This is a genomic window from Paracoccus caeni (assembly GCF_016629665.1).
Lineage (GTDB): Bacteria > Pseudomonadota > Alphaproteobacteria > Rhodobacterales > Rhodobacteraceae > Paracoccus > Paracoccus caeni.
Map to the genome: position 1 here is coordinate 115,344 of NZ_JAEPRQ010000004.1, position 55,852 is coordinate 171,195.

General features: G+C 62.4%; 55 protein-coding genes (2 of these 55 only partly in view). 26 read left to right on the forward strand and 29 right to left on the reverse strand.

The genetic code is table 11. The features are described 5' to 3' along the window. On the forward strand, nt 1-593 hold the final stretch of the coding sequence (locus JJJ17_RS12630; protein WP_234464076.1) for an ABC transporter permease. 1,153 nt of this gene lie to the left of the window's left edge; only the last 593 of its 1,746 coding nucleotides appear in the window; its start codon lies beyond the left edge, outside the window; the stop codon is at nt 591-593. Nucleotides 594-611: 18 nt separating this feature from the next. Beyond that, nucleotides 612-1,655 carry an ABC transporter ATP-binding protein gene (locus tag JJJ17_RS12635; protein WP_200687007.1) on the forward strand — a complete coding sequence of 348 codons (1,044 nt, stop codon included), beginning with the start codon at nt 612-614 and terminating at the stop codon, nt 1,653-1,655. Between the two features lie 120 nt (nt 1,656-1,775). Here the strand turns inward: JJJ17_RS12635 and JJJ17_RS12640 are convergent, their stop codons facing one another. Genes JJJ17_RS12640 through JJJ17_RS12650 form a run of 3 tightly spaced genes read right to left on the reverse strand, consistent with a single transcriptional unit; the run spans nt 1,776 to nt 6,085 of the window. Beyond that, nucleotides 1,776-2,828, reverse strand: coding sequence for an ABC transporter ATP-binding protein (locus JJJ17_RS12640; RefSeq protein ID WP_234464077.1), 1,053 nt, complete (start codon nt 2,826-2,828; stop codon nt 1,776-1,778). A gap of 16 nt (nt 2,829-2,844) precedes the next feature. Beyond that, entirely contained in the window at nt 2,845-4,998 is a 2,154-nt protein-coding gene (locus JJJ17_RS12645; protein WP_200687011.1) for an ABC transporter permease, read from the reverse strand. Between the two features lie 58 nt (nt 4,999-5,056). Further along, nucleotides 5,057-6,085, reverse strand: a complete 1,029-nt coding sequence (locus JJJ17_RS12650; protein ID WP_200687013.1) for an ABC transporter substrate-binding protein — start codon at nt 6,083-6,085, stop codon at nt 5,057-5,059. Between the two features lie 256 nt (nt 6,086-6,341). On the opposite strand from JJJ17_RS12650, the gene JJJ17_RS12655 reads away from it, so the two are divergent. Genes JJJ17_RS12655 through JJJ17_RS12665 form a run of 3 tightly spaced genes read left to right on the forward strand, consistent with a single transcriptional unit; the run spans nt 6,342 to nt 10,182 of the window. Then, entirely contained in the window at nt 6,342-7,070 is a 729-nt protein-coding gene (locus JJJ17_RS12655) for a response regulator (RefSeq protein WP_200687015.1), read from the forward strand. After that, nucleotides 7,067-9,544 carry an ATP-binding protein gene (locus JJJ17_RS12660; RefSeq protein WP_200687017.1) on the forward strand — a complete coding sequence of 826 codons (2,478 nt, stop codon included), beginning with the start codon at nt 7,067-7,069 and terminating at the stop codon, nt 9,542-9,544. The genes JJJ17_RS12655 and JJJ17_RS12660 overlap by 4 nt, the downstream gene beginning before the upstream one ends. Then, nucleotides 9,541-10,182: an HAD family hydrolase gene (locus JJJ17_RS12665; RefSeq protein WP_200687019.1), complete on the forward strand. Its 642-nt coding sequence runs from the start codon at nt 9,541-9,543 to the stop codon at nt 10,180-10,182. Before JJJ17_RS12660 ends, JJJ17_RS12665 begins: the two co-directional genes overlap by 4 nt. Here JJJ17_RS12665 and JJJ17_RS12670 read toward each other — a convergent pair. The 3 genes from JJJ17_RS12670 to JJJ17_RS12680 all read right to left on the reverse strand — a co-directional run bounded on the left by JJJ17_RS12670 (nt 10,179) and on the right by JJJ17_RS12680 (nt 12,781). Beyond that, a complete protein-coding gene (locus JJJ17_RS12670; RefSeq protein WP_325168806.1) occupies nt 10,179-10,790 on the reverse strand; it encodes a L,D-transpeptidase in 612 nt (203 codons plus the stop codon). The two genes, JJJ17_RS12665 and JJJ17_RS12670, sit on opposite strands and share 4 nt — an antisense overlap. A 363-nt stretch (nt 10,791-11,153) precedes the next feature. Then, entirely contained in the window at nt 11,154-12,194 is a 1,041-nt protein-coding gene (locus JJJ17_RS12675; protein WP_234464078.1) for a sulfotransferase family protein, read from the reverse strand. Further along, nucleotides 12,191-12,781 carry a TetR/AcrR family transcriptional regulator gene (locus tag JJJ17_RS12680; RefSeq protein ID WP_200687023.1) on the reverse strand — a complete coding sequence of 197 codons (591 nt, stop codon included), beginning with the start codon at nt 12,779-12,781 and terminating at the stop codon, nt 12,191-12,193. The genes JJJ17_RS12675 and JJJ17_RS12680 overlap by 4 nt, the downstream gene beginning before the upstream one ends. Nucleotides 12,782-12,872: 91 nt before the next feature. Between JJJ17_RS12680 and JJJ17_RS12685 the strand changes: the two genes are divergently transcribed. From JJJ17_RS12685 to JJJ17_RS12700, 4 genes are read left to right on the forward strand one after another with little or no spacing between them, the layout of a single operon-like run. Beyond that, entirely contained in the window at nt 12,873-13,859 is a 987-nt protein-coding gene (locus tag JJJ17_RS12685) for a 3-oxoacyl-[acyl-carrier-protein] synthase III C-terminal domain-containing protein (RefSeq protein ID WP_200687025.1), read from the forward strand. Beyond that, the gene (locus tag JJJ17_RS12690; RefSeq protein WP_200687027.1) at nt 13,859-14,791 is read left to right on the forward strand and encodes an NAD-dependent epimerase/dehydratase family protein; all 933 of its coding nucleotides are present in this window, start codon (nt 13,859-13,861) and stop codon (nt 14,789-14,791) included. Before JJJ17_RS12685 ends, JJJ17_RS12690 begins: the two co-directional genes overlap by 1 nt. Beyond that, nucleotides 14,779-15,561, forward strand: a complete 783-nt coding sequence (locus JJJ17_RS12695; protein WP_200687030.1) for an MBL fold metallo-hydrolase — start codon at nt 14,779-14,781, stop codon at nt 15,559-15,561. Before JJJ17_RS12690 ends, JJJ17_RS12695 begins: the two co-directional genes overlap by 13 nt. Beyond that, nucleotides 15,558-16,844 carry a F390 synthetase-related protein gene (locus tag JJJ17_RS12700; RefSeq protein ID WP_200687032.1) on the forward strand — a complete coding sequence of 429 codons (1,287 nt, stop codon included), beginning with the start codon at nt 15,558-15,560 and terminating at the stop codon, nt 16,842-16,844. Before JJJ17_RS12695 ends, JJJ17_RS12700 begins: the two co-directional genes overlap by 4 nt. On the opposite strand, the gene JJJ17_RS12705 is transcribed toward JJJ17_RS12700, so the two are convergent. Next, nucleotides 16,841-17,428 (reverse strand): TetR/AcrR family transcriptional regulator, encoded by a 588-nt coding sequence (locus tag JJJ17_RS12705; protein WP_200687034.1) that lies wholly within the window; start codon nt 17,426-17,428, stop codon nt 16,841-16,843. The genes JJJ17_RS12700 and JJJ17_RS12705 overlap by 4 nt on opposite strands. Nucleotides 17,429-17,569: 141 nt before the next feature. Here JJJ17_RS12705 and JJJ17_RS12710 point away from each other — a divergent pair, with 141 nt between their 5' ends. Next, nucleotides 17,570-17,821 (forward strand): hypothetical protein, encoded by a 252-nt coding sequence (locus JJJ17_RS12710; RefSeq protein ID WP_200687036.1) that lies wholly within the window; start codon nt 17,570-17,572, stop codon nt 17,819-17,821. Nucleotides 17,822-17,925: 104 nt separating this feature from the next. On the opposite strand, the gene JJJ17_RS12715 is transcribed toward JJJ17_RS12710, so the two are convergent. From JJJ17_RS12715 to JJJ17_RS12725, 3 genes are read right to left on the reverse strand one after another with little or no spacing between them, the layout of a single operon-like run. Next, nucleotides 17,926-18,834: a helix-turn-helix domain-containing protein gene (locus JJJ17_RS12715; RefSeq protein WP_200687038.1), complete on the reverse strand. Its 909-nt coding sequence runs from the start codon at nt 18,832-18,834 to the stop codon at nt 17,926-17,928. 1 nt (nt 18,835) lies between these two features. After that, nucleotides 18,836-20,254 (reverse strand): M20/M25/M40 family metallo-hydrolase, encoded by a 1,419-nt coding sequence (locus JJJ17_RS12720; protein ID WP_200687040.1) that lies wholly within the window; start codon nt 20,252-20,254, stop codon nt 18,836-18,838. A gap of 3 nt (nt 20,255-20,257) precedes the next feature. Further along, the gene (locus JJJ17_RS12725; protein ID WP_200687042.1) at nt 20,258-21,445 is read right to left on the reverse strand and encodes a trans-sulfuration enzyme family protein; all 1,188 of its coding nucleotides are present in this window, start codon (nt 21,443-21,445) and stop codon (nt 20,258-20,260) included. A gap of 113 nt (nt 21,446-21,558) precedes the next feature. Between JJJ17_RS12725 and JJJ17_RS12730 the strand changes: the two genes are divergently transcribed. Next, nucleotides 21,559-22,446 (forward strand): LysR substrate-binding domain-containing protein, encoded by an 888-nt coding sequence (locus JJJ17_RS12730; RefSeq protein WP_200687044.1) that lies wholly within the window; start codon nt 21,559-21,561, stop codon nt 22,444-22,446. A 77-nt stretch (nt 22,447-22,523) separates the two neighbouring features. On the opposite strand, the gene JJJ17_RS12735 is transcribed toward JJJ17_RS12730, so the two are convergent. The 6 genes from JJJ17_RS12735 to JJJ17_RS12760 form a co-directional block, all read right to left on the reverse strand. Beyond that, nucleotides 22,524-23,291 carry an amino acid ABC transporter ATP-binding protein gene (locus JJJ17_RS12735; RefSeq protein ID WP_200687046.1) on the reverse strand — a complete coding sequence of 256 codons (768 nt, stop codon included), beginning with the start codon at nt 23,289-23,291 and terminating at the stop codon, nt 22,524-22,526. Next, complete coding sequence (locus tag JJJ17_RS12740; RefSeq protein ID WP_200687048.1) at nt 23,284-24,186, reverse strand: amino acid ABC transporter permease; 903 nt, start codon at nt 24,184-24,186, stop codon at nt 23,284-23,286. Before JJJ17_RS12740 ends, JJJ17_RS12735 begins: the two co-directional genes overlap by 8 nt. Before the next feature lies 1 nt (nt 24,187). Further along, nucleotides 24,188-25,084 carry a transporter substrate-binding domain-containing protein gene (locus JJJ17_RS12745; RefSeq protein WP_200687050.1) on the reverse strand — a complete coding sequence of 299 codons (897 nt, stop codon included), beginning with the start codon at nt 25,082-25,084 and terminating at the stop codon, nt 24,188-24,190. A 229-nt stretch (nt 25,085-25,313) separates the two neighbouring features. Then, a complete protein-coding gene (locus JJJ17_RS12750) occupies nt 25,314-26,210 on the reverse strand; it encodes a LysR family transcriptional regulator (protein WP_200687052.1) in 897 nt (298 codons plus the stop codon). A 262-nt stretch (nt 26,211-26,472) separates the two neighbouring features. Next, entirely contained in the window at nt 26,473-27,417 is a 945-nt protein-coding gene (locus JJJ17_RS12755) for a pirin family protein (RefSeq protein WP_200687054.1), read from the reverse strand. Between the two features lie 216 nt (nt 27,418-27,633). Beyond that, a complete protein-coding gene (locus tag JJJ17_RS12760) occupies nt 27,634-27,939 on the reverse strand; it encodes a GNAT family N-acetyltransferase (protein ID WP_200687056.1) in 306 nt (101 codons plus the stop codon). Between the two features lie 376 nt (nt 27,940-28,315). Between JJJ17_RS12760 and JJJ17_RS12765 the strand changes: the two genes are divergently transcribed. Further along, nucleotides 28,316-29,287, forward strand: coding sequence for an alpha/beta fold hydrolase (locus tag JJJ17_RS12765; protein WP_234464079.1), 972 nt, complete (start codon nt 28,316-28,318; stop codon nt 29,285-29,287). Nucleotides 29,288-29,357: 70 nt separating this feature from the next. Here the strand turns inward: JJJ17_RS12765 and JJJ17_RS12770 are convergent, their stop codons facing one another. Next, nucleotides 29,358-29,951, reverse strand: coding sequence for a TetR/AcrR family transcriptional regulator (locus tag JJJ17_RS12770; RefSeq protein ID WP_200687058.1), 594 nt, complete (start codon nt 29,949-29,951; stop codon nt 29,358-29,360). Between the two features lie 158 nt (nt 29,952-30,109). On the opposite strand from JJJ17_RS12770, the gene JJJ17_RS12775 reads away from it, so the two are divergent. Continuing rightward, a complete protein-coding gene (locus tag JJJ17_RS12775) occupies nt 30,110-30,508 on the forward strand; it encodes a RidA family protein (RefSeq protein ID WP_200687060.1) in 399 nt (132 codons plus the stop codon). A gap of 74 nt (nt 30,509-30,582) precedes the next feature. Here the strand turns inward: JJJ17_RS12775 and JJJ17_RS12780 are convergent, their stop codons facing one another. Both JJJ17_RS12780 and JJJ17_RS12785 read right to left on the reverse strand, forming a co-directional pair. Beyond that, nucleotides 30,583-31,605: a homoserine dehydrogenase gene (locus tag JJJ17_RS12780; protein ID WP_234464080.1), complete on the reverse strand. Its 1,023-nt coding sequence runs from the start codon at nt 31,603-31,605 to the stop codon at nt 30,583-30,585. Nucleotides 31,606-31,621: 16 nt separating this feature from the next. After that, nucleotides 31,622-32,497: a LysR family transcriptional regulator gene (locus JJJ17_RS12785; protein WP_200687065.1), complete on the reverse strand. Its 876-nt coding sequence runs from the start codon at nt 32,495-32,497 to the stop codon at nt 31,622-31,624. Between the two features lie 149 nt (nt 32,498-32,646). On the opposite strand from JJJ17_RS12785, the gene JJJ17_RS12790 reads away from it, so the two are divergent. Both JJJ17_RS12790 and JJJ17_RS12795 read left to right on the forward strand, forming a co-directional pair. Then, nucleotides 32,647-33,300 carry a hydrolase gene (locus JJJ17_RS12790; RefSeq protein ID WP_200687067.1) on the forward strand — a complete coding sequence of 218 codons (654 nt, stop codon included), beginning with the start codon at nt 32,647-32,649 and terminating at the stop codon, nt 33,298-33,300. Nucleotides 33,301-33,409: 109 nt separating this feature from the next. Continuing rightward, nucleotides 33,410-33,661, forward strand: coding sequence for a hypothetical protein (locus tag JJJ17_RS12795; protein WP_200687069.1), 252 nt, complete (start codon nt 33,410-33,412; stop codon nt 33,659-33,661). An 87-nt stretch (nt 33,662-33,748) separates the two neighbouring features. Here the strand turns inward: JJJ17_RS12795 and JJJ17_RS12800 are convergent, their stop codons facing one another. Next, complete coding sequence (locus JJJ17_RS12800; protein ID WP_200687071.1) at nt 33,749-34,645, reverse strand: LysR family transcriptional regulator; 897 nt, start codon at nt 34,643-34,645, stop codon at nt 33,749-33,751. A gap of 138 nt (nt 34,646-34,783) precedes the next feature. On the opposite strand from JJJ17_RS12800, the gene JJJ17_RS12805 reads away from it, so the two are divergent. From JJJ17_RS12805 to JJJ17_RS12815, 3 genes are all read left to right on the forward strand, one after another. Then, a complete protein-coding gene (locus JJJ17_RS12805) occupies nt 34,784-35,425 on the forward strand; it encodes a glutathione S-transferase family protein (RefSeq protein WP_200687073.1) in 642 nt (213 codons plus the stop codon). Nucleotides 35,426-35,457: 32 nt separating this feature from the next. Continuing rightward, entirely contained in the window at nt 35,458-37,074 is a 1,617-nt protein-coding gene (locus JJJ17_RS12810) for an FAD-binding oxidoreductase (RefSeq protein WP_200687075.1), read from the forward strand. 248 nt (nt 37,075-37,322) lie between these two features. Beyond that, nucleotides 37,323-38,561, forward strand: a complete 1,239-nt coding sequence (locus tag JJJ17_RS12815) for an MFS transporter (protein ID WP_200687077.1) — start codon at nt 37,323-37,325, stop codon at nt 38,559-38,561. Between the two features lie 77 nt (nt 38,562-38,638). On the opposite strand, the gene JJJ17_RS12820 is transcribed toward JJJ17_RS12815, so the two are convergent. From JJJ17_RS12820 to JJJ17_RS12855, 8 genes are all read right to left on the reverse strand, one after another. Next, the gene (locus JJJ17_RS12820) at nt 38,639-39,406 is read right to left on the reverse strand and encodes an alpha/beta fold hydrolase (protein WP_200687079.1); all 768 of its coding nucleotides are present in this window, start codon (nt 39,404-39,406) and stop codon (nt 38,639-38,641) included. 63 nt (nt 39,407-39,469) lie between these two features. Continuing rightward, nucleotides 39,470-40,516: an Atu2307/SP_0267 family LLM class monooxygenase gene (locus JJJ17_RS12825; RefSeq protein WP_200687081.1), complete on the reverse strand. Its 1,047-nt coding sequence runs from the start codon at nt 40,514-40,516 to the stop codon at nt 39,470-39,472. 112 nt (nt 40,517-40,628) lie between these two features. After that, nucleotides 40,629-41,372 (reverse strand): nuclear transport factor 2 family protein, encoded by a 744-nt coding sequence (locus JJJ17_RS12830; protein WP_200687083.1) that lies wholly within the window; start codon nt 41,370-41,372, stop codon nt 40,629-40,631. Between the two features lie 29 nt (nt 41,373-41,401). Then, entirely contained in the window at nt 41,402-42,043 is a 642-nt protein-coding gene (locus JJJ17_RS12835; RefSeq protein ID WP_200687085.1) for a LysE family translocator, read from the reverse strand. A 457-nt stretch (nt 42,044-42,500) separates the two neighbouring features. After that, complete coding sequence (locus JJJ17_RS12840) at nt 42,501-43,298, reverse strand: ABC transporter ATP-binding protein (protein WP_200687087.1); 798 nt, start codon at nt 43,296-43,298, stop codon at nt 42,501-42,503. After that, nucleotides 43,295-44,335, reverse strand: a complete 1,041-nt coding sequence (locus JJJ17_RS12845) for a FecCD family ABC transporter permease (protein WP_325168807.1) — start codon at nt 44,333-44,335, stop codon at nt 43,295-43,297. The genes JJJ17_RS12840 and JJJ17_RS12845 overlap by 4 nt, the downstream gene beginning before the upstream one ends. Continuing rightward, a complete protein-coding gene (locus JJJ17_RS12850) occupies nt 44,332-45,348 on the reverse strand; it encodes a FecCD family ABC transporter permease (RefSeq protein WP_200687089.1) in 1,017 nt (338 codons plus the stop codon). Before JJJ17_RS12850 ends, JJJ17_RS12845 begins: the two co-directional genes overlap by 4 nt. Further along, complete coding sequence (locus JJJ17_RS12855) at nt 45,345-46,325, reverse strand: iron-siderophore ABC transporter substrate-binding protein (protein ID WP_200687091.1); 981 nt, start codon at nt 46,323-46,325, stop codon at nt 45,345-45,347. The genes JJJ17_RS12850 and JJJ17_RS12855 overlap by 4 nt, the downstream gene beginning before the upstream one ends. Before the next feature lie 333 nt (nt 46,326-46,658). Between JJJ17_RS12855 and JJJ17_RS12860 the strand changes: the two genes are divergently transcribed. After that, complete coding sequence (locus tag JJJ17_RS12860) at nt 46,659-48,776, forward strand: TonB-dependent siderophore receptor (RefSeq protein ID WP_200687093.1); 2,118 nt, start codon at nt 46,659-46,661, stop codon at nt 48,774-48,776. A gap of 12 nt (nt 48,777-48,788) precedes the next feature. Here JJJ17_RS12860 and JJJ17_RS12865 read toward each other — a convergent pair whose 3' ends face one another. Next, a complete protein-coding gene (locus JJJ17_RS12865) occupies nt 48,789-49,679 on the reverse strand; it encodes a helix-turn-helix domain-containing protein (RefSeq protein ID WP_200687095.1) in 891 nt (296 codons plus the stop codon). Between the two features lie 246 nt (nt 49,680-49,925). Here JJJ17_RS12865 and JJJ17_RS12870 point away from each other — a divergent pair, with 246 nt between their 5' ends. The 7 genes from JJJ17_RS12870 to JJJ17_RS12900 all read left to right on the forward strand — a co-directional run. After that, the gene (locus JJJ17_RS12870; RefSeq protein WP_200687097.1) at nt 49,926-50,153 is read left to right on the forward strand and encodes an AbrB/MazE/SpoVT family DNA-binding domain-containing protein; all 228 of its coding nucleotides are present in this window, start codon (nt 49,926-49,928) and stop codon (nt 50,151-50,153) included. Beyond that, nucleotides 50,150-50,548, forward strand: a complete 399-nt coding sequence (locus JJJ17_RS12875) for a PIN domain-containing protein (protein WP_200687098.1) — start codon at nt 50,150-50,152, stop codon at nt 50,546-50,548. Before JJJ17_RS12870 ends, JJJ17_RS12875 begins: the two co-directional genes overlap by 4 nt. Nucleotides 50,549-50,766: 218 nt before the next feature. Next, nucleotides 50,767-52,422, forward strand: a complete 1,656-nt coding sequence (locus JJJ17_RS12880) for an acetolactate synthase large subunit (RefSeq protein WP_200687099.1) — start codon at nt 50,767-50,769, stop codon at nt 52,420-52,422. Between the two features lie 31 nt (nt 52,423-52,453). Beyond that, nucleotides 52,454-53,836, forward strand: coding sequence for an aldehyde dehydrogenase family protein (locus tag JJJ17_RS12885; RefSeq protein ID WP_200687100.1), 1,383 nt, complete (start codon nt 52,454-52,456; stop codon nt 53,834-53,836). Between the two features lie 126 nt (nt 53,837-53,962). Continuing rightward, a complete protein-coding gene (locus JJJ17_RS12890; protein WP_200687101.1) occupies nt 53,963-54,655 on the forward strand; it encodes a GntR family transcriptional regulator in 693 nt (230 codons plus the stop codon). An 83-nt stretch (nt 54,656-54,738) separates the two neighbouring features. Beyond that, a complete protein-coding gene (locus JJJ17_RS12895; RefSeq protein WP_200687102.1) occupies nt 54,739-55,566 on the forward strand; it encodes a fumarylacetoacetate hydrolase family protein in 828 nt (275 codons plus the stop codon). Nucleotides 55,567-55,599: 33 nt separating this feature from the next. Then, nucleotides 55,600-55,852, forward strand: the 5' portion of a protein-coding gene (locus JJJ17_RS12900) for an NADPH-dependent FMN reductase (protein ID WP_200687103.1). The gene runs 317 nt beyond the window's last position; the window shows 253 of its 570 coding nt (coding positions 1-253); its start codon is at nt 55,600-55,602; its stop codon lies off the right edge, out of view.

The following is a 55,852-nucleotide window of genomic DNA, read 5'->3' on the forward strand; positions in this document are numbered from 1 at the left end:
CCGCTATCGCCTATATCGTGATCCGCACCAAGCTGGCGGGACGCAAATGGCTGGACTATATGGCGACCGCCGCTTTGGCCGTGCCGGGGGTGGTGCTGGGCATCGGCTATCTGCGGATGTTCCACGGCATCCAACTGCCCTTCGGGCTTGGCCAGATGTCCAGTTTCTGGGGCATCATCATCGTGGCTTTGGCCGTGCGTCGTTTGCCCTATGCGCTGCGCGCCTGCATGGCGGCGCTGCAACAGGTCTCGCTGTCGCTTGAGGAAGCCGCCGAAAGTCTGGGTGCCTCGCGTGCCAGCACCATCCGGCGGATCGTGGTGCCGCTGATGACGGGAGGCATTCTTGCCGGCTTCGTCACCAGCTTCGCCACCGCCGCGGTCGAGCTTTCGGCGACGATCATGTTGGTCGGTCGGTCGTCTGACGCACCGCTGGCCTATGGCATCTATCTATACATGCAATCGCCCGCCGGACGCGGGCCGGGGGCCGCGCTTGGCATTCTTGCCGTCGTGATCGTGGCGCTTGGCACCTACCTGTCGCAGCGCATCATCGAGCGCGAACGCGCCCGCCAGACCATGACCGGCGACCAGCATTAAGTTTCGGAGAAGCAACAGATGACCCAAACAAAAGCCGGCATCCGTATCGAGGATCTGCACCTGTCCTTCGGGGCGACCAAGGTGCTGGAAGGCATCGACATGGTGATCGAGCCGGGCGAGTTCTTCGCCTTTCTCGGGCCCTCGGGCTCGGGCAAATCGACCCTCCTGCGCGCCATTGCGGGGTTCGGTCCGACACCGCGAGGCCGCATCCTGATCGGGGACCGCGACATCGCCACCCTGCCGCCCTGGAAGCGCAATGTGGGCATGGTGTTCCAATCCTATGCGTTGTGGCCGCATATGTCGGTGCGCCGCAACGTGGCCTTCGGGCTTGAGGAACGCCGGATGCCCGCCCGCGAGATCGCCCCGAAGGTCGAATCCGCGCTGGAAACCGTAGGCCTGCTGCATCTGGCCGACCGGATGCCCGCGCAGCTTTCGGGCGGGCAGCAACAGCGCGTGGCGCTGGCCCGGACCATCGCCATTCAGCCGCAGGTGCTGCTGCTGGACGAGCCGCTGTCGAACCTCGACGCGGCTTTGCGGGTGCAGATGCGGCGCGAATTGCTGGCCCTGCAGCGCAAGCTGGGCCTGACGACGATCTTCGTGACCCACGATCAGGAAGAAGCGAACACCACCTCGGACCGGATGGCGGTGCTGGACAAGGGTGTGATTCAGCAGATCGGCACCCCGCAACAGCTTTACGATGCCCCGGCCAATGCCTTCGTGGCTGGTTTCCTTGGCACTGCGAATATCCTGAAAGGGGCCATGCAGGGCGCAGATTTCGTGACCGATGCCGGACAGAGACTGCCCGTCTCTGCCCCGGTGCAGGGGGCGAAGCGCATCGTGTTGCGTCCGCAGAATATCCGCATCGCCGCCTCGGGTGGGGAAATCGCGGGCAAGGTGTCGCATCGCGAATTTCTGGGCAGCCAGATCCGCTATCTGGTCGAGACCCCGGATGGCCGGATCATCGTCGATACGCTGCATTCCTCGGGCTATCCGCCTTACGATGCAGGTGCGCCGGTCTCGCTGTCCATCGACAGCCAAAGCGCACCGCTGCTGGCGGATTAGGACTTGCCGACGAGAGTGATGTTGCAGGGCGAATGAAAAGAGGGCTCTCGTTTGTAACGAGTGAAAACGCCGGTCGTCGAACATGACGACCGGCGCGTTTCGTTTCGCCGTGAGCTGCGATCAGTTGGTGACCAGCCGGATATCTTCCGGTTTCCAGCCGACGAAAACATTGTCACCCTTCTTGAACGCGCCTGCCGATGGTTGGGCTACGGCAAAAATCTCTCCGGCTTCGCTGGCCAGCGAATATTGGATGAGATTGCCCAGATAGGCCGCATAGGTGATCTCTGCCGGGAAAGTTCCCGGTGTTTGCGTTGCCTGAAGCTGGACCTGATGCGGGCGCAGCACCATCTTGACCGCCCCTTTCTGCGCGCTTGAAAGCGGCAGCAGGGTATCCTCGCCCAGCAGCCTGATCCGGGTCTCGGTACCGCTGGCGACCACCTCGGCGTCCAGCAGGTTCGCGTCACCGATGAAATCGGCGATGAACGCCGAGGCGGGCCGTTCATAAAGATCGGTCGGCGTGCCCGCCTGCGCGATTTCGGCGTTCTTCATCACGATGATCCTGTCAGAGACCGCCATCGCCTCTTCCTGATCGTGGGTCACGTAAACCGCTGTCAGGCCAAGCCGTTGCTGGATTTGGCGAATTTCCTCGCGGACATGGCGGCGCAGCTTGGCGTCAAGGTTGGACAAAGGCTCGTCCAGCAACAAAACTTCGGGTTCAAGAACAATCGCGCGGGCCACGGCGACCCGCTGTTGCTGACCGCCCGATAGCTCGGACGGCAGGCGCGCGCCAAAGCCCTTCATGCCGACCATTTCCAGACCCGCCTCGGCCCGCGAACGCGCCTCGGCCTTGGGGACGCGCTTGACGGTCAGACCGTAAGCCACGTTTTCCAGTACCGTCATATGCGGGAACAGCGCGTAGGATTGAAACACCATCGAGACCTTGCGATAGGTCGCCGACAGATGCGTGACGTCTTGCCCGCCGATCAGGATCTTGCCTTCGGTAGCGCTTTCCAGACCGGCGATCAGGCGCAGCGTCGTGGTTTTGCCACAGCCAGAGGGGCCAAGCAGCGTGCAAAGCGTCCCCGGCTCGATCTCCAGCGTCAAGGGTTTCAGGGCGGTCACCCCGCCATAGGCTTTGGTGACGTTTTCGAAGCGAACAGAACCTTTGGTCATCTGAGAACCTTTCATATCACGCAGCCACCCGGTCGACCCGGCGCAGACGGCGACGGCCGATCAGGGCCTGAAGCAGCAGGATTGCGGCAAGCATCGTCACGATCAGCACGGTCGCGTAGGCGATGGCGATGCCATATTCGTTGTTTTCGACCCGCCCGACGATGAACGAGGTCGCCATGTTGTGCCGGGCCGAGACAAGGAAGATCACGGCCGAGACCGAGGTGATCGCCCTGACGAAGCTATAGGTCAGCGCGGCAAGGATCGCCGGTCCCATCAGCGGCAGGATCACCCGGCGCAAGGTGGTAAAGCTGTTTGCGCCCAGCGTGATCGACGCCTCGTCCAGCGATTTATCAAGCTGGCTCATCGCGGCGATGCCGCCGCGCACGCCCACCGGCATATTGCGGAACACAAACACCAGGATCAGGATGATCGCCGTCCCGGTCAGCTCGATCGGCGGGAAATTGAAGGCCATGACATAGGCCACGCCAATCACCGTTCCGGGAATCGCAAAGGACAGCATGGTAGAAAACTCGAACGCGCCTTTGCCCGCGAATTTCTGGCGCACCAGCAGATAGGCGGTGGCCAGCCCGACCGCCGCCGTCAGCGGGGCTGAGATTGCGGCGATGGTCAGGGTCGAGAAATAGCTGTCCCATGCCGAGCCTACGAAATGCACACCGTTCCGAAACACGATGGCAAAGGCGCGTTTGTAGTGGTCCAGCGTGAAGCTGTGATCGTAGCCCCACAGTTTCACGAAGCTGCCGAAGACGATCAGCGAATAGACCACCAGTGTAAACGCCGCCCAAGGCAGGGCCAGACCGTAGCACAGCCATTTCATGCCGGGGTTCAGCGAGGCATGCTGGCCGTTATCGGCCTTGCCGGTGACCGTGGCGTAGTTTTTATTGCCCAGCCATTTGCGCTGCACCATGAACGCGCCCAGCGTCATGAACAGCAGGATCATCGACAGGATCGCCGCCTTGGCCGGATCGGCGACGGTGCCGACGATGGCGAAGTAGATCTCGGTCGAGAGGACGTTGAAATTGCCGCCCAGAACCAGCGGGTTGCCGAAATCCGCAAGGCTTTCGATGAAGCCCAGCAGGAAGGCATTGGCCAGCCCAGGCCGCATCAACGGCAACGAGACATAGCGGAAGGTCTGCCAGCGGTTCGCATCCAGCGTCTGGCTGGCTTCCTCCATCGAGGGGCTGACGCCTTCGACCACGCCGATCAGGACAAGGAAGGCAATCGGGGTAAAGGACAGCATCTGCGCCAGCCACACCCCCCAGATGCTGTAAAGCCAGCGGGTCTTTTCCCAGCCGAACAGGTCGGCGAAAAACTCGGTCATGGTACCGGTCCGCCCGAACAGCAGGATCAGGGCAAGGCCGATGACGAAGGGCGGGGTGATGATCGGCAGGATGGTCAGGACGCGCAGGAATTTCTTCGCGCCGAAATTCGTGCGGGTAAAGATCAGTGCGAAGGCCAGTCCAAGCAGCGTCGTTCCCACGCCGGTCATGATCGCCAGCACCAGCGAATTTACCGCTGGGCCGCACCAGCCCCGGCCGGTGAAACAGGCCAGCGACCAGTTCTCGGACGCGAACAGGCGCGGCAGGAATTCCGAAACTCCGAGCCCCGCACCGCCACGCAGCGAGAACGCCTGCACCAGCACGAAAGCCATCGGGTAAAAGACGAATACCGCAACCAGAGCCACGATCAGCCCGACCAGCCCGGTAACGAAAGCGTCGCCGCGGCCCCGACCAAGGGCCGATATGCCGGTGGTCGCGATGAAGAGCAGCGCCAGCGCCACGACACAGGCGCCCGCGCCCATCCCGGCTTGCGACACATCCCCGAAGAGATCAAAGCGCGAGCCGTTGCGCAGGATCATCAAGGCTTGTCCGGCCAGCAGCGTCAGCCCCGCAACCCCGGCGATCAGCCAGCCTCGCGCCCGCGCCAGATGCGACAGCGGCGCAAGCGAAACGATCAACGCCGCCGCCAGCGCCAGCCCGGCGCCCAGAAGCCAGACCCTGCCTTGCAGGATATTGGTGAAAGCCGAGGCGCCGTTTCCACCCGGATCCGCGACCCAGCCAAAGGACCAGAACCCTCCTGCGGCCATATACCAGGGCAGCAGGAAAAACCCTGCCAACCCCAGCAAACTCCAAAGGTTTGCTGTGCGTGTCATTGCGATATTCCTGAAGTATCAAGGCCCGCGCGGTGATCCGCGCGGGCCGATATGGCGATTATTGTTCGATGGCGCCGCCAGCGCCTTTCACATCGGATTCCCAACGCGCCAGCAGGCGTTCGCGCGTCTCCGAGGCACCATAGGTGGCGAAGTCGTAATCGATCAGCTTGACCGAAGCCATGTCCGGCGCGTCAGGATCGGTTTCGGCGGCCGGGTTCGACGGAATGTTATAGACGCCGACCTCCAGACCGGGGGACTGACCCTCAGCCGAAATCACGTATTCGACCCATTTCTTCGCGGCTTCCAGATTGGGCGTGCCTTCGACAACGCTGACCGCGCCCAATTCATAGCCGGTGCCTTCGCAGGGGGCGACGATCTCGACCGGGAAGCCTTCCTTTTTCAGCTTCACCATGTCGTGCATGAAGCCGATGCCGATGGTCGTCTCACCACGCGCCGCAGCCTTCACCGGGGCAGAACCGGATTTGGTGTATTGGTTCACATTCGCGCCGATTTCGGACAGCAGCTTGTAACCTTCATCCTCGCCGAAAAGCTGGACCAGCGTTGCAAGCTCGGTATAGGCGGTGCCTGACGAGTTCGGGTTCGCGACCTGAACCTCGCCCTTGTATTCCGGCTTTGCCAGATCGCGCCAGCAGGCGGGGACGGCAAGCCCCTTCTCGGCCAGAACCTCGGTATTGTAGATAAAGCCCAACAGGCCGACATGAACGCCGACCGCGCGACCTTCGGTCATTTCGGTCATGTTCTGCGCCCAGCCCAACAGGCCCGAAACATCCGCCCCGGTCGCCTGCGTCAGACCTTCATTCGCGGCGATGATATGGGGATCGCCGGTGCCGCCCCACCAGACATCGACCTTGGGATTGCCCTTTTCGGCCCGCAACTGCGCCAGAACCTCGCCGGTGGATTTGCGCACCATCGCCACATCGACGCCGGTATCAATCATGAAATTCTGCGCCATCAGATCGCACCACGCCTGCTCGTTCGAACAGACCACGTTAAGCTGTTCGGCCTGCGCGCCCGAAGCCCACATCGCAGAAGCCAGCGCCAGGGCGCTGATCGTCACTTTATACATCCTATCCTCCCGTTAGCCCGGCGCGCGGCTCCTCTGCGGCGCATTCCGGATCGCCTTCAAGCTTGCATGATGGATACTTGGCGAACGACCCCTTGCAGGATTAACAAGACTGCAATTCGGATGGTTTTTCATGAACAATGTTACAGGCTTCTGCCAGTTTGGTCACATAAGAAACCGGAAACCGCTTTCCCGACGGACAGCAGTTGAGGCAACATGACCGCGCCTGACGGGAGGGTCCGGCAAAAGGGGGGAACGCATGTCGAATGCGGGGGAAATTCGCGATCCGGTCATCGCTATTGTCGATGATGACCCGGAATTGCGCAGGACCGTCGCCGCGCTGTTGACGGAGAACGGGTTCACACCGCTGCCGGTCGCGGGCAGCAGCGAATTTTTCGCAGCCTCTGCCAATGAAACGATCGATCTGGCGCTGATCGATCTGCGGCTGGCGGGGGAAAGCGGTCTGTCGCTGGCAATCCATATCCGCGAGCGGATGGGCCTGCCAATCGTGATGCTGACCGGGCGCGGCGACGAGACGGACAAGATCATCGGGCTGGAAACCGGAGCGGACGATTACATCATGAAGCCCTTCAACCCCCGCGAACTGGTCGCCCGGCTGCGTGCTGTATTGCGGCGCAGCGGGCATCAGGCGTTGCCATTGCCGGATCGCAGCCACAGCCAGATCCGCCGCTTTGGCCGGTTGCGGCTGGATCAGACCCGCCGCGAATTGCTGGATTCCGACGGGACCGAGATTGCGCTGACCAATGCCGAATACCGCCTGCTGGATTATTTCCTGCGCCACCCCGACCGGGTCATTCCCCGGACCGAGTTGTTGCGCGAATTGGGTAATGATCTGTCGCTTTACATGGACCGGACAATCGATGTGCTGATCCTGCGGCTGCGGCGCAAGATCGAAGAGGTGCCGTCAAAGCCCGTGCATCTGCAAACCCGGCGTGGTCAGGGCTACGTCTTCGTCATCGCACCATGAGCCAAACCGCCCGTCTGTCCATCCGCGCACGATTGCTGCTGGCGCTTGTTGCGCTGGCGCTGGCGACGCTTGTGGTTGGGGCGACGGGCTGGATTTCGCTGCGTCAGGCGTCAAGCCGGCTGGACGAACTGCATAACGAGACGCTGGCGGCCGTCGATCAGGCGCTGGCCTTTTCGCGCCACGCCTCGGATCTGGCAACGCGTGCGCCCTATCTGCTGTCGCTGGAAAGCCCGTTCCTGATCGCGCAAGAGGCCGAAATATCGCGCGAACTGATCGCCACCATGCGCGCCGGTCTGGGGTCGGGCGATGTCTACATGGCCCAGACCCTGCAAGAGATCAGCGAAAACATCGATGCGCTGGTCGCGGCGATCACCGTCCGCGCGACCCTGACCGATCAGGTTTTGCGCAGGAACAGCCAGATCGGCGTGTTGGAGCGGCGGTTTTCGTCCTTCACCGACGGTGTTTACGCCGCCCTGCCAGAGGTGCGCGACTGGCTGATCCTGCAAAACATGGCGCGGTCGCTGCAACGCGCCGGTGAGGCGAATAATCTGGTCAGCGTCGGAGAGTTTCAGCGCGAATTCACCACTCTGGGCGCGCAGTTGGAAAGCAGGCCGGGCAGCGTTGCCCGCAACGATCTGGCGCATCTGCGCGAACTGGCCGCCGGGCCCGAGGGGCTGTTCGAGCTGCGCCGTCTGGAACTGGGCCGCCAGATTGCCGCCCATGCCGCACTGGAAAATATCCGCCGCCGGGTCGAGGCCGTCAGCCTTTACGCGGCCAAGGTGACGGCCGACGCGCAAGCCAAGATCGCGGCTGAACGTGACTACACCCTGTCTTCGATCGCCTTTTCCAAGGGTATGATCGTCGTTGTGGGCTTTATCAGCGCCGTGGTGGCGTTGTTGGCGGCGCTGTTCGTGTCGGGCTATGTCACCGGCAACCTCAGGGCGATTTCGGACGCGATGATCCGGCTGGCGGTCGGCGACCGTTCCAGCCGGTTGCCGCGCGGCGCCCATACCGGGGATGAGATCGGCAAGCTGTTTCACGCCTTCCGCTCTTTCCGCGCCAATGCCTTGCGGCTGGACCGCTCGAACCGGCAATTGGCGCGAAACAATGCGCTGTTCCAGAACCTCTACGATGCGATGTCGGACGGGCTGGCGATCATCTCGGAAGATGGTGCGCTGATTGCCCGCAACAGTCGGCTGCATCATGCCCTGCGCATCGATCCGGCGCTGCTGAACGGGCGTCCCGACATGGCGGCAATTCTGGCCGATGCGGGCTGGAACCGGGTCGAGGGGCCGAACGGCTTTGCAGAGCTGAACCATGCCGATGGTCGCGTCGTCGAATTGCGGCAAAGCCGGTTGGCGACGGGCGGATCAGTCATGCTGCTGTCGGACGCATCCGAGCGGCGAGAGCTGGAGGAGCGGTTGCGTCAGGCGCAACGGACCGAGGCTTTGGGCAAGATCGCGGGCGAGGTCGCCCATGATTTCGGCAATATCCTGTCCACCATTTCGACCAGTCTGCATCTGATCGAAACCGCGCCGCCGGACCGCGCCGCCGCCCTGCGGCAATCCTTGGGCACGGCGCTGGAACTGGGCACTTCGCTGACGCAACGCCTGCTGGCCTTCGCCCGCCGCCTGCATCTTGAGCCAGAGGTGATGGACCTGAACGAACTGGTCGCGGGGATCGAGGATCTGATCGTTCTGGCACTGGACCGCGATATCACCCTGACCATCCAACCGCATGACCGGCCATTGATGGTGCGCGTCGATCCGGGCCAGATGGAAAGCGCGCTGCTGAACCTGTGCCTGAACGCCGCGCAGGCGATTGAAGGGGTGGGCAACATTCACATCCGCCTTGATCGCGGCGCGGACAACATGGCGCTGATCGAGGTCAGCGATAGCGGGCGCGGCATGTCGCCCGATGTGCTGGCCCGCGCGATGGAGCCGTTCTACACCGCCCGCCCGGACGGCACCGGAACCGGCCTTGGGCTGGCGATGGTTTACGGCTTCATCCGCCAGTCGGGCGGCGACGTGGAAATCCAGTCCAGCCCCGGTCGGGGAACCATCGTGTCGCTGAAACTTGATCTCTGCGTGCCCGACGCCACCGCGCCGCGCTCGCTTGGCCGGGTCTTGCTGGTCGAAGATGACGCCTCCGATGCCCGCCACGCGCGGCGGGTCATTGGCAAGGCCGAGATCACCGAGGTGCGGCAGGCGGCTGATGCGCTGCAGCTTATCGCCGCCTCTTCTGCCTTCGATCTGGTCGTGACCGATCTTTATCTGGGAACCGATCCTGCTGGCTGGCGCATCGCCGAGGCCGCATTGTCCCGCGATCCGCAAACGCGGGTCGTCGTCACATCGGGCAGGCTTCCTGCCTCTGACCCGGTGACCGGGCGCTATCCGGGGCGGGTTTTCTGCCTTCCCAAACCCATCGACGCGGTCGCCTTTGCGGCCGGTCTTCAACGACGGAACGACGAATGACCCCGATGCCGAAGGCGCTGATCTTTGACTGCGACGGAACCCTTGCCCTGACCGGCGACATGCATTTCGCGGCCTTCGCCGCCGCCTTTGCGGCGCAGGGCGGTGTGCTGGACAATGACTGGTATCACGCCCGCGGCGGCCTTGCCCGGCAACAACTGGTCGAGCAATGGATGGAGGCGACCGGACAAGTGGTCGAGCTTCAGCGCGTCGTTGACGACAGTATCGCGCTGGCCCAGACAATGACCGACAGCGCCAGCCCCAACCCGCCGGTGGCGGAACTGGCGGAGATATGGGGCAAGCGTCCCTCGGCGGTTGCATCGAATGGCGAAGCGCCGGTGGTGCTTGCCACCTTGCGGTCCTGCGGGCTGGATCATCTGTTCGATACAGTGGTTACGCTTAGCGACAGCGGCGTTCCGAAACCCGATCCGACCATGTTCCTGATGGCCGCCCAGCGGTTGGGAACCGCCCCTGCCGATTGTCTTGTGCTGGAGGATAGCGAACAGGGGCTAGAGGCGGCCCGCTGCGCCGCGATGCCCGCGCTGGATGTCCGCCTGCCGGAAACGCTGACGATCATCGCCGGGATGACGGCAGAGCTTCGGCAAGCCCTGCTCGTCCCGGCAGAAACACCCAAGTCCTAGAAGATGGTGACCTGCGTGCCGACCTCGGCGATCTGGTAAAGCTGGGTGACATGCTCATTATAAAGGCCATAGCACCCGCTGGATGATTTGCGGCCGATCTTTCTGGTGTCGTGTGTCCCGTGGATCAAATAGGCGGGCCAAGAAAGATAAAGGCCATAGGCGCCCAAAGGATTGTCGGGCGCTCCGCCCTCGACCCGCTGCGGCAGGTTAGGGTCTTTCGCCCGCATGCTGGCGGTGGGCGTCCAGGGCGGGTCTTTCATCTTTCTGACGATTTCGGTCTGGCCGCGACGCGTCAGATCCTCTGTCATCGGGATGGCGCATGGGAAGACCAGATAAGTGCTGCCGTCGCCTGACCAGTAATGCACCGCGCGGGATGTGATATCGGCAACCGCCACGCCCTTGCCCAGCGTTGGATAAAAATCGCTCCAGTGCCGGGCCCGGAAGGAAGATTGGTTGCGGCTCGCATCCGCATTGGGATCAAGCTGATAGGTTCCCAGATCGGGTGCGCCCGAAGCAGGCGCATTGCCGTAGATCGGCTGGCCGGTATAGGGATCGATTTCCTGCCCGAAGACCGACGCCGCCGGTAGCATGACAGCCGACGTCAACATCCCGCCCAAAAACCTTCGTCGATCGTTAACGTAATTCTTGCTCATTTCATCTGCCTCTTACTTTATTTTTTCTGGGCTTCTGCTGCGCCAGCTAGGTTAGTTTTCTGGTTTCACCCAGAAGCCAAAATGTCGCGGGTTCTTCTGCCAGCGAGTGGTCTGTCACCACCAAAGGATCGGTGGCGGTTAATGATAGCCGGGACAATCTTCCGGACTCGCCAAGATTTCCGCAAGTTTCCTGAACCATCTAGACGTTCAAACTGTCGCGAACTGAGGCATGGAAGCCTCAGCGAGAATGTGCAGAGAACGGTCGGCGGCTAAACATTTGCCCAAGCCGAGACTTGAGACCATTCCACCAAACAGGCTTCAAGACTTTACGCTGACGCCTGCAACATATTCCGCCAGCGCCGCCTCGCCCGGCGCACAGGCCTTTTCGATTTCATCGCGTTCCCTTGCGCCAAGTGCATTCAATCGCGAAGGGCGTTGTTCGGGGATGGCGGTTGCCTGCTCCAGCCAGTTGGCCGGTGCATCGCAGCCGAGATGATGGACCAGTTTCCTGATCGAAGGGGTCGGTTCGCGGCACAAGTCTTCGTGGCGCAGGATCAGCGGCTGCGCGTCGTTCAGTCCTTGCAACCCGCGTATGGTCAGCGCCGACCAGAATTCACCGGCCTGGGTCAGGGTCGGGCGGCGGGAGACGATGCGGCGGATGCCTGATCGTGCGCCGATTGCGGCGATGACGGGCCAGAGGCCGCCGCGACCGAAATGCCGGCGGGGATGCAGCAGATCGATCCGAAGCGGCGCCAGATTGCGCCAGAACCACATCGCCAGACGTGCAGCGGGATAGTCGCGCATCGACAGGGCGGTTTCGCAGCCATTCCGGGTCAGCAGGATCAGCGTCGCATTTGGGAACAACTGGCGCAGCGTCCCCGAGGCGACCAGAGAGCCGCCAGAACGTTCGACCCAGATATCGCGACCACTAAGTGACCGCGCCATCGCGTCGAAAAGCGCGAGGTAGTGATCCGCCCGCTCGGCGAGAGGCCGTTTGCTGATTTCACCGGCCAGCGCGGTAAACAGGGCATCGGGATCGCTGCTGATATGCGGTAGCGCCACGGAAAGAATCGGCGGGCAGTTCCACGGATCATGGGCGGGCTGGGCGATGCGGCCATAAAGAAATTCCTGCGGCGCGGCATCGGGGTTTGCGACCTCGCTCATCGCGGCGGTCGGCTTGGCCATCTCGGACCAGAACCGCGCACCGCTGAGCAGGCCGGGCCGAAAAGCGCTATGGCCCGCAGCCGCGAACAGTTCGGAGACGGAGAGGATTGCGGGGTGGTTGCGCAATATCTGCGAAACGAGGGTCGAGCCGCAGCGCGCCGAACCCAGGATCAGCGCGCCGCGCATCGCCGTCATTCGGCACCGGCGTTGATCGCCGTGATCATGCGCTCGACCGCGGCGTGCGCAAGGTCCATGGGCTTCTGCTTGGTGATCAGATCCAGCCTCTCGATCGCGGCCAAGGCGACGATTCCATGAACGGAAAGCAGCAGCTGTTCTGCCAGAAGGCGCGGATCGCCCTTGGGCTTCAGGGCGGCGACCGGCTGGGCGATGCGGGCGATCAGCCCGTCGATCTGCGCCAGATACCAGTCGGGAAAGGCGCCGGTGATTCGCGGACCCTCGAAGAAGGCGCGCCAAACCTCGCGACGGTCCAGCATGAACGAGACATAAACCTCGGCCAGTGCAAGCAGGCGGTCGCGGGGTGAAGTGTCGCGAACACTGTCAACCAGCATCGCAAGATCGACCAGCGCCTGCCGGTTAACCTCTTGCAAAACCGCGCTCATACTGTCGAAGAGATTGTAGATCGTGCCGGGCGTCGTGCGCACGGCCTTTGCCAGCGCACGCGCCGTCAGGGCGGTAGGTCCACCCTCTTCCAGAAGCCGTTTCGCCGCCTCGACCGTCTGGCCGCGCAGGGCGTCATGATCATATCGTCTTGGTCTTGCCATGGTGTTCCTGAACAACGTTCAAAAATATTCTTGACAGGGATCGACTCTGTTGTCAACGTTAATGAACAGTGTTCAATAATGGTGTCGCAAGATGACCTTCAATAATCTGACAATCACCGGAACGGGCAGCTATCTGCCCTCGAACGTCCTTGCTTCCCGCGAAATCGATGCCCGTCTTGGCTGGCCGACCGGCGATTGCGAATCGCGTTTTGGCATCGCGTCGCGGCATGTGGCATCGCCCGAGGAAACCAGTTCGATGATGGCGGCCAAGGCCGCGCTTGCCGCGATGGAAATGGCGGGGTGCAAGCCCGCCGATCTGGACATGATCCTTGGCGCCTGCGGCGTGATGGAGCAGCCGATCCCCTCGACGGCGGCCTTGGTTCAAGAGCGGCTGGGCCTGGGCCATTCAGGTATTCCCGCGTTTGATGTGAACGCGACCTGTCTTAGCTTCCTGCAGGCGCTGGATCTGGCGGCGATGCAGATCCACCTTGGCCGTGCGCGGCGGGTGCTGGTGTTTTCGTCCGATATCGCCTCGGTCGGTCTTGACTGGGACCAGCCCGAAGCGGCCGCGATCTTCGGTGACGGTGCTGCGGCGGTGATCGTCGAGGCCGGTGGCGAGGGCGCGATTCTGGCGCACGATTTCCAGACCTATTCCTATGCCCGCGATGCCTGTGTGCTGGCGGCGGGTGGCACGCGGGTCAATCCGGCGCGGGGAATCGAGCAGGGTCAGGACCGTTTTCAGATGGACGGGGCGAAGGCGTTCAAGATCGCTTCTCGCTACCTGCCGCGTTTCCTGAGCTCGCTTCTGAGCAAGGCGCGGGTGCGGATCGACGAAGTCGATTGCGTCGTGCCGCATCAGGCCAGCGCGTTGAGCGTCAGCCATGCGATGCGCAATCTGCGGCTGCGGCCCGACCGGGTGATCGATATTTTCGCGCGGATCGGCAACCAGATTGCCGCCTCTATCCCGACGGCGCTGGATCATGCGGTGCGTTCGGGCAGGCTTGGACGCGGTGATACGGCGCTGCTCATTGGAACCTCGGCCGGAATTTCGGTCGGCGGCATGATGGTGCGTTTCTGATGCGCGCGCTTGTCACAGGGGCCAGCGGTTGCCTTGGCCGCGCGCTGGTAGAGCAGTTGGAAACGCATGGCTGGGATGTCTGCACCACCGCAAGACGCCCGGTCGCGCTGCCCGGTTTTCAGGCCGCCGATCTGGTTGACGCCGATCTGACACCGCTTCTGGCGGGGGTCGATGTCGTGTTTCATTGTGCCGCGCTAAGCTCTGCATGGGGCAGCAGGCAACAGTTTCACGACGCGAATGTGCGGGCGACGGAACGGCTGGTGACGGCCTCGGAACAGCTTGGGGTGAAACGCTTCGTCTTCGCGTCCTCGCCCAGCATCTATGCCGATGGCAGCGACCGGCTGAACCTGCCCGAAACCGCGCCGCTGCCGCCGCAACCGATGTCGCTTTATGCCGAAAGCAAGCTGGCGGCTGAACGGATCGTGCTGTCGCATCGTGGCGAGATGGGCTGCACCGCCATTCGTCCGCGTGCGATCTATGGCAGCTTCGACCGCGCCTTACTGCCGCGTGTCATCCACACTTTGCGCCACGGCCGGGTGCCGATGATCCGTGGTGGTCGCGCGTTGATCGATCTGACGCACCGCCACGATGCGGCGCGTGCGATGATCCTTGCAGCTTCCGGGCAGCGCGGAGGCGTCTGGAATATCACGTCGGGCGAGGCTTTCCGTTTCCGCGATCTGGTTGCGATGATCGCGCAGCGCGGCGGGTTGCAATTGCGTACGCTTCCCTTGCCGCATGCGTTGGCGCGCGGTCTGGCAGATCTGTCCGAGTGGGTTGCCCATGCCCGCAACGGCGCAGAGCCGCGTCTGACCCGGCAAGCTGTCGCCTCGCTGGGCAGCAGCCTGACGCTGGATATTTCGGCAGCGCGTCGGGATCTGGGATATCGGCCTCGGGTGCGGTTCGAGGAAGGGTCGGCGGAATGCTTCGCGTAACCACCCTGAAGATCGGCGAATGTCGCGCGCCTGCATGGGGTGCGGGACTTCCGGGCCTGCGCCGCGCGACCTTCCCGGCGCAGGCAACGCTGATCGAGACGGAAAGCGCCTGCGTGTTGGTCGATACCGGCTACGGCCCCGCCTTCTTTGAGGCGACACGCAGGCTACCGGCGCGGATCTACCGCTGGCTGACCCCGGTGCGACTGAGCGACGGCGAACATCTGCTGCAGCAATTGCCGCGCGTGCCCGATCTGGTTTTTCTGACGCATATGCACGCCGATCATAGCGCCGGTCTGGCCGATCTTCCGAGCCAGACCCCGGTTGTCGCCTCTGCCGAAGCCATCGACGATCTGCGCCAACGCGGCGATCTGGCCAGCCTTCGCGCGGCCTGCCCGCCGGTTCTGCGCGATATGATCCTTGCGCGTGATCCAAGCCCGGTCGAGGCACGGGCGGTGGTCAGCACGGGCTTGGATGAATTTCCGCTGGGCCATGATCTGTTTGGCGACGGCCGCATCATCGCGATCCGGCTGCCCGGTCACGGCATCGGGCAGACCGGATTGTGGCTGCCTGAAGTCGCACGCTTCCTGATCGCCGACGCCGCATTCGGTCGTCGGTCCTTGCGCGAAAACCGCCTGCCTCCCGCTGTCGTGCTGTCCCATCTGGGCGATGCAGAAGCCTATCGCCGGACCTTTGCCCGGCTGCGCGCGCTGATGCTGCGCCGTCCCGAAATCACCATCGACCCCAGCCATTGCCCGGAGATCAGCCGATGAGCCTGACCGCCTTTCTGCAAAGCCGCTACGGTTCGGGTTTCGCCACGCGTGGCGCTGTCGAGGCACATCACAACGCCGCCTTCCGCCGGTTTCGCGCCAATGTCATGCCGCGTTCGCCATTCTATCGCGACATGGCCGCGCTACCGCTGGAGCAGTTGCCGCGCGTCGATAAAGCTATGCTGATGCAGAATTTTTCGGCGATCAACACCAGCGGCATCGACCGGGACGAGGCGATGCAGATCGCGCTGAAGGCCGAAACCAGCCGGGATTTCAGCCCGCTGATCGGCGATGTGTCAGTCGGTCTGTCCACCGGAACATCGGGGCAGCGCGGGCTGTTCCTGGCAACTCCGGGCGAGCGTCGGCTTTGGGCGGCGACGATGCTGGGCCGATATTGGCCCGAATTGTGGCGCCGTCAGCGGGTGGCCTTTTTCATGCGCGCCGACAATGCGCTTTACCGCAGCATGTCGAACGCCGTCGTGCGGTTCGAGTTTTTCGACCTGATGGCCAGCTTTGACGATCACCTCGACCGGCTGGACGCGCTGAAGCCAAGCGTTCTGATCGCCCCCGCACAGGTTCTTGCCGTGCTTGCCCGCCATCAGATCGAGAAATGGATCAGCCTGTCGCCGCGTCGCATCATCTCGGTCGCGGAAACCCTGTCGCCGGACGAGGCCGCGCTGATCGAGCGCGCTTTCGGCATCCGTGTCGATCAGGTCTATCAGGCGACTGAGGGTGTGTTGGCGATGACCTGTCGCCATGGCAATCTGCATCTGAACGAGCGCTGGCTGCGGATTGACCGCGATGTGATCGACGCCGAGACCGGGGCATTCTGCCCGATTATCCACGACTTCACCCGCGAGAGCCTGCCGATCCTGAACTATCGCCTGAACGATGTGCTGATCCCGCAAGCCGAGCGTTGTCCCTGCGGTTGCGCAAGCCAGCGCATCGCCCGGATCGAGGGTCGTGAAGATGACGTTTTGTGGTGGCGCGCCCCGACCGGTAATCGGATGATCACATCCGAAGCGATCAGGACGACCTTTGCCTGCCTGCCGCAGTCGCTGAGTGATTATCGCGTTATCCAGCGCGGTGGCTCGCTGCATATCTGGCTGGACGGTGCCGAGAAAGAGGCCGAAACCGCGCTGGAACGCGGCCTCGGCCTGCTTGCCGCGAGCATGGGGTGCCGCTTGCCGATCCTTGTCTTTCACAAGGGATTGCCGCCGGAGGAAAACGGGAAACGGCGGCGCATCCGTGTTGAATCGGACCTCGGCCTCAAGCAGGTGGGTTAAGTCGCCGCACGGGCGGCCAAGGCTGCGAACTGTTGCAGCGCCTCACGGTCGGCACCGTTTCGCGCCATCACCGACATGGCGACGGTCTGACCCACCAGAAACTGCGCAAGCGAGGCCGGATCTGCCGCGCCGGCAAGCTGCAGACGATCCTGAAGCGCCTGCATGTTTCGGGCGCTCAGCGTTGCCAGCGCCTCATGAACCGGCCCTTCCGTTTCTGCGGAACAATCGCTCAACGCCGAACTGAAAAGGCAGCCTGATGGCGTCGAACAATCCGTATGCGCCTTGACGAACAGGTCCAGATAGCGCGCGACAACCTGCTGCAGCGTGCCGGGTTCAGCCAGAACCGCATTCGTCTTTTCGCTCGATTGCTGGCAATAGCGCTCTAACGCGCGGGCGATCAGTTGCTCTTTGCAGCCGAAGGCGCGGGCCAGATTGGGCTTTGAGGTCTGCAGGCTCTCGGCCAGCTCATTCAACGAAAGGCCGCGGACACCGCTGCGCCACAAAGCCTCGACGGCTGCATCAAGCACCGCTGCCTCGTCGAATGTGCGGGGCCTGCCCCTGCGTGCCGTAAGACTGTCATCCATTTTTGTACCTATCGGTATTTTACCCCTTGAACTTCGCCTTGCCGGTTATTTAGTACCGCTCAGAACGAAAAACAACCGCAACGGCTATCTGGTGAAATCTGAAATTTGCCGGTCGTTGATACAAGCAGAAGGACCTCCATCATGAACTTCATCGCCATCAGTCTTATCGCCGCCAGCATAACCGCAGGTGCCGTTTCCGCCGCCGATTTTGGCCATACGAGCGAACGTCCCGACCCCGTTGTGCGTCAGGCAGAAGCCGTGAAAACGGTCACGGTCGATGCCGCCACGATCTATAGCGCCAAGGAACTTGGCCGTGCCAATCTGAAGGCAGAGGACAAAGTTACGGTGACCGATTTCTCTTCGGACAGCCAGAACAGAGTCTACGAGCGTTAATCACGACAAATCCCGGTGGTCCCTTTCGGGGCCACCGGCAATTCATTCGAAGACAATTTATTGATCGATCAGGTCCACTTATGGACTGTTCAAACTCTCAGGCGCTACGATACGCGCGCCCGTCTTGGATCGCGGACCGCGCGCCGGTATTCTGACGGCGTGACATATTTCTGCTTCACGAATGCCCGCGCCAGAACCTGATTTGACGAATAGCCGACCTCGTTCGCGATATAGGTTACCGGCAGGTCGGTCGTTTCCAACAACTCGCATGCGCGTTCGATCCGCAGACGGACCAGATAGGCCCGTGGCGGCATCCCGAACGACTGTTTGAACATACGCGAGAAGTGGAACGGCGACAGATTCACCGCAGCCGCCAGATCGTCCAGGCCGATATCCTCGGCCAGTTGGGCGTGCATCAGGTCAACCGTCGCCCGCTTTGCCCAAGAAGCAAGGCCACCGCGCACCGCCAAAAACGGCGTTCCCGCCAAACGGCAAATCTCGGCCAGAATCTCGCAACCCGCTGCCTGTGCAAGCAGCCGTGACGGCGGATCATCGTCGTCCGCAAGCTGCCAGAGCCTCTGCATCAGCGTCCCGATGGACGGCGCGGTGAAAGGGCCTTTGTAAAGCTGTTCAAGATCGAAGGAGAACGAACCGTCATTCGCCGCCTCCAGTGTGGACATCCACGCGCTGGTCGGGAAGGACAGGCAGCGGATCTTGTGGTTGGAGCTGACCACCACATTATTGGCGTAGTTCGGCGCGGCCAGATAGAAATCGCCCCTTCTGCTTTGTACAGCGAACCTGCCGCCGCCCATATCGGCGCGGACCCGGCTGCCACCCAGCATATCCTGATAGAGGATCAGATCCGGCACCGCAGGGTCCGACATGTCGCCTGCGGGTTGAGCTGCCTCGAACAGGGTCAGCAGGTTTCCATGCGACTTTATCGTCTTCACATAGGGCGCAAGCGGGCCCGTCGTGTACCAGTCGGTGAATGAGGGAAAAAGCTGTGCGCTCATGTCATTCTATCTTCTCGTATTCGGCGAATGCCCGAACCCAAGCGCGCACGCCTGCGCCGAAGCGTTCGACATCGTAATGTTCGTCCGGGCCGTGGATCGCGTCGCTGCCAAGGATGAAACCCACCACGATGCAATCGACCGACAGCGCCGTGTGAAGCTGATGGACCAGAGGGATGGCGCCGCCGGTGCCTTTCAGGACCGTCGGATTACCCCATTCGGCCTCAAAGCCGCGCGCGGTTGCGTGCAGATAGGGATTGTCCTGCGACAGAACGATTGCGGGGCCATAGCCTTCGCCTTCGAACTCTGCCCGGCAACCTGCGGGAACCCGCGCGCGCACGAAGGCGTGGAACCGCGCGCGCAACAGATCGGGGTCCTGTCCCGCGACCAGACGAAAGGTCAGCCGCGCATGCGCCGTGCCGGGCAGGACCGAGCGTCCGGTCGGCCCCTGATTTCCGCCCGTGATACCGTTGATATCGACCGTCGGACGGCCCCACATGGCCTCAAGCGTGGAATAACCCCGCTCGATCACGCCACCTTCAAGACTGACCCCGCCGGTCACATCCGAGGATGCGGAAAGATGCCGCCACTGGTCGCGCATCTTGTCGGGAATTTCCTGCACGTCGTCGTAGAAACCCTCGATCGCAATCCGACCGTCGGCATCGTGGATACCCGCCAGAATGCCCGAAAGAATACGGATGGGATTGGCCGCGACCGGACCAAAATAGCCGGAATGCAGATCGCTATGCGGGGTGTGGATCGTCACCTTTTCATGCACCAGCCCTTTGAGTTGCGTGGTGATGGCAGGCTGTTCGCGCGACCACATGTCGCCGTCGCAGATGAAGGCGATGTCGCAGCGAAGATCGTCGCGGTGGCGCGCAATGAAGTCCGGCAGGCTGGCCGAGCCGCTTTCCTCTTCGCCCTCCAGCAGCACCACAATCTCGGCCGGAAACGCGCCATGCACGGTTTTCCATGCCCGAAGCGCCTCAAGAAATGTCCAAAGCTGGCTTTTGCTGTCCGACGCGCCGCGACCGTAGAACCGACGCAGGCCGTCCTCGTCCAGAATGGTCGGCGCAAAGGGCGGATGCGTCCAGTCTGTCAGCGGCCCGGTCGGCTGCACGTCGTAGTGACCGTAGAACAGCATCCGTGGGCGCGACCCGTCGCCATCGCTTGCGCCAAGAACGACCGGATGCCCCTCCGTCTCAACGATCCGTGCCTGAAGGCCCATGTCCTCCAACGCATCGCGCAGCCAGATTGCCGCCCGTGCGATCCCTTCGCTACCGGGCGCTTCGCTTGAGACCGAGGGGATCGCGATCAGGTCCAGAAGTTTGCGGATGGCGGCATCCTCGCCCCTTGCGACTTCCGCAAGGACGCTTTCGATCCTTGGTGTAAGATCCGTCTGATCTGCGCTCTGGTTGTTCATCGTTCAGCCCGCCCGCACTTTCGCGACCGACTGGTCAAGCGCGTCCAGAAAGCGCTGAAGATCGTCCCAAAGCTCTGCCTCATCCTCAAGCCCGACCGAGATCCGCAGCGCGATATCCGGCTCGGCCCATGCGGTTGCGCTGCGGTTTGCCGCGACCGGCATCGGCGCGACAAGGCTGCGGGTACCCCCCCATGAGGCGCCGATCACGAACAGCTTCAGCGCATCCAGCGCCGGGGTGACATGGGGCGCGACGGTCTCTGGAAAGGTCAGCGTGAACACGCCGCTGGCACCCAGAAAATCCCGCTTGAAAAGCGCATGTCCGGGGCTTGAGGGCAGCGCCGGGAACAACACGCGACGGATCAGCGGGTGATCGGCAAGGCGCTCGGCAAAGCGGGTCGCCACGGCCTCGCTATGGCGCAGACGGACCCCCAGTGTCTCAAACCCGCGCAGGACCAGCGCCGCATCGTCCGGCGAGGCGCCGATGCCCATGCGACCCATCGTGGCCTTGATCCGCGCTGCCAGATCCGTCCGGCTGACGGAGATCGAGCCCATCAGCACATCGGAATGGCCTGCGACGTATTTCGTCAGCGCCTCGGTCACCAGATCCGCGCCAAGGCTCAGGGGTTTCAGGTTCAGCGGCGTGGCCCAGGTGTTGTCAACGCCCAGCAGCGCGCCGTTCGCATGGGCGATCTCAGCAGCGGCGGGGATGTCCATGATCTCCATCGTGGTCGAGCCGGGGCTTTCGCACCAGATGATCCGGGTCTGCGGCCGCATGCGGGATTTCAGGTCGTCCAGATCGGTCGGGTCAAAGAAATCCACCGCAACGCCCATGCGGACAAGGTCGTTCTGGGCAAGGTCGCGCATCGGCGGATAGACGGTATCGGCCAGCAGAATGTGATCGCCACCCGACAGGAAGGGCAGCACCGCCAGCGCATTCGCAGCCTGCCCCGAGGGCAGCAGGAAGCTGCGGCTTGCGCCTTCCAGAAGATTCAGCTTCGCCTCAAGCGTTCGGGTCGTGGGCGTGCCGTAAAGACCATAGGAATAGCCGCTGTCGCCACGATCACCGCGCGCGGCATAGGCCGCCGCATCCTCGAAGGCGATGGTCGAGCCGCGATGGACCGCGACGCCCAGCGGATCGAAGCCTTTCGAAGATACTTTCGGCGTCAGGACACAGGAGGTCAGATCGCTCATACCCGGCTCTCCCTGTGGTGATCCTGTGGTCGTTTGCCGTTCTTCGACGTTGAAAAATCTGTCATTTCAAATCTCTTCCGGTATTCTTTGACCACGTTATGAATGGAGGCGGCATGAACCTGCGGCAGGTCGAGGTTTTTCGCGCGGTCGTGACCCACGGGACCACTGCGCGCGCGGCAGAGATCCTGAACATCTCGCAGCCCGCCGTCAGCAAGATGCTGCAGGCGCTGGAACACAGCATCGGTTTTCCGCTGTTTCACCGCATCAAGGGCCGCCTGACCCCGACTGCCGAGGGACAGCTTTTCTTTCGCGAGGTCGAACATGCCTTCGCCGGTCTGGTGAACCTGCGCGGCGCTGCGGCGCGGATACGAGACTATGGTTCGGGCGAAATGCGGATCGCCAGCCTGTCGGCGTTTTCGAACAACCTGATGCCCTCGGCGCTTGCCAGCTTCATGGCAAAACACCCGAATATCGCGATCACCTTTCAGACCCGCATGTCCTCGGTCGTGCGCGATCTGGTTTCCTGCGGTCAGTTCGATCTTGGTGTCGTCGCGGATGAGATCGACAAAACCGGCGTTGAATGCCGCCCTTTTGTCGAACTGCGCGCCGCACTTGCCATGCCAGAGGGGCATCCGCTGGCACGGCTGGACGTGGTTCGCCCGGCGGATCTGGACGGCTATCCCTTCATCGCGCTGTCGCCCGAGGATACCGCCCGACAACATGCCGAAGCCGCCTTCGACCGCGCGGGCGTGAAGGTGCGGACGGTTCTTGAGACGCCCTATACGATGACCATCTGCGCGATGGTGGCGACCGGGATGGGCGTCGGTCTGGTCGATCCGCTGACCGCCAAGATGTTCATGGGCCGTGGACTTGAACTGCGCCCGTTCGAGCCCGCGCTGCATTTCCGCACGATGATCATCCTGCCACCGCACCGCCCCCCGTCCCGCAATGTCGAGGCATTCATTGAGGAGCTTGAGGCCGCCGCTGCGGTCGCGGTTTGAATCGGTGAAAGCGAAGATCCCGCCCGGAATCAAGTCGCCCTTGGGCACGCGCCTCTGCTCGAACACGAACCGTCCCATCACAGCACCTTCGACAGAAAGGCCCGCGTCCGGGCGTGCTGCGGATTGTCCAGCAGGTCCAAGGGCTTGCCATGTTCAACCACGCAACCCTGATCCATGAACACAAGATGATCGGCGACTTCGCGGGCGAAGCCGATCTCATGCGTGACCAGCATCATCGTCATGCCGTTGCGGGCCAGATCCTTGATCACGTCCAGAACCTCGCCGACCAGTTCGGGATCAAGGGCTGAGGTTGGTTCGTCGAACAGCATGATCTCTGGCTCCATCGCCAAAGCGCGGGCGATGGCCACGCGCTGCTGCTGGCCGCCGGACATCTGCGAGGGATAGCGGTCGGCCAGATGGCTGAGACCGACACGATCCAGCAGGCCCATCCCCAACCGGACAGCTTCGGCCCGGCGCTGGCGGTTCACCTGAATCGGGCCTTCGATCACGTTCTGCAACGCGGTCTTATGCGGGAACAGGTTGAATTGCTGGAACACCATGCCGGTCTTGCGCCGCTGCGCATCGATCCGGCGGGGCGGCAGGACGTGGAAGCGGCCGTCCCGCTCGTCATAGCCCTGCAATTCGCCGTTTACCCGAACCCGCCCGGCCGAGATCGTCTCAAGCTGGTTGATGCAGCGCATCAGAGTGGATTTGCCCGAACCGGACGGCCCGATCACCGCACAAACCTCGCCCCGGTCGATCGACAGATCGACACCGCGCAGCGCGTGGACGGTTCCGAAGAATTTGTGGATACCCTCAAGCGAGACGACCGGAACCCTAGACATGACGGCCACCCGTAACGTCCTGGCCTTTGCCGAAATGCCGTTCCAGATAATACTGACCGATCATCAGCACCGAGGTCACGACCAGATACCAGAAGCCCGCGACCATCAGCATCGGCACCGGCAGATAGATGCGGTTGGCGATGGCGTTGGTCGCGAACATCAGATCCAGCGTGAACGGCACCGCAAGCACCAGCGAGGTGCCTTTCAACATGCCGATAGTCTCGTTTCCGGTCGGCGGAATGATCGTCCGCATCGCCTGCGGCAACAAAATCCGCCACCAGATCCGCCCGCGCGACATGCCGATGGCCTGCGCGGCCTCGGTCTGGCCGGGGCTGATGCTTTTGAAGCCCGCCCGGAAGATTTCGGCCAGATAGGCGCTTTCGTTCAGGCCAAGACCAAGGATCGCCGCCACCGAAGCCGTGATGATCCAGTTGGTCGGCACGCCGAAAATCTCTGGCCCGAACGGGACTGAGATCGACAGCCGCGGGAACAGGACCGCGAACAGGCCCCAGAACAGAAGCTGCGTGTAAAGCGGCGTTCCCCGGAAGAACCAGATCCACAGCCATGCCGTTGTCCGCAGGATCGGATTGTCGGATTCGCGCATCAGGATCAGCGCGCCCGCGCAGATGATCGCAAGTGCCATTGCCGTCACCGTCAGAAACAGCGTCCAGCCGACACCGGCGATGACGGTTGGCGCGAACAGGTATTGCAGGAACACATCCCAGTGGAAGTTGGGGTTTTGGAGCAGGCTGCGGCCGATCTCGATACCCAGCAGGCCCAGAACCACCAGCGCGATCCAGCGCCCCGGATGGCGGCGCGGGATGATCACGTTCCTGACGATCTGCTCATCCTGCTTGCCCTTTTCCGAGGCGTGAGGGCCGTGTTTTTCTGCCATGTCAGTGCGGCGTCTCGGGGTTGATCACCGCCTCGCTGACGGTGAAATAAGACACGCCCCAGAAGGCGAAGATATCGTCATAAACCCCGCTTTGAATGAGGTGGTTCAGCGCATCGGCCAGCAGTTGGGTCAGCTCTTCATCGGATTTAGTCACTGCGATGCCGTTCAGCCCGCCTTGTGCCATGGCACCGACCGGAAACAGGTTTTCAAGCCGCCCTTCGGATTGAAGGACCGCATAGGCTGCGGTGCCACCGCCCGTCGCAGTGGCATCCGCGCCCCCCGCGGCCACACGAGTGATCGCTTCGGTTTGTGCCGTGAACGGCAGCATCTGCACCGGCGGCTTGTCCGAGGCGACGCAGGCCTCGCTATCCGCCATGATATTGGTTTCGTAGTACGTCCCCGGCATGACGGCGACGGTACGGCCACAGTAATCCGCCGGATCAAAGCCTGTCGGATTGCCCGCCTGCACCACCCAAAGGCTTTGCGTTTCCGTATAGCTGACGAAATTGACCACCTTCATCCGCTCATTCGTGATCGAAAAGGCGTTCAGGCCGATGTCGTATTTGCTGCCCAAAGCAGGCAGGATCGAGGGGAACGCCGCAGTCCGGGATTCAAATTCCAGATCCAGCGTCCGGGCCAGCGCCCTGCCGATATCGATGTCGATCCCGCGCGGAGTTTGCCCGTCATCGCCGCCAAGATATTCCCAGGGCGCATAGGCATTGTCAGATCCGCTGACCAGAACGCCGCGCTTTCTGATCTCGTCAGGCACCCGCGCCGCCAGTTCTTCTGCGACCTCGACGCCTGAAAGATCATAGACCTTGGCTTCCAGAGTGGCGGAGATCGCCAGAAGCACCACTGCCGACGCTGCGGCATATCTTGCACTTTGTCGTCCCGTCATGGATCGCGGTTCCCTGTAGAAGGGCGCGTTGATCGCGCCAGGTTCAGTCATTTTCGCAGAGAGCGATGGACTAACTGAACTTTTTGTACCAGAAACGATCCTATGCCGTCCAATATCAAATTTTACCGAGTCTATTCCGTTTGATTATACATAGGGGCGCCGCTCATGGAAAAAGGCGCGAACCCGCGCCCCTTTTCGTCAGATCAGCCCCTGGAATTTGCGTTGCGCGTTACACGGCCACGCTCAGATTGCCCGACAGATAGTCCATCAATGCCCTGACCCGCGCGATCTTGACCCGCGACGGCGGCACCAGCAGGTGAATGCCAACTTCTTCATGGGTATAGTCGGGCAACACGATCTCAATTTCGCCGCTGTCGATCAGGCTACAGGCCATGAAATGCGGAATGGCGACGATCCCGACACCCGCGCGTGCCGCCGCAAGCAGCATATGCTTGTTATTCGTGCGCAGGCGCGTGTTCACCCTGACCTGTTCACAACCCGAGGTTCCGATCAGCGTCCATTGCGAGGTGCAATTGGAATCGACCACCACATCATGCTCGGCCAGATCGACCGGATCGATGGGCCGCCCGCGCATATCAAGATAGTCCGGGCTTGCGACGATCACCGTCCGCACCTTGGTCAGCTTTCTGGTGATCAGGCTTGAATCGCGCAGGTTTCCGGCCTGAACGGCAAGATCGAACCCGCCTGCGACGACGTCGGCGCGATCCTCGAAACACAGGTCGATCTGGATCTTCGGATGCTCTTTGGCGAAATCGGCAAGCAACGGCGCAAAGAAGGTCTCGCCAATGCCCAGCGGGATCGACACCCGGATCGGCCCCGAGACTTCACCCACGGCCTTGCCGACGGCTTCCTGCGCCTGTTCAAGCTGCGCCACGCCTTCGGCAGCCTGAAGATAGTATTCGCGCCCGATATCGGTGGGCGAGGTTCCGCGCGGGGCGCGGACCAGCAGGGTTGCGCCAAGCACGCATTCAAGCCGGTTGATACGGCGGCTGATGATGGATTTGGCGACCCCCTGCCGGGAGGCCGCCTGCGCAATACTGCCGGTTTCAACCACGCATACGAATGACTTCAGGTCGGCGAGTTCTATCGCTGGTCGTGCAGACATGATCATTTCCCACTTCTAGGCCCGGAACGACAGGAAGCGTGCAGCAGATGCCGCCAGACCTGACAGAAACCGGGGAACTCTGATGATCGCGCTTGACCCTTGCCGCCATTACACCCGTAGGACGCAGGGCGAATCCGGGTGCTCGACAGAGCGTGACCGACGTTTTTCGTCCAGTCTTTCATAGCGCGGATCAGAAGGGCCTGCGTTGCAGAACCTGCTTAGAAGTGGCTCGACCTGACTCAATCTTCGCGGTGCGGTGCGATTATTTCATCGTGTCGGGCAAGGGGATGAATTCTGCATCATCGCCCGGAGGCAGCTGAAAACGACCGTTTTCCCAATCGCCCTTGCGCCATGCCTCTTTCGCCGCATCGATCCGTTCCTGCGACGAGGCGACGAAATTCCACGAAATATAGCGTGGCCCGTTCATCGTCTCACCGCCCAGCAGCATCAGCCGCGCACCGCGTTCGCCCGCGGTCAGGCTGATCCGGTCGCCCGGACGGAAAACCATCATCCGACCCGATTCGAATTCGGTTCCGGCCACGTCGATGCTGCCTTCGACCACATAGACGCCCCGGTCCTCATGCTCATCCGGCAGGGGTAGTTTCGCGCCCGCAGCCAGAACCACATCGGCATAGAAGGTCTCGGTAAAGGTCTTGACCGGCGCGCGTTCGCCCCAGGCCGAACCAAGGATCAGCCTGACCTGCTTGCCCTCTGCCTCAAGAAGGGGCAGCGCCTCACGGCCGTGATGCTCGAAGCTGGCATCGACGTCTTCGGCATGATCGGGCAGCGCGACCCATGTCTGAATACCGAAGGCCGAAAAGGGCTTGCGGCGCATTTCTTCGGTCGTGCGCTCGGAATGGGTGACGCCGTTGCCGGCGATCATCCAGTTCACCTCACCCGGATGGACCATCTGATCCGCGCCGGTGCTGTCGCGGTGATGGAAGGCGCCGTTGTAAAGATAGGTGACGGTGGCCAGCCCGATATGCGGATGTGGCCGCACGTCGATGCCGCCGCCGGTCAGAAACTCGACCGGGCCCATCTGATCGAAAAAGATGAACGGGCCGACCATCTGCCGCGAAGGGGCCGGCAGGGCGCGGCGCACCTCGAACCCGCCCAGATCGCGTGATCGCGGGACGATCAAAGTCTCGATGGAATCAAGCGAGGTTGCGTCGGGGCCGTCGGGATGTTGCGTGGGGTTCCAGCTCATGTGGTTTCCTTCGCTCAAAATGGTTTCAAAGCGGTCGCCGGGCAAGGCGAGCGCTACCGGGTATTCGCTGATGTGGAAGGCGTGGACATTCCACCCGATCCTGCCGTCACCATCCGGGGGGCGTTGGTCACCTTGGCCAATCAGCCCCGCGGACGGGCAGCGGAAATCATCAAAGGCGCGACCGGCGGCACAGCGGCCGGGCCTGCGCCAGTCCGATCAAGACTGAATCACATCCGACCATTCGGGGTGCTTCAGCGATTGCGCCCGCACGAAGGGGCATAGGGGAACGATGCGATACTCTTTCGTGCGGGCATCCGCGATCAGTGCCTCGACCAGCGCGACACCCGCCCCGGTTCCACGCATCGTGTCGGGAACGAGGGTGTGGTCCGCGATGACCAGCGCGTCCGAGGCCCTTGATGTCGTCAATTCGCCTTCCCCGGCAACGCCCTCAAGCTGAGCGACAAAGCGGGCCTTGTGGCCCTGTTCCTCGTAGGAAATCCGAACGGCAGGTTTCTGGGTCATATTGGCCTCGCAAGTTGATCGATGGAAACATGGCACGACTGATCGCGCACCTGACAGTTCTGCAGCGTAGGAATTTCAAGTTTGCCGGGCATTTCTTTTCCCTGATAGCCGTTTCGACAGCGGGAAAGATTCCCATAAGGACGTGGACAAACAGTCGCGCGCCGCCATCCGAACAATGCAGCCTGTCGTTTATGCGGGCTAGCACCGTTCTACCTTAACCCGTGTTGCGAAATTCGGAACGGCGGGTGGATCTGTCGCCCGTCAGCGTGCGCCAATGCGGAACCCTTGATTGTCTTTTCTGCGGCTTCTGCGGCCCGTCGCCGAAATCTACCCTTCCCGGTGCAACTCACGGCAACTGAACAGGAGTGTACAGATCATGCGCGTGGAGCAGGTTTCTGTTCATCATTTGCATCCCTGCAAGATGCTGATCACCGGGATCGCGACGCTTGCCGCGCTTGCGATCTTTTTGTTTCCGGCCATCGGAAACGCCAACCCCGACAGCAAGGAAGGGCTTCACATGAGCACCATCACCACCACCGACGGCACCAATATCTACTACAAGGACTGGGGCCCGAAAGATGCCCAGCCCATCGTTTTTCACCATGGCTGGCCGCTATCCTCGGACGATTGGGACAACCAGATGCTGTTCTTTCTTGAGCAGGGCTTCCGGGTCATCGCCTTTGACCGTCGCGGACATGGCCGTTCCGATCAGACCGATACCGGCAACGAGATGGACACCTATGCCGCCGACACCGCCGATCTGGTCAACGCGCTGGACCTGAAGAACGCCGTCCATATCGGCCATTCGACCGGCGGCGGGGTTGTTGCGCGCTATGTCGCGCGGGCAGAGACGGGCCGCGTTGCCAAAGCGGTTCTGATCGGCTCGGTCACGCCGATCATGCTGAAATCTGACACCAACCCGAACGGCACCCCGCTGGAGGTGTTCGACAGCTTCCGCAGCGCGTTGGCCGCCAATCGCGCCGAGTTCTTCCGTGGTATCCCCGCTGGCCCGTTCTACGGCTTCAACCGTGACGGGGCCGAGGTCAGCCAGGGGCTGATCGACAATTGGTGGCGTCAGGGCATGGCGGGTGGCGCGAAGGCGCAATACGATTCGATCAAGGCCTTCTCTGAGACCGACTTCACCGAGGATCTAAAGGCGATCCAGCTTCCGGTTCTGGTGATGCATGGCGAGGACGATCAGATCGTGCCGATTGCCGCATCCGCGCATCTGGCGATTGATCTGCTGTCGAATGGCACGCTGAAAACCTATCCCGATCTGTCGCACGGTCTGTTCGCGACGCATCCCGATGTGGTGAATGCCGATCTGCTGGACTTCATCCGGCAATAGGAATGCGTTGCGCCCGGTCTGGATCAGGCCGGGCGCATGACGCCCCCCAAGACGAGAAAGCGGGCCGCTGTCAGCGCTTCGCGAGCAACCCCGTCGCCAGCGCTTCGAAAGACTCGATGGCCTGCGGCAGCGCGGTGGCCGGGTCTTTGCTGGCCGCAACCCATGATGCAGCGTTCAGCGCCGCGCCGGTCAGCAATCGCGCCGCGGCCCCTGCATCGACCGGCTTGACCACGCCATCCGCAATGAGCCGTGTCAGCGTCCGTTCGGTCAGTTGCAGACAGGCATCCTGACTGGGCCATTGCGACGGATCGCCAAGATAGGCCGGTCCGTCCAGCAGCACGATCCGCTGCACCTCGGGCTCTTGCGCCAGTTCGATATAGGCGATCCCTTCGGCAAGCAGCGCGTCCCATTCGTTCTCGTGCCGCACGCCAATCGCCAGCGCGCGGGCCGCCATTTCGCCATCGACCTGCGCTACGACCGCCGCCAGAAGACCCTTTTTGTCGCCAAAGTTATGGTAAAGCGCGCCACGGGTCAGGCCGACATCCGCTGTCAGCTCATCCATCGACGCCGCCGCAAAGCCTTTTTCCGCAAAGGTTTTCCGGGCTGCGGACAGGATTTTGGCCCGGTTTTCCTCCATCGTTTCGGCACGGCTCTTTCCCGACATCTTTCACCTATTTTCAAATACGTAATGTATGTGAGTTGACATACGCATCGTATGCGACTATTTCCAGATACGCAGCGTATATCGGATGAACGATTTATAGGGAAGCCATGACGGCTTTCCCGACCGATACCGCGCCTCTACATCTGAAGGATAAGACAATGACCAAACGTGACGCCATTTTCCCGGCGAACCGGCATGCCCTTTATGAAGAACACGGCTATTCAGCGGCCATCCGTTCGGGCGATCTGCTGTTCGTCTCGGGTCAGGTCGGAAGCCGCCCGGACGGCAGCCCCGAACCTGATTTCGCAGCGCAGGTCCGGCTTGCATTCGAGAACCTCAAGGCCACTCTGGCTGCCGCAGGCGCGACCCTTGACGATATCGTCGATGTCACCACATTCCACACCGATCCCGAGACCCAGTTCGGGACGGTCATGGAAGTGAAAGGCGAAAACTTTGCCAGCCGCCCCTATCCGAACTGGACGGCCATCGGTGTGAACTGGCTTGCCGGTTTCGATTTCGAGATCAAGGTAATCGCGCGCATCCCCGCAAAATCTTGATCATTGGTGCCGACACTCTGGCACCAGAATCTTCAGATCATCGCCCGGTCTATCCGGGCCGGGCGGTGATCCAGCTACGAACGGGCGTAGCGTGCGATCAGGATGTGTTCCAGATCCTTCAAAGCGGCCGCTGCGGTCGCCAGAGGCTCGGTTCCCGCGCCAATGGCGACGGTCTCGCCCATCGCGTCGGTGGTGATGCGGATCGCCTTGTTCTTGCCGGAGACCAGCGCGAATGGATCATCGGGCGGATAGGTTCTGATGCCAACCGCGCCGTGCATTTCGCCATTTTCCCGAAGCAGGCTGCCGACCAATTTCGGAACCAGACCCTCGCGCCGCCATGCCGCGATATCGTCGGGCGACACGTCCTGAACGCCGGAAACCGCCAGATCTGCCATCGTTAGATCAAGGCCAAGCCCGAAATTCGCGATGATAAGCAGCTTGGCCGCCGTGTCCCAGCCTTCCGTGTCATTCCTCGGATCGGCCTCGGCAAAACCGCCTGCCTGTGCTTCGCGGAGCGCCTCGTCAAAGCTGATGCCGCGCGCAATCATCGCGTCCAGAAGAAAGTTGGTGGTGGCGTTCAGAATACCCTCGACCCGCAGCACGGTGCCGCCCAGCAGGCTGTGCCGGATCAGGTCGATGGTCGGCAGCGCCGCCGCCGCCGCGCCGCTCATCCTCAGCACTGCGCCGCTCTGGCGGGCCATATCGCGCAACGCACCGCCGCTGTGAACCAGCGCGCCTTTTGACACCACGATCCCGTGGATGCCTGCGGCAAGCGTCGTGCGCAGATAGGCCAGACCCGGACCGCCGGTCCGATAGTCACTCGGCCCCGCTTCGATCAGGATGTTCGCGCCACTTGCGGTCACGAAGTCCGGACCGGTCAGCCCCGGTGTCAGGGTATCCAGCCGATCCGGCTCAAGACCCGCAGGATCGGCCAGTCCCGACCGGGAACCACAGGCCGCGACAAGGCGCAGGTCCAGCCCGTAATGCTCGCGATAGCGGCGGCGGCGCGACAGCAGCAGATCGGCTGTCGCGCGGCCAACGCCACCGAAACCCGCAATCGCGACCTTCACAACCGGCACAGTCTGAACCCCCATCATGTCTTGGCGCGCCCGTTCAACGCCGCTCATGTGCTTCTAACGATGCTGCCAGAAGCTCTGACAGTATCCGCACCTTGCGCGCGGGATGTGGGCTTGGCGGGCGCACCACAAAGACCCCGCCGATCGGCAGCGGATAACGGGGCATCACCGGGACCAGCGCGCCAGAGGCCAGATAATCGCAGGTCACGCAATCCGGCAGCCACGCGATCCCAAGACCTTCCGCCGCCGCCCGTGCCAAAGCCGGGCCGTTATCGGCCTTGAACCGGCCCTGCGGCTGCACCGTCAACACCTTGTCTCCATCCATGAAACGCCACGTCTCTGCGCCGACCAGCGCCTGATGATTCATCAGATCATCCGGCGCCTCGGGCGCACCATGCGTGGCGATATAATCCGGGCTGGCGACCAACGTGCCGTAGATCTGCCCGACCCGTTTCGCCATCAGATTCGAATCACGCAGGTTGCCCACGCGAATCGCGCAATCGAAGCCTTCGGCGATCAGATCGACAAAGCGGTCGCTATAGGACGCATCAATCTGCAACTTCGGATGCAGGCGGGCCATTTCGGCGATCACCGGCGCGAAATGCATCGGCCCCGAGGATAGCGGCACCGCCACCCGCAGGCGCCCGCGCAACTCGCCCGCCGACAGAATCGTATCTTCTGCCATCTCGATCTCGTTGCAGGCGCGGGCCGCATGTTCGCGAAACGTCGCCCCCGCCTCGGTCAGCGCGGCACCGCGCGTGGATCTTGCAAGCAACTGGGTGCCAAGCTCTGCCTCGATCCGCAAAAGCCTGCGGCTGACGATGGATTTCGCCAGCCCAAGCCGCCGCGCCGCCGCCGAAACGCCGCCTGCATCGGCCACTTCCACGAAAGTTCGCAGGTCATCCAGATCCATTCGAGCGTTCCTCTTTTGGCGACACTGAAGCACGAAATCGCAGACTATCGTAGCTTTTGCGGCAACGGCAATATCGATCTCAGGCAAAGACGCTCGCAGAGCAAGCCCTTCAAGAAAATCACAACCGTCTGACTACAGAGGATATTCCGATGACCTTCCGCAATGGCCTTTCGTCGCTTCTTCGTCCCGAGGACTCGGTTCTGGTCCTGATCGATCACCAGCCCTATCAGCTGGCGAATCTGAACAGCCACGACCCGCATATGGTGGTGAACAACACCACCGCGCTGGCCAAGACGGCCAAGGTGTTCGGCGTGCCGACCATCCTGACCAGCGTGGTCGAGGATCGCGGCGGCAAGATCTTCAAACACGTCACCGATGTCTTTCCCGATCAGGAGGTGATCGACCGGACTTTCATCAACACCTGGCAGGATCAGAAGGTGGTGGACATCGTCAAGGCGACCGGCCGCAAGCAACTGATCATCGCCGGTCTCTGGACCGAGATCTGCGTCGCCATGCCCGCCATTCAGGCGGCAGGCGAAGGCTGGGACGTGACGGTGATCACCGATGCGTCCGGCGCGACCTCGACCGAGGCGCATGAGGTCGCGATTCAGCGGATGATCGGCGCCGGTGTGAACGTGATGACCTGGCTGGCGCTTGCCTCGGAATGGCAGCGCGACTGGGCACGGGACGAAACCGCCGCAGCCCTGACCGAAGTCGTCATCCAGCACGCGGCAGGCAGCGGCATCGCCTTCCTGTGGGAACAGCAATTGCTGAATACGCCGGTTCCGACCCCGGCATCCTGATTACCCCCCGCGGATGACGGGAAGTCAGAGCGGAACAGACCGTCGCCTGCTCTCGTCATCCGATCTTCGACCCCTCCCTACCTCAAACCCAACTGAAAGGATCAAAATCATGAAACTCATCGCCCTTACCCTGATCGCCGTAAGCCTTGCCGCTGGTGCCGTCTCGGCAGCCGACTTTGGCAATGGTCACGAAAAACCCGATGCCCCGGCACGCTCGGCAGCAGCGGCCCAGACCGTTACCGTTGACGCAGGCGCGGTTTACAGCGCCAAAGAGTTGCGCAGTGCCGGGCTCAAATCGTTCGACAAGGTGACCGTGACCGACCTGTCCGCGCCCAAGGCGAGCAGAACCTTTGAGCGCTAAGCGTATCTCTTGCCGGCGGCCCCTGAAGGGGACCGCCGGTCGGGTTTTGCCAGCAACGCCCAGCCTGACCAGAAACCCCGCCCCCGGTCATCGCAGCACCGGGATTTTGCGTAGCCGTTCCGCTGCGAAATCCATGAAAGACCGCACCTTCGCCGTCGCGCTTCGTCCATCGACATGCAGCAGATGCACGGGCAACGCCTCTGGTTCATCCGCTTCCAGAACGGTCTGAAGCGTTCCATCCTCAAGCTCGGGACCGATCTGATAGGACAGCACCTGACAGATCCCCCAACCGCTTCGCGCCAACCCGATCGCCGCCGCCACGCTGTTGAGGTTCAGGGCCGAGGAGACCCTGACCGAACGCTCGCCCTCGCGACCAAATCGCCAGCGGCGTTCGGAATTCAGCGGCGCGACAGAGATCGTCCGATGCGCGGCAAGATCGCTGACCGATGCCGGGCGGCCATGCCGGGCGAAATAATCGGGCGACCCGCAGACCACGCGGCGCACTTGACCCACCTTCAGCGCCGTCAGACCGGATGTTGGCAGCTCTGCGATGCGCAGCGCGACATCGAACCCCTCATCGATGATATTCACGATCCGGTCCACCATCACCATCTCGGCCCGTACCGTCGGGTAGCTTTCAAGATATTCAGCCACCACAGGCGCCAGATAAAGCCGCCCGAATTCCTGCGGGCAGGTGATCCGCAACTGTCCAGCAGGCGTGATCGCGGCACCCGAGGCCGCCTCATCCGCTGCCTGCAGGCTTGCCAGAATGTCCCGCACCTCATGGAAATACGCACGTCCGACATCGGTCAGCCGCACATGCCGCGTCGTCCGTGTGAACAGCCGCGTCCCAAGCGATGCCTCAAGCGCATTGATCCCGCGCGTTGCCGAAGGCGCGCTGAGCCCGACCGCCCTTGCGCCCACGGCAAAGCTTTCGGCCTCGGCGACCGCAACAAAGATTCGCAATGATTGCAGGCGATCCATTCGTCACATTATTCCGATATATGAAATTGTGAGTTCCTGATTGGCATCATTCTTTCATAGATAGGCGAGCGTTATCTTTCTGTCCATGCCGTTGGCGCGCTGACCGCGTCGCTCCCTCAGATATGAAAGATACCACTGATGACCGACGTAAATGTCCGCGACCGCCAGCCCGTCCTTCTTTACCGTCACCCGAAATCGGGCCATTGCCACCGGGTCGAGCTGATCCTTTCGATGCTAGATCTGCCGTATCAGACCATCGATGTCGATATGGCGAAGGGCCAGCACAAAGCGCCTGATTTCCTTGCAATCAGTCCGTTGGGACAGGTTCCGGCGATCAACGACAACGGCGTCACGCTTGCCGATTCCAATGCGATCCTGACCTATCTGGTCGAACGCTACGGTGATGCCGCCGAATGGCGCGGCCATGATCCGCTGGAACAGGCAGAGGTGCAGCGCTGGCTGTCGATTGCCGCGGGCGAGATTGCCTCGGGGCCCTGTGCGGCCAGACTGGTGACGCTGTTCGGCGCCACGCTTGATCATGAGACCGCCAAGTCGCGGGCGCATGATCTGTTTTCGGTGATCGAGGCGCATCTTGCCGGGCGCGACTGGCTTGCTGCCCCTCGCCCGACGCTCGCCGATATTGCGGCTTACAGCTACATTTCCCATGCCCCTGAAGGCGGTGTCAGCCTGTCCGCCTATCCATCGCTTCGCGCATGGCTTGGCCGGGTCGAGGCGCTGCCGGGCTTTGTCGGCATGGCCCGTTCGCCCGAACTGGCCTGATCACACCCGCCTTGATCCAAGGACAAACTGACATGACCATCCATCCCTCGCCCTTTCATTCCGGCGAAGTCGAGGCGCAGCGCCTTGCCGAGGTCGGCGATGTCGCGTCCTGGGCTGGCGGCTTCATTCGCGATCACATGCCCGATCAGCATCGCGAGTTTTTCACCGCCCTGCCGTTCATGATCATGACCGGCGGCGACACTGACGGCTGGCCGTGGGTGACCATTCTGGAAGGCGGCGAGGGCTTCATCCGCTCGCCCGATCCGCAGCATCTGATGGTCGCGGCCAGCCTGTCGGCGCATGATCCGCTGGCGGGCGCGCTGACATCCGGGGCGTCGGTGGGGATGCTGGGTATCGAGATGTCCACGCGCCGCCGCAACCGGATGAACGGGCTGGTCACGTCCAGCGAAGCGGGCCTGAGGATCGAGGTCAGGCAAAGTTTCGGCAACTGCCCGCAATATATCCACGAACGCGCATGGCAACGGGTGACGCGAGAAGCTGAGCAGCAACCTTCCATGTCCGACCGTCTGACCATCGATCAACAGGCCCAGATCGCAGCAGCGGATACGTTCTTCATCGGCTCCGGCAGCATGTCCGACGGCTATGACGCCTCGCATCGCGGCGGGCCGCGCGGCTTTGTGCATATCTCGCCGGACGGCAGGCGGTTGCGCATCCCCGATTATGCCGGGAACAATTATTTCAACACGATTGGCAATCTGCTTCGTGACCCGCGCGCCGGTCTTCTGTTCGTCGATTTCGAGACGGGCGGGCTTCTGCACGTTGCCGGGCGCGCGACAATCGACTGGCAGCCGACCGACAGCCATGATCCGAACGCCCGGCGGATGATCGAGATAGAAATCTCGCGCGTCATCGACCGCCCCGCCGCGTTGGCGCTGAGATGGCGTGACGGCTCGGCCGATCTGCGCAAGGTCAGGGTCGTGGCGAAAGTGCCCGAAAGCAACCGGATCACCTCGTTTCATCTGGAAGCGGCAGACGGCAAGGCGCTGCCGCCGTTCAAGGCAGGCCAGCATCTGCCCATCGAATTGCAAGTGCCCGGTCAGCCAGAGCGGGTGGGCCGCAGCTATTCCCTCTCTGGCGCGCCGGATACGAACAGCTATCGGATCAGCGTCAAGCACGAGGATCACGGCATCGGCTCGGGGTTTCTGCATCAGCATGTGAGCATCGGCGACACGTTCGACATCCACCCGCCGTCAGGCGATTTCGTCGTGCCGGAAGGGGATACGCCGCTGGTTCTGATCAGTGCGGGGGTTGGCATCACGCCGATGATCTCGATCATGCACGAGGAAGCGGCGCGGAAAGGCGCACGCCCGATCCTTTTCGCCCATGTCGCACGGGACGGCGAAAACCATGCGTTTCGGGCCGAGCTTGAGGCGTTGATGGCAGCATCGCCAAACATTCGTCGTCTGATGTTCTATACAAAGCCGCGTGATACGGATGTCCATGCGGTCGATTACGACCGTATCGGGCGTCTGTCTGCTGATGACATCATCGCGGCAGAGCGGACTAACGGCGCGCAGTATCTTCTTTGCGGTCCGGGCCGGTTTCTGGCCGAGATGAGAGACGGGCTTGAAGGCAATGGCGTGCCACAGGATCGCATCCATTTCGAGACATTCGGGCCGGGCGGTTAGGAGCCTCCCTTCAAGCCTCTGGATCAAGCGTAGGCGACACAAGTTGCCAACGCGCCACCTCGTTAGGTGGCGTGTTTCAAAACGGATTTCCACGGCTTTAAGCAAACACCGGCTTGATAATTTGACATATGATGATTAATAAAATGTCAGTAACTGACAGCACGACACCTACGACCGCCCCTCCCCGAAGACGACCCGGTGATCGGAGCATCCGATAGCCGGTCCTTTTTATGGATACGGACTAACTGATGCATCGCAACACCTTGATCTATCTAGGCTCATATAGCCTGTCACTGTTCGGCAACGGGATCGCCTCGGTTCTTTTCCCGCTGCTGGTCCTTGCGCAAACCGGCGACGTTCTGGCCGCTGGCACCGTTGTTGCGGTCTCGGCGGCGGTTTCGGCGGTTGCGGGCATTTTTGCCGGGGTGGTGGTGGACCGGGTCAACCGGCGCACGGTCTCGATTGTCAGCGATGTGCTGTCAGCGGCCTCGGTTGCGGCCTTGCCGGTGGTCGATGCCATCTGGGGGCTGAACCTTCAGTGGTTTATTATCCTTGCGGTGATCGGCGCTTTCGGTGATGCGCCGGGCATGACCGCGCGTGAGGTGCTGCTGCCGCGGCTGGTGCAACTTCAGGGCAATAACAAAGGCGATCTGGATCGGCTGGTCGGGATCAGAGAAGCGCTGGCTGGAACGCTGATGCTGCTTGGACCGGGTGCGGGCGGATTGCTGGTCTGGCTGGTCGGCGTGACGCCGGAAGCCATGTATATCACGGCAGCAACCAGCTTTCTTGCGGCTTTGCTGTCCTTTGGCATTTCGTCAGAGGCGGGTCAGGTTGCCGTCAGAACAGCGGCGGAGCGTGGCGGAGTGCGCGTCGTTCTGGCGGATCTGTGGACCGCGTGGACATTCCTGCTGCAACACCGGCTCTTGCTGGGCACGACCTTGCTTTCGGCCATGTTTGTCGCCGTCATCGTTGCCCTTCAGGCGACCATCATGCCCGCCTATTTCATTGCCGAGGGTATGCCCGCTTTGTCCGGGCTCGCGGCCAGCGGGATCGCGCTTGGCGGACTGGTCGGGGCGGCGCTTTATGCGATGACCGTTGGCAGGGTCTCGCGGCGGGCATGGTTCGTGACCGGCATGATCGGCGCGGGTGCGGGCTTCGCCATCGTCGGCGCGATGCTGTCGCCGTGGTCGGTTCTTGCGGCCTGCATCTTCATCGGCCTGACCAATGGCCCGATGTCCGCCGTCCTTGGCGTCGCGACGATAGAGGCCACACCGGATGAGATGCGTGGCCGTGTGCTTGGGGCGCAGAACGCGCTGGTCCTTGCGGCACCCGCGCTGACCGCTGCGCCCTTTGGCGCGATTGCCAGCGGATATGGGCTGCCCGCCGCCGGGATCGCCATTGCGGTCCTGATCATCGTCACCGTCGCAATCGCCCTGATTGCCCCGGCATTCCGATCTCTCGATCACGTCGGCCACGCGGCGGAATAATGATCGCGGTGAGGCAGAATTTCGGTCGGGTAGGATCGCCTTCCCGACCGGCTTTCAATAGCCCCGAAGCCCGGCGCTTACTGCGCGGCCTCGATGATCAGTTCTGCCACAGCATCCGGGTGCGAGACCATCACGACATGCGAAGCGCCTTCGATGACGACCGTGCGTTTAGAGCCCGCACGCTCTGCCATGAAGCCAAGCGCCTCTGCCGGGATGTTCTTGTCGCCATCGCCATAGACGAAATAGGACGGCAGCGACTTCCATGCCGGATCGCCCGATTTTTCGGTCAGCGCAGCCTCGGTGATCGGGCGCTGGCCAGCCGCCATCAGTGCAGCCTGATCGGCGGGAACGTCATGCGCGAACTGATCGTGGAACTTCGCCTGATCGATATAAAGATCGACCCCGCCGCCTGCGATTTGGACCGGCGGCGAAAGCGCGTCGCCAAGCGTGCTGCCGGGGAATTGCCCGGCCAATTCCGCTGCGGCTTCGTCGGCGTCAGGCGCGAAAGCGGCCACATAGACCAGCGATTTGACCTTGTCCTCGGCCGTGGTGACGTTCGAAATCACCTGCCCGCCATAGGAATGACCGACCAGAACCACCGGCCCTTCGATGCTGGCGACCACGTCAGAAACGGTCTGCGCGTCATTCGTCACGCTGCGCAAGGGATTGGCAACGGCGACGGTCCGGTATCCGTCATTTTGCAGATGGGTGACGACGCCGTTCCAGCTTGAGGAATCGGCGAAGGCTCCGTGGACCAGAATGATCGTCGGCTTGGCGTCTTGCGCGATTGCCGTGCTGGACAGAAGCGAGGTCGCGACGGCGACGGTTGCTGCGATCTTGGACATGGGTTTTCTCCTTGGGTTGTTGGGTTAAAGTGCAATTGAGGCGTCGATGAAGGTTCGCAGGGATCAGTCGCCCTGCTGTTTCCGCGCGGCCCGGATGATCGGCGCAACCTCGGTTCCCAGAAGCTCGATCGAGCGTTTCATCGCCGAGGTATCAAGCGAGGCAGTGCTCATCTGGAAGGTGATCCGCGATATGCCGCCAAGCACCTTGTCGGCATGCAGCATCTTGGCCGCGACGGTTTTCGGGGCGCCGATCAGAAAGGCACCGCCCGGCCCCGCCATCATGTCGAATTGCTGGCGCGAAGGTGCGGACCAGCCCCGTTCGCGGCCAATCGTCGTCGTCAGATGTGACCAGCCGGGATAAAAGGCGTCTCTGGCTGCGGCATCGGTTTCCCCGACGAAGCCCATTGCATGAACCCCGACCTTCAGCGTCGCGGGATCGTGTCCGGCACGGATGCCCGCCTGCCGATAAAGATCGACCAACGGGCGGAAACGCTCGAAATCGCCCCCGATGATAGCGATCATCAGTGGCAGGCCAAGCCCACCGGCGCGCGCGAAGGAATTCGGGGTGCCACCAACGCCAAGCCAGACCGGCAGCCGGGCCTGATGCGGCCGTGGAAAGACGCCCTGCCCTTGAAGTGGCGGGCGGAAGCGACCTTCCCAGGTGATGTTGGTCGTCTCGCCCAGCTTCAGCAGCAGGTCCAGATTTTCGGCCAAAAGGTCGTCATAAGCCCGCGTATCCAGACCGAACAGCGGAAACGCCTCGATGAAAGAGCCACGACCGACGACAATCTCGGCCCGGCCCTTTGCGATCAGATCGAGGGTCGCGAATTCCTGAAACACCCTTACCGGATCGGCGGCGCTGATCACCGTCACTGCGCTTGTCAGGCGGATCTTCTGCGTGCGCGCCGCCGCTGCGGCCAGAATGATCGCGGGGGCCGAGTCCAGAAATTCGGCGCGGTGGTGTTCACCGATGCCGAAAACGTCCAGCCCGACCCTGTCGGCGGTTTCAATCTCGCCAATCAGGTCGGCCATGCGTTCAGTCGCCGAGGGTCGCCGGCCTGTCGCTGGATCGGGCAGGATTGCGGCGAAGCTGTCGATACCGATTTCCATGAATAGTCCTTGCAATATCTTGGGTCTGCCTTGCCTGCCCCGAACTGCCGGGACAGGCGGTGATGTTCAGTGCATTGTGGCCGGGGACATGGCCACAATGCCTTTGCGCCAGCTATGGCGTCTCGGTCCGGACAAGGCGCGCGCCCTCTGCAGGGTCGAACATCGAAAGCCCGGCAAGACCCTCGGTCGTGGGCACCTCGTTCTGAAGCACATCCCAGTGTTCGGCCAGCTTGCCGCCTTCCACCCGGAAAATATCGACCACCACCTGCGGTGCGTCCCCCCAGCCTCGGATCCGGCCATGAATCGCGACGAAATCACCATCCGCGATCACCAGTCCCGGCTCGTAGAAAACCTCTGGCGACAGGGTCGCGACGATCTCGTGCAGGGCATCGCGGCCTTGGGGAATGTCGGGATTGTGCTGGATATAGTCAGCCGTATAGAGCCGCTCAACCGCCGAGGCGTCGTGTCGCTGAAACAACGAGGTCATCGCATCCAGCACCAGCGCCCTGTTACGATGCGGGCGGTCGTCGGTGATGCGGTCGGCGGGGCGGGTGATCTGGAACGTGCCGGTCATTCGCAGGAATTGCCCATGGGCCAGCGTCGCATGCGAATGGACGATGCCGCGGTCGTAGTCCTGAACGTTCACCACCGTCGCGCCGTCCTTTTCCTGCCAACTGACCGCAAAGACACTGTTGCCCAGCGGGATGACCCGGATCTCGACGGTCTCGACCCGCGCGAAGGGGCCGTCCTTGATCTCGAATTGCAGTTGCTGGACCGACAGCAGCTTCAGGCTGACCTGAAAATTGGGGTAAGAAACATCCATCTCTTGCCCAACGGGGAAACGGTCTAACGACATGCGGTTTTGTCCTTTCGTGGAGGTTTTTGTCATGGCTGACCCAGATGTTCGGAAAGCGCCGACCAGATCATCAGGGCGCCGAAGAGGACGAAGATGCCCCCGGTCAGCAGGCGGCCGTGCCTTGCATGTTCAGGTTTGCGCAGCATTTGCCCGATGCGCCTTGCGCCAAGGGCGTAGCCGCCCAGCACTACCAGCTTCACCACCACAAAGGTCAGCACCAGCAGGGCAAGCACCGATGCGCCGCTGCCGACCGGGATGAACTGCGGAAACAGCGCCGCGAAGAACAGCACCGCCTTTGGATTGCTGATGCCGACGCCGAAGGAATGCAGCCACAGGCTGCCGCCGTCATGGCCTTGGTCGGCGGAGGTAGCGGTTTGGGGTTGCGCAGGCGGGGTGCGCAGATAGCCCCAGCCAAGCCAGATGACATAGCCCGCGCCCGCAAGACGCAGGATCAGAAACGCGACCGGATAGGCGACCAGCAGCGCGCCAAGCCCCGCGACGGAAAGCGATGCTAGCAAAGCGATGGCGATCAGATCGCCGCTCAGCACGCCGATCGCCCGGCGCGGTCCGAAGGCCAGCGCATTATTCACGATGAACAGCGTAGATGGCCCCGGCGTCGCAACCTGCGCCGCGCTGACGATGATGAAGGCAAGATAGGCGGAAAGTTCCATGTGACACCTGAGAGACGAGGTCGTTCATCGGCATGATCCATGCCTCAAGATCGCGAACGGACCCCTCGCCTGTCCCGAAACATGCCGGGACGGTTGACGGGCAGCGGCATGGCCGCCCGAGGATGCAGATTTGGGTGGATGCCGCGCCCTGACCCCGGGCAAACGGGTCAGAGCGCGGCACCAGACGCGGATCAGCCGGGGGCAAGCCGTCCGCCGACCTTCACGAAAGCGACCGTGTGCAGCACCGCGCAGACCTTGTCCCTTGGACGAGGTGGCGATGCAGGGCCGTTCCGGGAGGGCATCGTCGTTTCCTTTGCTGCCAGTCCGCGCGGAAGGATGTTCCGTGAGTGGGCTGTCTTCCGCGCCTTGAACAGATACTGGCCCTCATCCCGATCCTGCGGAAGCGCCTTTGAGAGGTAAGGTGTGTTGCGGAAAGTGGAACGATGCCGCTCGGCGCTTACGCCGTCCGGTGCCGCCCGATCGGCAGCATCATCGGACGGCCCGAGATCGGATCGGTGATGATCCGGCTGTCCAGCCCGAAGACATGGCGCACAACGGCTTCGGTCAGCACTTCCTCGGGCGGGCCCGACACATGCAGGCGGCCATCGGCCATCGCGACCAGATGGTCGGCATAGCGCGCGGCAAGGTTCAGATCGTGCAGAACCATCACGATGGTCGTGCCGCGCCGATGGTTCAGGTCGGTCAGCAGATCCAGCACCTCGATCTGATGCGAGATGTCGAGGAATGTCGTCGGCTCATCCAGCAGCAGAATGCTGGTCTCTTGGGCAAGCGCCATCGCGATCCAGACCCGCTGACGCTGGCCGCCGGAAAGTTCGTCCACCGCCCGCTCGGCCAGTTCGGTCGTCTGGGTGGCCTCAAGCGCATGGGCGACGGCCTCGTCATCCTCGCGCGACCAGCGACCGAAAAGGCCCTGATGCGGATGCCTGCCACGGCTGACCAGATCCGCCACGGTGATCCCTTCCGGCGCGGTCGGCGATTGCGGCAGCAGGCCCAGCGTCCGCGCCAGTTGCCGGGGCGGGATCTGGTGGATGGAACGGCCATCCAGCACCACCTGCCCCCGGCGCGGAGCCAGCAGCCGTGACATGGCGCGCAGCAGCGTGGACTTGCCACAGGCATTCGCGCCGACAATGGCGGTGATCCGGCCGGGCGGCACCTGCAGGTCCAGCCCGTTCAGGATATCCGCCTCGCCATAGCCGGCGGCAAGCTGGCTGACGTTCAGAATATGCGAGGTCATAGCGAGGCTCCGCTGCGATTGGCGCGCAGGATGAGATAGATCAGATAGGGCGCCCCAAGCGCGCCGGTGACGACGCCGACCGGATAGCGGCTGGGCAACAGAAACTGCCCGCAGAAATCGCCGACCAGCACCAGCGCCGCGCCGGTCAGCGCCGCCGGGATCAGCAGCGAACCTCCCTGACCAAAGATCCGCGCCGCAATCGGTCCCGACAGGAAGGCCACGAAGGCAATCGGCCCGGTCATCGCCGTCGCCACCGCGATCAGCCCGACCGCCGTTACGATCACCACAATCCGCGTCATCGCCACATTGGTGCCAAGCGCCGCCGCCGTATCGTCGCCCAGTCGCAGCGTCTCAAGATCACGCGTGCGGCAGATCAAGAGCCCGCCAAAGACCAGAAGCGCCAGCAGCAGCGGCCCGGCCTGCGACATCTGCACGCCGTTCAGGCTGCCGGTCAACCAGCGCGTCGCCTCTTGCAGATCCCATGCGGCGGCGCGGGACAGGATGTAGGAGATCCAGCTTTTCAGCATCGCCGAGATGCCGATCCCGACAAGGATCAGCCGCGTTCCCGCAATCCCGTGGCGAAAGGACAGCACATAGATCAGCATGGCGACCAACAGGCCCGAGATCACCGCGATCACCGAAATCGCAGGCCCGTCCAGCGACAGAACGACAATCGCAAACACCGCCGCCGCGCTGGCGCCGAAGTTGATACCGATGATGTCCGGGCTGGCCAGCGGATTGCGCAGCATCGTCTGAAACGCCGCTCCGCCAAGCCCGAAACACGCCCCGGCAAGCACCGCCATGACCGCGCGCGGCAGCCGCAACTGGCCCACGGTGAACGACAGTCCGGGCAGATCCTGCCCCAGAAGGACGCGAAGCACATCCATCGGCGGCGTAAAGGATTGCCCCAGCATCAGCGTCAGCATGAACAAAAGGGCGACCCCGGCCGCCAGCAACGCGATCCGCAATATGCAGCGACGGGACCGGGTTTCGCGGCGCTGGATCACCTGTTGCAAGGGGGAAGCAAGCGTGGTCACAGGTCCCGCAGCCTCTGCCGCCGGACGATCCAGATAAAGAAGGGCGCACCGATGAAGGCAGTGACGATGCCGACCTCCAGCTCATTCGGGCGGGCGATGATCCGCCCGATAATGTCCGAGGCCAGCAACAGACAGGCTCCGATCAGCGCAGAAAACGGCAGCAACCAACGGTGATCGATCCCGATCAGCAACCGGCAAAGATGCGGCACGACCAGCCCGACAAAGCCGATAGGTCCGCAAACCGCCGTGGTCGCCCCGCATAACAGGATCGCACCAAGCGCCGCCGACGCACGGGCCAGCGCCACCCGCTCGCCCAGACCGGCCGCCATATCGTCGCCAAGCGCCAGCGCATTCAGCTTTTTCGCCGATATGAGGCTTAGAACGAAGCCCACGGCAAGGAAGGGCAGGACATGGCTCATCCGCTCCATCGTGGCGCCGCCGACACCGCCGACCTGCCACAGCCGGATACCCCCGGCGATATCGTTGCGCGGCAGGATCACCGCCACCACCAGCGACGAAAACGCGACCGAGGTCGCGGTCCCGGCCAGTGCCAGCTTGAGCGGCGTTGCACCGCCCCTGCCGACCGAGCCGATGGTATAGACGAAGACCGCAGCCAGCCCCGCGCCAAGAATCGCCACCCAGATATAAGCCTGCGCCGAAACGATGCCGAACCACGCCACGCCGATCGCTACGGCCAGTGCCGCGCCCATATTGACGCCCAATATTCCCGGATCCGCCAATGGATTCCGGGTGATCCCCTGCATGACCGCCCCCGACAGCCCAAGCGCCGCACCTGCCAGCAGCGCCAGCAGACTGCGCGGTATCCGTGCCGCAATCGCCGCCTGCGAGATATTGTCGATCCGCCCCTGCAATGCCGCGATGATGTCGGGCCAGTCCACGTCCCGCGTCCCGATAGCGACCGAAAGCGCGCAGAGCAGCAGCAGGACGGCCAGCATCAGGGCAAGCCATACCGGCCTGCTCTGGCGCAGCGGGATGCGGGTTGTGGCGATCATTCGGATTTGCGTGCGGCGTCGGCAAGCAAGCCGACATAATCGTCCAGCACCCATTCAATCGACAAGGGCGTCGGATTGGCCGCCGTGCCCAACGGATCGCTGCCCAGCATGACCAGCGCGTCATTGGCGACTGCGGGCATATGCGACATCAAGGGATCGGCCTGCAAGGCGCGGACCAGATCCTCGCTGCCATAGGTGACAAGGATATCCACATCGTCGAAAGCATCGATCTTTTCGGCGCTGAACTGGGCCGCGAACTGGCCTGGCCCGGTCGCCTCGCGGACGCTTGCGGGCATGGTCAGGCCCAGATCGCCAAAGAACTGCACGCGGGTATCGTTGCCGGTGTAGAAACTGACGATGCTGAGATTGCTGGTGCTAAGATGGGTGATGAACATCGCCGTCTTGCCATCAAGCTGCGGATGCCGGGCGACGGTTTCGGCAATACGGGCATCGATCCGGTCGATCAGCGCCTCGCCTTCCGCAGTCATGCCCAGACCGGCACTGTTCAGCCGGATCATCTCGCGCCAATCGGTCGCCCATGCCCCGTCCGGGTAAGCCACGACCGGCGCGATCTGGCTGAGCGTGTCATATTCCGCCTGCGTCAGCCCCGAATAGGCTGCAAGGATCACGTCGGGCTGCACCGCCGCCACCGCCTCAAAGTCGATACCGTCGCCTTCGTCGAACAGGACCGGCGCATCCGCCCCAAGCTCTTCCAACCGGGCCGAGACCCACGGCAGCAACCCGTCATCGTCGTCATCCCCGAAGTTCGCGGCTGCAAAGCCCACGGGCACCACGCCAAGCGCCAGCGCAACTTCGTGGTTGGCCCATGCGACACTGGCCACACGTTCCGGCTTTTCTGGGATCACCGTCGTTCCAAAAGCGTGTTCGACCCGGACCGGAAATGCCGCCTCATCGGCGACCGCGCCGCTTGCCAGAAGCAGCGAGATCACGGCCAGACAGTGAATGCGTGATGGCATCGGACGATCCTTCATCTTGTTCCCGCTGCGGCTTTTCCCCTTGGAAACAAGCCTGCGTCAAGCGGTGCCGCCCGAAAATGACATCGATTTCCGCAGTATCCGACAAAAAACGTAGGATTCGACAATACAGGCGTATCTGGGCCATTGTAAGACGCCGCAACGTAGCGTTGACCATTCTTTGATCGCGCCTCTGCCTTTGCGGGGTGCGCTGGCCTTTGTGCATCGAACGAATGCTTCGCCGATCGATTTCGCAAGCAGAACGGCAGACGGGCGCGCCCGATTTGCCGACAGCCAGCGGTGCCAAAGACAACAATATTTGCGGAAACACACACCATGCCTCTCGACAGAACGGACAGCAAAGGCGCGCCGTCACCACATGCAGCTTTCAGGGCGATGCTTCTGGGCTGTTCAACCCTTGCGCTGCTGATCCCCGCCGCTGCGCTGGCGCAGCAGACGGCCAGCGAAGGCGAGCCCGTCATCCTGGACACGATCACGCTTTCCGGCACCGACGATGACGCCAACTCCATCGTGGCTTCGCAAGTCAGCAGCGGCAGCAAGATGACGACGGACATCATGGAGACCGCCGCCTCGGTCTCGGTCATCACCTCGAAGGAAATCCGCCAGCGCGGCGCGCAAACGGTCGAACAGGTGCTGCAATACAGCGCCGCCGTCACCACCGATCATTATGGCGCGGACGACCGCTTCGATTTCTTCAAGATCCGCGGCTTTGATGCCCATACCTATCGCGACGGCCTGTCGCTTGGCCGTCCCTTCGGCGCTGCCCGCGAAGAGGCCTACGCCTTTGAGCGGGTCGAGGTGCTGAAGGGCGCGAACTCGACCGCGTTCGGGGTCTCGGATCCCGGCGGGTCGGTAAACTACATCACCAAACGCCCGAAAGACCTGCGCTTCGGCGAGGTTTATGCGTCCGGCGGCTCCAACAACCGCGCCGAGGTCGGCTTTGATTTCGGCGACAATCTGACGGCGGATAAGACGCTTTCCTACCGTCTGACCGGCCTTTATCGCGATGCGGACGGCGAATACGACTATTCCCGCGATGATGAGAGCTTCCTGATGGGCGGGCTGACATGGCGGCCCGATGACGCCACTAGCCTGACCATCGTCGCCGATTATCTGGACCGCGACGCCGTGCCGGGCAGCGGCGGCCATCCGGTCGGCAGCGATTTCGATCAGAACCGCTTCTTCGGCGAGCCAGAGTATAATTATCGCGGCACCACACGCAGCACCGTCAGCGCAATGTTCGACCATGATTTCGGCGGCGGTCTCAGCTTCAGCTCGACCGCGCGTTACAGCGATCAGGATACCGATTTCGGCTATGTCTATATCTCGGGCACGCCAACCGATGGATCGACGATTGCCGAGCGCGCCTATTTCGGCAACGAAAGCTCTGCCGAAGTGTTCACCGCCGACGCACGGTTGCAATATGAAACCCGCTTCGGCAATTTCGACAGCCGCAGCCTGCTGGGCATCGAATACCGCGATAGCGATGCGACGAATGCCAGCTTCTGGGGGCCTGCGCCGGGGATCGACTGGACCAATCCGATCTATACGGGCAGGCCGGATTCTGTGCCGATGATCGGCAATAACCGGACCGAACAGCGGACCAAGTCGATCTATCTGCAACAGGACCTGACCTATGACCGGCTGATCGCCTCGATCGGGCTGCGCAATGACTGGATCGACACGACGCAGACGAACCTGATGGCGGGCACTTCGGAAAGCGGTGATATCAGCGAAACCACCAGCCGCCTTGGCCTGACCTACCGGATCACGCCCGATCTGTCGGTCTATGGCAGCTACGCGGAATCGGTGGTGCCAGCCAGCGGCCTGACCGTCGATCCAGAACGTGGCGATCAGCTTGAATTCGGCGTGAAATACCGCCCTGCGAACGGCAACACGCTGCTGACCGCCGCCGTCTATGACCTGACCAAAAGCGATATCACCCGCACCGATCCGGTCACGAACCTGCCCTCGACCATCGGCGAGGTGCGCGTGCGCGGTATCGATCTTGAGGCCAAGGCAGAGCTGAGCAGCAGCATCAGCCTGACGGCGGGTTATTCCTATCTGGATTCGAAGATCGTCGAGAACGGAACCGCCGGGAATGTCGGCAATCGCCTGTCCTTCGTGCCCGAGCATACCGCCTCGGTCTGGCTGAACTATACGCTGGCGGGCCAGGGCGCGCGGGGCGATATGAGCTTCGGGCTGGGCGGTCGCTATACCGGATCGTATTACTTTGACGATGCGAACACGACGGAAAGCGGCAGCAACTTCATCGTTGACGCGGCCTATAGCTACCAGATTCAGGAGAACACATCGCTGGCGATCAATGTCAGCAATTTGTTTGACCGCAAGCACGTCTCTTACGGCGGCTTCGGGGCTGATTTCTATAATCCGGGCCGCTCGGTTTCCGCGACACTGCGGCGGACGTGGTAAGTCACGGCCTGCCTAGATAACCCCTTGCATCCGCCGCCACGCGGCGGGTGTTTCCCCGGTGACCTGGCGGAACGATTTCGTCAGATGCGCCTGATCGGCAAAGCCAAGCTGATCGGCGACTTCGGCCAGCGTCAGCGTGGTTTTGGCCAACAGATGCTGCGCCCGTTCGATTCGCTGGCCAAGCTGCCATTGCAAGGGCGTCTTGCCGGTCGTTTTCTTGAACATGCTGGCAAACCAGCTTTCCGACAGCCCGACGACCGACGCCATCTCGGCCACGCTCAGCCGCTGCCCCCTGCTTGCGTCAACCCGGTCACGCAACCGGCTTAACTGCACAGGCGTCAGGCCGCCCGACACCGGCGCTGCTTCCTGCGGGATGTCCAGCAGATTGGCGGCGATACTGCCGACAAGGCTTTCCGCATAGATCGCGTGGCGCGCGGGGCTTGCCACCTCATCGACCAGCAAACCGGCCAACGCGGTGGCGGCGTCCACCTGCTGCATCTCGACCGGGCGCCGCAAAGCCGACAGTGCCGCCGATTCCCCAAGCGAGGGCGACAGGAACCGTAGCAGCCGGTCCTTGTGCAGATGCAGGTCCAGATGGGTGAAGCGATGGGCCGCCGTGAACCGCGTCCAAAGCGGCATCCCGGCAGGCACATAGACCGCCCGCGTCATCGGCCGTGCATCCGCGCCCGCCGGATTATCGCGGTTCGACATCTGGATATGGGCCGAGACATCGTTGAAGAAAAACACGATCCGCGGGTCCGGCGACAGGTAATAGCCGCGCGCGCCCGTCTGGCCCTCGGCCTCCCAATAGACGCTCATCACGCCATCAAGACTGCGCCATTTGACCGGCAGGGTGGCCTGAATACCCTCGGTATAGCAGGTCATGGAGTGACGATAGCTCATTGCCTGAATCCCGCTTTTGCACGAACTGGATGAGGGATCGTCTGCCGGACGAAGCATTGCGGGGACAGCCATCCTGGCCAGCCTCGTCCCATATAAGGAGTGATCCACAGCGTCATATACTGGGTGAAACAGGCGCCGGTTGCAATATTGCGCAAGCAAGCGCCGTTGTGCCGCCGCGTCCCGCGATCTTTACAATCCCGCCTTGCGGATATACATTGCGCAAGAAGTATATCCACGGAGGATATCATGCAGATCGCCAAATGGGGCAATTCACTGGCCGTCCGGTTGCCCGCCAGACTTGTCGCCGAGCTTGGCCTTCAGGCCGGTGACGAAATCGAGGTCGAGGCCGCGCGGGGACGGCTGACGATTGCGCGTCCCAGATCCGCCGATGACATTCTTGGCGATCTGGACCGGTTCCGGGGTCGGCTTCCCGCCGGTTTCCGCTTCGATAGAGACGCGGCGAACGAACGGTGAGAACCGCAATCGACACGAATGTCTTGCTGTATCTGCTTGATGACGGACCGAAGGCGCGGCTTGCCCGCGATGCTCTTGCCAATGGCGGGGTGATCAGCGTGCAGGTGCTGAACGAAATCACCACGGTCTGCCGCCGAAAGGCCGGGATGAGTTGGGATGAGATACGGGACTTTCTGGGCCTTCTGCGTGAAGTGTTGTCCATCGCCGATCTGACCGCTGCGGTGCATGACATCGGCAGGGCGGTTGCCGAACGCTATCAGCTTTCGGTCTATGACGCGATGATCGTAGCCTCGGCCCTCGCCAACGGATGCGAAAGGCTTTTGTCCGAAGACATGCAGGACGGAATGATGATCGAGGGTCGGTTGCGCATCGAGAACCCCTTCGCAGGGCAGTAAGCCCCACGTTCGGCCCCTGCGTTCCTGTTTCCGCAACGCCATGAGGCACGAAACCGGCCTGCCGCACCACAGGACATGGGTGCTAGCGTTTACATTGTATATCCTGCGACCGGGACCGGGTGACCTGACGCTACCACCATCGACGGTTTGCGACCGTTCGGGTTTTCTGCGCATGATCGGAATGTATCGACAAAAGACCAGCACCGGAGGTTATCGCTATGCCAAAAGGCTCAGACCTGTTCGTCGCAGCACTTGAGAATGAGGGCGTTGACCGGATCTTCGGGGTGCCGGGCGAGGAAAACCTCGATGTGCTGGAATCTCTGCGCAACTCTAAGATCGAGCTGGTCCTGACACGGCATGAACAGGCGGCGGCGTTCATGGCGGCAACGCATGGGCGGCTGACCGGCAGGCCCGGCGTTTGCCTTGCCACGCTTGGGCCGGGGGCGCTGAATTTTGCGACGGGTGCCGCCTATGCCCATCTTGGCGCGATGCCAATGATCCTGATTACCGGGCAAAAACCGCTGATGAGCGCCAAGCAGGCGCGGTTCCAGATCGTCGATATCGTCGGCTCGATGAAGCCGCTGACCAAGATGACCCGGCAGATCGTCAGCGCGGGCAGCATTCCCGCGATCGTCCGTGACGCCTTCCGCGTCGCGATGGAGGAACGGCCCGGCCCGGTCCATCTGGAACTGCCCGAGGACGTGGCAGGCGAAGAAACCGCCAATGACATCCTGATCCCGCGTCACGCGCTGGATTGGCCGGTGGCCAGTGCTGCCACGCTTGATCTTGCCGCCGAAACGATCCTTGCGGCGAAACGCCCGCTGGTGATGGTCGGCGCGGCGGGGAACCGGCCTTCGCTGGTGGACCCGTTGTCCAGCTTTGTCGCGCGGGCGCGGATACCGTTCTTCAACACGCAGATGGGCAAGGGCGCGGTGACCGGCGGCTCGAATCTCTATATGGGCACCGCCGCCTTGTCCGAGGGCGACTATGTCCACGAAGCCGTGGATCGCGCCGATCTGATCATTGCCATCGGTCACGACACGGTCGAGAAGCCGCCCTTCCTGATGAAAAGCGCGGGCGGATCGAAGGTAATTCATATCGGCTATCAATCCGCCACCGTCGAGCAGGTCTATCACCCCGACCTTGAGGTGATCGGCGATATCGCCGCCTCGGTTCAGGGATTGGGCGAGCGGCTAGAAGGGCGATTGACCGAGGATCAGGGGATGCTGGATCTGCGCCAGCGCATCTTCGCCCGCATCAATGACCGGGCCGAGGAAGACCGCTTCCCGGTGACGCCGCAACGGATCGTCCATGATGTGCGGCAGGTGATGCCCGAAGACGGCATCGTCTGTCTGGACAACGGCATGTATAAAATCTGGTTCGCCCGCAACTATCGCACTCATGTCGCGAATACGCTGCTGCTGGACAATGCGCTGGCGACGATGGGGGCGGGGCTGCCGTCGGCGATGATGGCGGCGATCCTTCACCCCGACCGGCGGGTGATGGCGGTCTGCGGCGATGGCGGATTCATGATGAACTCGCAGGAAATGGAGACGGCGGTGCGGCTTGGGCTGAACCTTGTCGTCGTCATTCTGAACGACAGCGCCTATGGCATGATCCGCTGGAAACAGGCCGTCGATGGCTTCCCCGATTTCGGGATGAGCTTCGGCAACCCCGATTTCGTGCGCTATGCCGAAAGCTATGGCGCCAAGGGATCGCGGGTCACGGCGGTCGAGGATTTGGTGCCCACGCTTGAAGCCGCCTTCGCGGGTGGCGGGGTGCATCTGGTCGATGTGCCGATCGATTACTCTGAAAACACCCGCGTGCTGGTGGACGAGTTGCGCAACCGCACCCCCAATGTCGAATGCGCGTGACCCGCGCCCGAAAGCCAAGGAAAGGTTAGCCATGTTGCAGGTCGTTCAGGCTTTTGATCGCCAGCCGATCACCGAGATCGAAACCGAGGATGCCGCCGCGCTGGAACGCAAGCTTGCCGCCGCCGAGCGGGTCTTCCGCGACCGCGACGGCTGGCTGCAACCACATCAGCGCATCGCCATCCTGCGCCGGCTGGCCGCGCTGATGGAAGACAGGCGCGATCATCTGGCGATGCAGATCGCGCGAGAGGGTGGCAAGCCCCTGCCCGATGCCATCGTCGAGACGACCCGCGCCATCGACGGCGTGAACAATGCCGCCGATGAGTTGCGCAACTTCGGCGGGCGCGAGGTGCCGATGGGGCTGTCCGCCGCCGCCGAGAACCGCTGGGCTTTCACCACCAAGGAACCCATTGGCATCGTCGCGGCGATTTCGGCCTTCAACCATCCGCTGAACCTGATCGTGCATCAGATCGCCCCCGCCATCGCGGTCGGTTGCCCGGTGATCGTAAAACCCGCGATCACCACGCCTTTGTCCTGTCTGGAACTGGTCGGGCTGGCCCACGAGGCTGGCCTGCCCGAGCCGTGGTGCCAAACCTTCATCACCGATGACAACGATCTGGCCGAAAAGCTGGCGACCGACCGGCGGATCGCGTTTCTCAGCTTCATCGGCTCGGCAAGGGTCGGCTGGTCGCTGCATTCGAAACTGCCGCATGGTGCACGCTCGGCCTTGGAACATGGCGGTGCGGCACCGGCTATCGTGGATCGCAGCGCCGATCTGGCCAAGGCGGTCGAGCTGATCGTCAAGGGCGGCTATTACCATGCCGGGCAAGTCTGCGTTTCCACGCAGCGGATTTTCGTCCATAGCGACATCGCGGATGAGTTCACCGAGCGGCTGGTGGCCCGCGTCGAAAAACTGCGCACCGCCGATCCCACGCTGAAGGATACCGAGGTCGGGCCGCTGATCCTGCCACGCGAGGCGGACCGGGTGGCGTCATGGGTCGATGAAGCGGTCAGCGGCGGCGCAAAGCTGGCAACCGGCGGCAAGCGCCTGTCCGAGACCACTTTGCAGCCGACAGTGCTGATTGATGCCGCCGCCGACGCAAAGGTTTCGACGCTGGAGATCTTTGGCCCCGTTGTGGCGGTTAGTCGCTACACCGATCTGGATCAGGCGATTGCGACGGCGAATGCGTTGCCCACCGCCTTCCAGTCCAGCATCTTCGCGCAGGATATCGATGTGGCGTTGCGGGCGGCAAACAGGCTGGAGGCCTCGGCGGTGATGATCAACGATCCGACGGCCTTCCGCGTTGACTGGATGCCCTTCGCCGGACGCCGCGAGTCAGGTTACGGGATCGGCGGCATCCCCTACACCATGCGCGACATGACCCAAGAAAAAATGATCCTGCTGCGCAGAAGCTGACTGCAAAGCCCTGACTTCATCTGTCTGTCCGACTGATCGTCTATTCTTATATTTTCGATGGTTTGCTATATTTACGAAAATATATACAATTCGACGACAGAAAAGCGGGCGGGCAGGCAGATGGTAGTGACCAAACGGATCGACGGCGACAACAAGACCCTGATGACCTCGGTCTATGACCGGCTGCGGCTGGACATCGTCGATGGCGAATTGCGCCCCGGCGGCAAGCTGCGTTTTGAAGAGCTGAAGGAACGCTATGGTATCGGTCTTAGTCCGCTGCGTGAGGCGCTGACCCGGCTTGCCTCGGAAAAGCTGGTGGTGCTGGAAGAGCATAAGGGTTTCCACGTCGCCCCGATCTCGCGCGCGGATCTGCTTGATCTGCTGTTCATGCGTCAAGAGGTTGAGGTGCTGGGCATCCGCCGTTCGATCGAGGCGGGGGACGATGCGTGGGAAGCCGGGATTGTCGGCGCGATCCATGCGCTTGGCAAACGTGACAGCCTGACATCCGATGGTCATATCGACCCCGAATGGGAACGCCGCCACCACGCCTTTCACGACAGTCTTGTCGCCGCCAGCGGCTCTCCGCGCCTGATGTTCCTGCGTGCGCAACTGACCGATCATGCCGACCGCTATCGTCGCCTGTCGCATCACTATCAACGCTCGGGACGCGATCATCTGGCCGAACACACCGCCATCGCCGATGCCGTCATCGCCCGCGATCCAATAGCCGCCGAACGCCTGATCCGCGCACATCTTGCCCGCACGGTCGAGATCATTCTGGATAGCGATGATTTGCAAATCATCGCACAGGACAAATGATTTTCGAAAATATTGTTGCCTTGCGATAATCCTTGTGGCATTTATGAGTCGCAAGGACGACTCACTCATGCGGGAGGAAGATCATGCGGATCATGACCTACGAAAAAGCCGGTGCTCAGGGCGTAGCGGTTGAACGGGGTGGCGAATGGGCCGATCTTGGTGCAACCGATCTGCTGTCCGCGCTGGCCTTGCCGGATCTGGCGCAGCAGGTCGCTGCCGCCCCGGTTCTGGATCAGGACGGCGTCAGCATCCTGCCGCCGTTGCCCAAGCCATCGAAGGTGATCTGTGTCGGGCTGAACTATGCCGACCACGCTGCCGAAAGCCCCTATGACGCGCCGGACTACCCGACGCTGTTCCCGCGCTTCAATTCCAGCCTGATCGCCGATGGCGCGCCAATCGTGCGGCCCCGCATCTCGCATGAGCTGGATTTCGAAGGCGAGCTGGTCGCGATCATCGGCAAGGGCGGGCGCAATATCCCGAAGGAACAAGCCACCTCGCATGTCGCGGGCTATTCGATCTTCAACGACGGCTCGATCCGGGATTATCAGTTCAAGGCGCCGCAATGGACGGTCGGCAAGAACTTCGACAATACCGGCGCATTCGGGCCGTGGATCGTCACCGCTGACGAACTGCCCGATGGCGCGCGCGGCCTGAAGCTGGAAACCCGCCTGAACGGCGAGGTCGTCCAAAGCGCTTCGACCGACGATCTGCTGTTTCCGGTGGCCGACCTGATCTCGATCATCAGCGAGGCGATCAGTCTTGAGCCCGGCGATGTGATCGTGACCGGAACGCCTGCGGGCATCGGTTGGGCGCGGACGCCGAAACTGTTCATGAAGCCCGGCGATGTCGTCGAGGTCGAGATCGAGGGCATCGGCATCCTGCGCAACCCCGTCATCGACGAGGCCGCCTGAACCGGATCGCATATCCCATGGGAGGAGGGGGGAATGCTGAATCTGCAAGTCATTATCGGCAGCGTCAGGCAAGGTCGTGGAGGCTTGTCCGTCGCCGAGTGGTTCGAGGAAATCGCCCGGAAGGATCAGCGCTTCTCGGTCGAGCGGGTTGATCTGGCCGCGCTGAACCTGCCGGTCATGGATGAGCCGAACCATCCCCGCCTGCAGCAATACACCCATGACCACACACGCCGCTTCAGCAAGCTCATCTCGCGCGGCGATGCCTATGTCTTCGTGACCACCGAAT

Bases quoted from the DNA above. Each gene is read 5' to 3' on its own strand.
- JJJ17_RS12635 (WP_200687007.1), top strand. From the start codon at position 612: ATGACCCAAACAAAAGCCGGCATCCGTATCGAGGATCTGCACCTGTCC.
- JJJ17_RS12640 (WP_234464077.1), bottom strand. From the start codon at position 2,828: ATGACCAAAGGTTCTGTTCGCTTCGAAAACGTCACCAAAGCCTATGGC.
- JJJ17_RS12645 (WP_200687011.1), bottom strand. From the start codon at position 4,998: ATGACACGCACAGCAAACCTTTGGAGTTTGCTGGGGTTGGCAGGGTTT.
- JJJ17_RS12650 (WP_200687013.1), bottom strand. From the start codon at position 6,085: ATGTATAAAGTGACGATCAGCGCCCTGGCGCTGGCTTCTGCGATGTGG.
- JJJ17_RS12655 (WP_200687015.1), top strand. From the start codon at position 6,342: ATGTCGAATGCGGGGGAAATTCGCGATCCGGTCATCGCTATTGTCGAT.
- JJJ17_RS12660 (WP_200687017.1), top strand. From the start codon at position 7,067: ATGAGCCAAACCGCCCGTCTGTCCATCCGCGCACGATTGCTGCTGGCG.
- JJJ17_RS12665 (WP_200687019.1), top strand. From the start codon at position 9,541: ATGACCCCGATGCCGAAGGCGCTGATCTTTGACTGCGACGGAACCCTT.
- JJJ17_RS12670 (WP_325168806.1), bottom strand. From the start codon at position 10,790: ATGTTGACGTCGGCTGTCATGCTACCGGCGGCGTCGGTCTTCGGGCAG.
- JJJ17_RS12675 (WP_234464078.1), bottom strand. From the start codon at position 12,194: ATGACGGCGATGCGCGGCGCGCTGATCCTGGGTTCGGCGCGCTGCGGC.
- JJJ17_RS12680 (WP_200687023.1), bottom strand. From the start codon at position 12,781: ATGGCAAGACCAAGACGATATGATCATGACGCCCTGCGCGGCCAGACG.
- JJJ17_RS12685 (WP_200687025.1), top strand. From the start codon at position 12,873: ATGACCTTCAATAATCTGACAATCACCGGAACGGGCAGCTATCTGCCC.
- JJJ17_RS12690 (WP_200687027.1), top strand. From the start codon at position 13,859: ATGCGCGCGCTTGTCACAGGGGCCAGCGGTTGCCTTGGCCGCGCGCTG.
- JJJ17_RS12695 (WP_200687030.1), top strand. From the start codon at position 14,779: ATGCTTCGCGTAACCACCCTGAAGATCGGCGAATGTCGCGCGCCTGCA.
- JJJ17_RS12700 (WP_200687032.1), top strand. From the start codon at position 15,558: ATGAGCCTGACCGCCTTTCTGCAAAGCCGCTACGGTTCGGGTTTCGCC.
- JJJ17_RS12705 (WP_200687034.1), bottom strand. From the start codon at position 17,428: ATGGATGACAGTCTTACGGCACGCAGGGGCAGGCCCCGCACATTCGAC.
- JJJ17_RS12710 (WP_200687036.1), top strand. From the start codon at position 17,570: ATGAACTTCATCGCCATCAGTCTTATCGCCGCCAGCATAACCGCAGGT.
- JJJ17_RS12715 (WP_200687038.1), bottom strand. From the start codon at position 18,834: ATGAGCGCACAGCTTTTTCCCTCATTCACCGACTGGTACACGACGGGC.
- JJJ17_RS12720 (WP_200687040.1), bottom strand. From the start codon at position 20,254: ATGAACAACCAGAGCGCAGATCAGACGGATCTTACACCAAGGATCGAA.
- JJJ17_RS12725 (WP_200687042.1), bottom strand. From the start codon at position 21,445: ATGAGCGATCTGACCTCCTGTGTCCTGACGCCGAAAGTATCTTCGAAA.
- JJJ17_RS12730 (WP_200687044.1), top strand. From the start codon at position 21,559: ATGAACCTGCGGCAGGTCGAGGTTTTTCGCGCGGTCGTGACCCACGGG.
- JJJ17_RS12735 (WP_200687046.1), bottom strand. From the start codon at position 23,291: ATGTCTAGGGTTCCGGTCGTCTCGCTTGAGGGTATCCACAAATTCTTC.
- JJJ17_RS12740 (WP_200687048.1), bottom strand. From the start codon at position 24,186: ATGGCAGAAAAACACGGCCCTCACGCCTCGGAAAAGGGCAAGCAGGAT.
- JJJ17_RS12745 (WP_200687050.1), bottom strand. From the start codon at position 25,084: ATGACGGGACGACAAAGTGCAAGATATGCCGCAGCGTCGGCAGTGGTG.
- JJJ17_RS12750 (WP_200687052.1), bottom strand. From the start codon at position 26,210: ATGTCTGCACGACCAGCGATAGAACTCGCCGACCTGAAGTCATTCGTA.
- JJJ17_RS12755 (WP_200687054.1), bottom strand. From the start codon at position 27,417: ATGAGCTGGAACCCCACGCAACATCCCGACGGCCCCGACGCAACCTCG.
- JJJ17_RS12760 (WP_200687056.1), bottom strand. From the start codon at position 27,939: ATGACCCAGAAACCTGCCGTTCGGATTTCCTACGAGGAACAGGGCCAC.
- JJJ17_RS12765 (WP_234464079.1), top strand. From the start codon at position 28,316: ATGCGCGTGGAGCAGGTTTCTGTTCATCATTTGCATCCCTGCAAGATG.
- JJJ17_RS12770 (WP_200687058.1), bottom strand. From the start codon at position 29,951: ATGTCGGGAAAGAGCCGTGCCGAAACGATGGAGGAAAACCGGGCCAAA.
- JJJ17_RS12775 (WP_200687060.1), top strand. From the start codon at position 30,110: ATGACCAAACGTGACGCCATTTTCCCGGCGAACCGGCATGCCCTTTAT.
- JJJ17_RS12780 (WP_234464080.1), bottom strand. From the start codon at position 31,605: ATGATGGGGGTTCAGACTGTGCCGGTTGTGAAGGTCGCGATTGCGGGT.
- JJJ17_RS12785 (WP_200687065.1), bottom strand. From the start codon at position 32,497: ATGGATCTGGATGACCTGCGAACTTTCGTGGAAGTGGCCGATGCAGGC.
- JJJ17_RS12790 (WP_200687067.1), top strand. From the start codon at position 32,647: ATGACCTTCCGCAATGGCCTTTCGTCGCTTCTTCGTCCCGAGGACTCG.
- JJJ17_RS12795 (WP_200687069.1), top strand. From the start codon at position 33,410: ATGAAACTCATCGCCCTTACCCTGATCGCCGTAAGCCTTGCCGCTGGT.
- JJJ17_RS12800 (WP_200687071.1), bottom strand. From the start codon at position 34,645: ATGGATCGCCTGCAATCATTGCGAATCTTTGTTGCGGTCGCCGAGGCC.
- JJJ17_RS12805 (WP_200687073.1), top strand. From the start codon at position 34,784: ATGACCGACGTAAATGTCCGCGACCGCCAGCCCGTCCTTCTTTACCGT.
- JJJ17_RS12810 (WP_200687075.1), top strand. From the start codon at position 35,458: ATGACCATCCATCCCTCGCCCTTTCATTCCGGCGAAGTCGAGGCGCAG.
- JJJ17_RS12815 (WP_200687077.1), top strand. From the start codon at position 37,323: ATGCATCGCAACACCTTGATCTATCTAGGCTCATATAGCCTGTCACTG.
- JJJ17_RS12820 (WP_200687079.1), bottom strand. From the start codon at position 39,406: ATGTCCAAGATCGCAGCAACCGTCGCCGTCGCGACCTCGCTTCTGTCC.
- JJJ17_RS12825 (WP_200687081.1), bottom strand. From the start codon at position 40,516: ATGGAAATCGGTATCGACAGCTTCGCCGCAATCCTGCCCGATCCAGCG.
- JJJ17_RS12830 (WP_200687083.1), bottom strand. From the start codon at position 41,372: ATGTCGTTAGACCGTTTCCCCGTTGGGCAAGAGATGGATGTTTCTTAC.
- JJJ17_RS12835 (WP_200687085.1), bottom strand. From the start codon at position 42,043: ATGGAACTTTCCGCCTATCTTGCCTTCATCATCGTCAGCGCGGCGCAG.
- JJJ17_RS12840 (WP_200687087.1), bottom strand. From the start codon at position 43,298: ATGACCTCGCATATTCTGAACGTCAGCCAGCTTGCCGCCGGCTATGGC.
- JJJ17_RS12850 (WP_200687089.1), bottom strand. From the start codon at position 45,348: ATGATCGCCACAACCCGCATCCCGCTGCGCCAGAGCAGGCCGGTATGG.
- JJJ17_RS12855 (WP_200687091.1), bottom strand. From the start codon at position 46,325: ATGCCATCACGCATTCACTGTCTGGCCGTGATCTCGCTGCTTCTGGCA.
- JJJ17_RS12860 (WP_200687093.1), top strand. From the start codon at position 46,659: ATGCCTCTCGACAGAACGGACAGCAAAGGCGCGCCGTCACCACATGCA.
- JJJ17_RS12865 (WP_200687095.1), bottom strand. From the start codon at position 49,679: ATGAGCTATCGTCACTCCATGACCTGCTATACCGAGGGTATTCAGGCC.
- JJJ17_RS12870 (WP_200687097.1), top strand. From the start codon at position 49,926: ATGCAGATCGCCAAATGGGGCAATTCACTGGCCGTCCGGTTGCCCGCC.
- JJJ17_RS12880 (WP_200687099.1), top strand. From the start codon at position 50,767: ATGCCAAAAGGCTCAGACCTGTTCGTCGCAGCACTTGAGAATGAGGGC.
- JJJ17_RS12885 (WP_200687100.1), top strand. From the start codon at position 52,454: ATGTTGCAGGTCGTTCAGGCTTTTGATCGCCAGCCGATCACCGAGATC.
- JJJ17_RS12895 (WP_200687102.1), top strand. From the start codon at position 54,739: ATGCGGATCATGACCTACGAAAAAGCCGGTGCTCAGGGCGTAGCGGTT.